Annotated in this window: 54 protein-coding genes and 1 pseudogene (1 of these 55 running past the window's edge); 21 read left to right on the top strand and 34 right to left on the bottom strand. The window is 33.0% G+C overall.

Features of this window, described 5'->3' with window-relative positions:
• On the top strand, window positions 1-755 hold the 3' portion of the coding sequence (gene nikA, locus HMPREF2580_RS02080; RefSeq protein WP_070830235.1) for a nickel ABC transporter substrate-binding protein. It extends 721 nt beyond the left edge of the window; only the last 755 of its 1,476 coding nucleotides appear in the window; its start codon lies beyond the left edge, outside the window; the stop codon is at window positions 753-755.
• Between the two features lie 360 nt (window positions 756-1,115).
• Here the strand turns inward: nikA and HMPREF2580_RS02075 are convergent, their stop codons facing one another.
• From HMPREF2580_RS02075 to HMPREF2580_RS02050, 7 genes and pseudogenes are all read right to left on the bottom strand, one after another.
• The gene (locus HMPREF2580_RS02075) at window positions 1,116-1,652 is read right to left on the bottom strand and encodes a GNAT family N-acetyltransferase (RefSeq protein ID WP_070830234.1); all 537 of its coding nucleotides are present in this window, start codon (window positions 1,650-1,652) and stop codon (window positions 1,116-1,118) included.
• A 188-nt stretch (window positions 1,653-1,840) separates the two neighbouring features.
• On the bottom strand, window positions 1,841-2,662 hold the full coding sequence (locus tag HMPREF2580_RS02070; protein WP_002444063.1) for a formate/nitrite transporter family protein: 822 nt from the start codon (window positions 2,660-2,662) through the stop codon (window positions 1,841-1,843).
• Window positions 2,663-2,796: 134 nt separating this feature from the next.
• Window positions 2,797-2,976 (bottom strand): hypothetical protein, encoded by a 180-nt coding sequence (locus HMPREF2580_RS11940; RefSeq protein WP_080981425.1) that lies wholly within the window; start codon window positions 2,974-2,976, stop codon window positions 2,797-2,799.
• An 84-nt stretch (window positions 2,977-3,060) separates the two neighbouring features.
• A complete protein-coding gene (locus HMPREF2580_RS02065) occupies window positions 3,061-3,528 on the bottom strand; it encodes an SRPBCC family protein (RefSeq protein ID WP_070830233.1) in 468 nt (155 codons plus the stop codon).
• A 116-nt stretch (window positions 3,529-3,644) separates the two neighbouring features.
• A pseudogene (locus tag HMPREF2580_RS02060) lies at window positions 3,645-4,612 on the bottom strand (metal ABC transporter solute-binding protein, Zn/Mn family); the annotation flags it as partial.
• 243 nt (window positions 4,613-4,855) lie between these two features.
• Window positions 4,856-5,449 carry a DsbA family protein gene (locus tag HMPREF2580_RS02055; protein ID WP_070830232.1) on the bottom strand — a complete coding sequence of 198 codons (594 nt, stop codon included), beginning with the start codon at window positions 5,447-5,449 and terminating at the stop codon, window positions 4,856-4,858.
• 26 nt (window positions 5,450-5,475) lie between these two features.
• Window positions 5,476-5,835, bottom strand: coding sequence for a DUF4467 domain-containing protein (locus HMPREF2580_RS02050; protein WP_070830231.1), 360 nt, complete (start codon window positions 5,833-5,835; stop codon window positions 5,476-5,478).
• 341 nt (window positions 5,836-6,176) lie between these two features.
• Between HMPREF2580_RS02050 and HMPREF2580_RS02045 the strand changes: the two genes are divergently transcribed.
• Window positions 6,177-7,424, top strand: a complete 1,248-nt coding sequence (locus HMPREF2580_RS02045; RefSeq protein ID WP_070830377.1) for an aminoacyltransferase — start codon at window positions 6,177-6,179, stop codon at window positions 7,422-7,424.
• Window positions 7,425-7,487: 63 nt separating this feature from the next.
• Here HMPREF2580_RS02045 and HMPREF2580_RS02040 read toward each other — a convergent pair whose 3' ends face one another.
• The 5 genes from HMPREF2580_RS02040 to HMPREF2580_RS02020 form a co-directional block, all read right to left on the bottom strand.
• On the bottom strand, window positions 7,488-7,832 hold the full coding sequence (locus HMPREF2580_RS02040; protein WP_070830230.1) for an ASCH domain-containing protein: 345 nt from the start codon (window positions 7,830-7,832) through the stop codon (window positions 7,488-7,490).
• Window positions 7,833-7,935: 103 nt separating this feature from the next.
• On the bottom strand, window positions 7,936-8,667 hold the full coding sequence (locus tag HMPREF2580_RS02035) for an amino acid ABC transporter ATP-binding protein (protein ID WP_070830229.1): 732 nt from the start codon (window positions 8,665-8,667) through the stop codon (window positions 7,936-7,938).
• Window positions 8,664-9,383 (bottom strand): amino acid ABC transporter permease, encoded by a 720-nt coding sequence (locus tag HMPREF2580_RS02030; protein ID WP_002444072.1) that lies wholly within the window; start codon window positions 9,381-9,383, stop codon window positions 8,664-8,666. The genes HMPREF2580_RS02035 and HMPREF2580_RS02030 overlap by 4 nt, the downstream gene beginning before the upstream one ends.
• Complete coding sequence (locus HMPREF2580_RS02025) at window positions 9,364-10,155, bottom strand: transporter substrate-binding domain-containing protein (RefSeq protein WP_002444075.1); 792 nt, start codon at window positions 10,153-10,155, stop codon at window positions 9,364-9,366. The genes HMPREF2580_RS02030 and HMPREF2580_RS02025 overlap by 20 nt, the downstream gene beginning before the upstream one ends.
• A 146-nt stretch (window positions 10,156-10,301) precedes the next feature.
• Complete coding sequence (locus HMPREF2580_RS02020; protein ID WP_070830228.1) at window positions 10,302-11,738, bottom strand: MDR family MFS transporter; 1,437 nt, start codon at window positions 11,736-11,738, stop codon at window positions 10,302-10,304.
• Between the two features lie 220 nt (window positions 11,739-11,958).
• Here HMPREF2580_RS02020 and HMPREF2580_RS12160 point away from each other — a divergent pair, with 220 nt between their 5' ends.
• Window positions 11,959-12,063: a putative metal homeostasis protein gene (locus tag HMPREF2580_RS12160; RefSeq protein ID WP_000762708.1), complete on the top strand. Its 105-nt coding sequence runs from the start codon at window positions 11,959-11,961 to the stop codon at window positions 12,061-12,063.
• 211 nt (window positions 12,064-12,274) lie between these two features.
• Here the strand turns inward: HMPREF2580_RS12160 and HMPREF2580_RS02015 are convergent, their stop codons facing one another.
• The 4 genes from HMPREF2580_RS02015 to HMPREF2580_RS02000 all read right to left on the bottom strand — a co-directional run bounded on the left by HMPREF2580_RS02015 (window position 12,275) and on the right by HMPREF2580_RS02000 (window position 16,472).
• Complete coding sequence (locus tag HMPREF2580_RS02015) at window positions 12,275-12,961, bottom strand: 2,3-diphosphoglycerate-dependent phosphoglycerate mutase (RefSeq protein ID WP_002444129.1); 687 nt, start codon at window positions 12,959-12,961, stop codon at window positions 12,275-12,277.
• Between the two features lie 489 nt (window positions 12,962-13,450).
• The gene (locus HMPREF2580_RS02010; protein WP_070830227.1) at window positions 13,451-14,347 is read right to left on the bottom strand and encodes a cation diffusion facilitator family transporter; all 897 of its coding nucleotides are present in this window, start codon (window positions 14,345-14,347) and stop codon (window positions 13,451-13,453) included.
• Window positions 14,348-14,587: 240 nt separating this feature from the next.
• The gene (locus HMPREF2580_RS02005; RefSeq protein ID WP_002444133.1) at window positions 14,588-14,968 is read right to left on the bottom strand and encodes a GtrA family protein; all 381 of its coding nucleotides are present in this window, start codon (window positions 14,966-14,968) and stop codon (window positions 14,588-14,590) included.
• 16 nt (window positions 14,969-14,984) lie between these two features.
• Entirely contained in the window at window positions 14,985-16,472 is a 1,488-nt protein-coding gene (locus HMPREF2580_RS02000; protein ID WP_070830226.1) for a DUF6056 family protein, read from the bottom strand.
• Window positions 16,473-16,654: 182 nt separating this feature from the next.
• Here HMPREF2580_RS02000 and HMPREF2580_RS01995 point away from each other — a divergent pair, with 182 nt between their 5' ends.
• The 3 genes from HMPREF2580_RS01995 (at window position 16,655) to HMPREF2580_RS01985 (ending at window position 19,930) form a co-directional block, all read left to right on the top strand.
• A complete protein-coding gene (locus HMPREF2580_RS01995; RefSeq protein WP_070830225.1) occupies window positions 16,655-17,800 on the top strand; it encodes a glycerate kinase in 1,146 nt (381 codons plus the stop codon).
• Between the two features lie 46 nt (window positions 17,801-17,846).
• Window positions 17,847-18,554 (top strand): hypothetical protein, encoded by a 708-nt coding sequence (locus HMPREF2580_RS01990; protein ID WP_070830224.1) that lies wholly within the window; start codon window positions 17,847-17,849, stop codon window positions 18,552-18,554.
• A 173-nt stretch (window positions 18,555-18,727) separates the two neighbouring features.
• Window positions 18,728-19,930 (top strand): putative multidrug effflux MFS transporter TcaB, encoded by a 1,203-nt coding sequence (locus tag HMPREF2580_RS01985; RefSeq protein ID WP_070830223.1) that lies wholly within the window; start codon window positions 18,728-18,730, stop codon window positions 19,928-19,930.
• A gap of 150 nt (window positions 19,931-20,080) precedes the next feature.
• Here HMPREF2580_RS01985 and HMPREF2580_RS01980 read toward each other — a convergent pair whose 3' ends face one another.
• Window positions 20,081-20,548 carry a GyrI-like domain-containing protein gene (locus HMPREF2580_RS01980; RefSeq protein WP_002444144.1) on the bottom strand — a complete coding sequence of 156 codons (468 nt, stop codon included), beginning with the start codon at window positions 20,546-20,548 and terminating at the stop codon, window positions 20,081-20,083.
• A 158-nt stretch (window positions 20,549-20,706) separates the two neighbouring features.
• Between HMPREF2580_RS01980 and HMPREF2580_RS01975 the strand changes: the two genes are divergently transcribed.
• Entirely contained in the window at window positions 20,707-21,321 is a 615-nt protein-coding gene (locus HMPREF2580_RS01975; protein WP_070830222.1) for a C39 family peptidase, read from the top strand.
• A 192-nt stretch (window positions 21,322-21,513) separates the two neighbouring features.
• On the opposite strand, the gene HMPREF2580_RS01970 is transcribed toward HMPREF2580_RS01975, so the two are convergent.
• Window positions 21,514-22,323: a metallophosphoesterase gene (locus HMPREF2580_RS01970; protein WP_070830221.1), complete on the bottom strand. Its 810-nt coding sequence runs from the start codon at window positions 22,321-22,323 to the stop codon at window positions 21,514-21,516.
• A gap of 332 nt (window positions 22,324-22,655) precedes the next feature.
• Here HMPREF2580_RS01970 and HMPREF2580_RS01965 point away from each other — a divergent pair, with 332 nt between their 5' ends.
• Window positions 22,656-24,059: an amino acid permease gene (locus HMPREF2580_RS01965; protein ID WP_070830220.1), complete on the top strand. Its 1,404-nt coding sequence runs from the start codon at window positions 22,656-22,658 to the stop codon at window positions 24,057-24,059.
• A 253-nt stretch (window positions 24,060-24,312) separates the two neighbouring features.
• Entirely contained in the window at window positions 24,313-26,520 is a 2,208-nt protein-coding gene (locus HMPREF2580_RS01960) for a cation:proton antiporter domain-containing protein (RefSeq protein ID WP_070830219.1), read from the top strand.
• Window positions 26,521-26,616: 96 nt separating this feature from the next.
• On the opposite strand, the gene HMPREF2580_RS01955 is transcribed toward HMPREF2580_RS01960, so the two are convergent.
• Window positions 26,617-28,446, bottom strand: a complete 1,830-nt coding sequence (locus HMPREF2580_RS01955; protein ID WP_070830218.1) for an APC family permease — start codon at window positions 28,444-28,446, stop codon at window positions 26,617-26,619.
• Window positions 28,447-28,734: 288 nt separating this feature from the next.
• Between HMPREF2580_RS01955 and HMPREF2580_RS01950 the strand changes: the two genes are divergently transcribed.
• Both HMPREF2580_RS01950 and yidC read left to right on the top strand, forming a co-directional pair.
• Window positions 28,735-30,234: a serine hydrolase domain-containing protein gene (locus HMPREF2580_RS01950; protein WP_070830217.1), complete on the top strand. Its 1,500-nt coding sequence runs from the start codon at window positions 28,735-28,737 to the stop codon at window positions 30,232-30,234.
• Window positions 30,235-30,414: 180 nt separating this feature from the next.
• Window positions 30,415-31,236, top strand: a complete 822-nt coding sequence (yidC, locus tag HMPREF2580_RS01945; protein WP_070830216.1) for a membrane protein insertase YidC — start codon at window positions 30,415-30,417, stop codon at window positions 31,234-31,236.
• A gap of 84 nt (window positions 31,237-31,320) precedes the next feature.
• Here the strand turns inward: yidC and HMPREF2580_RS01940 are convergent, their stop codons facing one another.
• From HMPREF2580_RS01940 to HMPREF2580_RS01925, 4 genes are all read right to left on the bottom strand, one after another.
• Window positions 31,321-32,172 (bottom strand): NAD-dependent epimerase/dehydratase family protein, encoded by an 852-nt coding sequence (locus HMPREF2580_RS01940; RefSeq protein ID WP_070830215.1) that lies wholly within the window; start codon window positions 32,170-32,172, stop codon window positions 31,321-31,323.
• A 51-nt stretch (window positions 32,173-32,223) separates the two neighbouring features.
• Window positions 32,224-32,697 carry a DUF1440 domain-containing protein gene (locus HMPREF2580_RS01935; RefSeq protein WP_002444163.1) on the bottom strand — a complete coding sequence of 158 codons (474 nt, stop codon included), beginning with the start codon at window positions 32,695-32,697 and terminating at the stop codon, window positions 32,224-32,226.
• A 160-nt stretch (window positions 32,698-32,857) separates the two neighbouring features.
• A complete protein-coding gene (locus tag HMPREF2580_RS01930; protein WP_070830214.1) occupies window positions 32,858-33,790 on the bottom strand; it encodes a 2-dehydropantoate 2-reductase in 933 nt (310 codons plus the stop codon).
• 239 nt (window positions 33,791-34,029) lie between these two features.
• Entirely contained in the window at window positions 34,030-35,430 is a 1,401-nt protein-coding gene (locus HMPREF2580_RS01925) for an MFS transporter (protein WP_070830213.1), read from the bottom strand.
• A gap of 538 nt (window positions 35,431-35,968) precedes the next feature.
• On the opposite strand from HMPREF2580_RS01925, the gene lrgA reads away from it, so the two are divergent.
• Both lrgA and lrgB read left to right on the top strand, forming a co-directional pair.
• A complete protein-coding gene (gene lrgA / locus HMPREF2580_RS01920) occupies window positions 35,969-36,415 on the top strand; it encodes an antiholin-like murein hydrolase modulator LrgA (protein ID WP_037541652.1) in 447 nt (148 codons plus the stop codon).
• A gap of 3 nt (window positions 36,416-36,418) precedes the next feature.
• The gene (gene lrgB, locus HMPREF2580_RS01915) at window positions 36,419-37,120 is read left to right on the top strand and encodes an antiholin-like protein LrgB (protein WP_002444173.1); all 702 of its coding nucleotides are present in this window, start codon (window positions 36,419-36,421) and stop codon (window positions 37,118-37,120) included.
• A gap of 126 nt (window positions 37,121-37,246) precedes the next feature.
• Here lrgB and HMPREF2580_RS01910 read toward each other — a convergent pair whose 3' ends face one another.
• Genes HMPREF2580_RS01910 through HMPREF2580_RS01895 form a run of 4 tightly spaced genes read right to left on the bottom strand, consistent with a single transcriptional unit; the run spans window position 37,247 to window position 40,805 of the window.
• Window positions 37,247-37,933: an ABC transporter permease gene (locus HMPREF2580_RS01910; protein ID WP_002444175.1), complete on the bottom strand. Its 687-nt coding sequence runs from the start codon at window positions 37,931-37,933 to the stop codon at window positions 37,247-37,249.
• Window positions 37,933-38,877: an osmoprotectant ABC transporter substrate-binding protein gene (locus tag HMPREF2580_RS01905; RefSeq protein ID WP_172594631.1), complete on the bottom strand. Its 945-nt coding sequence runs from the start codon at window positions 38,875-38,877 to the stop codon at window positions 37,933-37,935. Before HMPREF2580_RS01905 ends, HMPREF2580_RS01910 begins: the two co-directional genes overlap by 1 nt.
• A gap of 21 nt (window positions 38,878-38,898) precedes the next feature.
• A complete protein-coding gene (locus tag HMPREF2580_RS01900; protein WP_002444179.1) occupies window positions 38,899-39,534 on the bottom strand; it encodes an ABC transporter permease in 636 nt (211 codons plus the stop codon).
• Window positions 39,534-40,805 carry a betaine/proline/choline family ABC transporter ATP-binding protein gene (locus HMPREF2580_RS01895; protein WP_070830212.1) on the bottom strand — a complete coding sequence of 424 codons (1,272 nt, stop codon included), beginning with the start codon at window positions 40,803-40,805 and terminating at the stop codon, window positions 39,534-39,536. The genes HMPREF2580_RS01900 and HMPREF2580_RS01895 overlap by 1 nt, the downstream gene beginning before the upstream one ends.
• A gap of 514 nt (window positions 40,806-41,319) precedes the next feature.
• Between HMPREF2580_RS01895 and HMPREF2580_RS01890 the strand changes: the two genes are divergently transcribed.
• Window positions 41,320-42,372: a 2,3-butanediol dehydrogenase gene (locus tag HMPREF2580_RS01890; RefSeq protein ID WP_002444182.1), complete on the top strand. Its 1,053-nt coding sequence runs from the start codon at window positions 41,320-41,322 to the stop codon at window positions 42,370-42,372.
• A gap of 167 nt (window positions 42,373-42,539) precedes the next feature.
• On the opposite strand, the gene HMPREF2580_RS01885 is transcribed toward HMPREF2580_RS01890, so the two are convergent.
• The gene (locus HMPREF2580_RS01885; protein WP_070830211.1) at window positions 42,540-43,139 is read right to left on the bottom strand and encodes a YdeI/OmpD-associated family protein; all 600 of its coding nucleotides are present in this window, start codon (window positions 43,137-43,139) and stop codon (window positions 42,540-42,542) included.
• Window positions 43,140-43,323: 184 nt separating this feature from the next.
• Between HMPREF2580_RS01885 and HMPREF2580_RS01880 the strand changes: the two genes are divergently transcribed.
• Together HMPREF2580_RS01880 and HMPREF2580_RS01875 are read left to right on the top strand one after the other, a co-directional pair.
• Window positions 43,324-45,003 carry an APC family permease gene (locus HMPREF2580_RS01880; protein WP_002444186.1) on the top strand — a complete coding sequence of 560 codons (1,680 nt, stop codon included), beginning with the start codon at window positions 43,324-43,326 and terminating at the stop codon, window positions 45,001-45,003.
• 326 nt (window positions 45,004-45,329) lie between these two features.
• Window positions 45,330-46,688, top strand: coding sequence for a carboxylesterase family protein (locus HMPREF2580_RS01875; RefSeq protein ID WP_070830210.1), 1,359 nt, complete (start codon window positions 45,330-45,332; stop codon window positions 46,686-46,688).
• Between the two features lie 42 nt (window positions 46,689-46,730).
• Here HMPREF2580_RS01875 and HMPREF2580_RS01870 read toward each other — a convergent pair whose 3' ends face one another.
• Window positions 46,731-47,897 (bottom strand): MFS transporter, encoded by a 1,167-nt coding sequence (locus tag HMPREF2580_RS01870; protein ID WP_070830209.1) that lies wholly within the window; start codon window positions 47,895-47,897, stop codon window positions 46,731-46,733.
• A 516-nt stretch (window positions 47,898-48,413) separates the two neighbouring features.
• On the opposite strand from HMPREF2580_RS01870, the gene HMPREF2580_RS01860 reads away from it, so the two are divergent.
• Complete coding sequence (locus tag HMPREF2580_RS01860) at window positions 48,414-49,085, top strand: response regulator transcription factor (protein ID WP_070830207.1); 672 nt, start codon at window positions 48,414-48,416, stop codon at window positions 49,083-49,085.
• Window positions 49,078-50,547 carry a sensor histidine kinase gene (locus HMPREF2580_RS01855; protein ID WP_070830206.1) on the top strand — a complete coding sequence of 490 codons (1,470 nt, stop codon included), beginning with the start codon at window positions 49,078-49,080 and terminating at the stop codon, window positions 50,545-50,547. Before HMPREF2580_RS01860 ends, HMPREF2580_RS01855 begins: the two co-directional genes overlap by 8 nt.
• A 72-nt stretch (window positions 50,548-50,619) precedes the next feature.
• Here the strand turns inward: HMPREF2580_RS01855 and fetB are convergent, their stop codons facing one another.
• From fetB to lnsB, 4 genes are all read right to left on the bottom strand, one after another.
• Window positions 50,620-51,396: an ABC transporter permease gene (gene fetB / locus HMPREF2580_RS01850; RefSeq protein WP_070830205.1), complete on the bottom strand. Its 777-nt coding sequence runs from the start codon at window positions 51,394-51,396 to the stop codon at window positions 50,620-50,622.
• Window positions 51,389-52,051, bottom strand: coding sequence for an ABC transporter ATP-binding protein (locus HMPREF2580_RS01845; protein ID WP_070830376.1), 663 nt, complete (start codon window positions 52,049-52,051; stop codon window positions 51,389-51,391). Before HMPREF2580_RS01845 ends, fetB begins: the two co-directional genes overlap by 8 nt.
• 148 nt (window positions 52,052-52,199) lie before the next feature.
• Window positions 52,200-52,988 (bottom strand): CPBP family intramembrane glutamic endopeptidase, encoded by a 789-nt coding sequence (locus HMPREF2580_RS01840; protein WP_070830204.1) that lies wholly within the window; start codon window positions 52,986-52,988, stop codon window positions 52,200-52,202.
• 19 nt (window positions 52,989-53,007) lie between these two features.
• The gene (lnsB, locus tag HMPREF2580_RS01835) at window positions 53,008-53,790 is read right to left on the bottom strand and encodes a CPBP family lipoprotein N-acylation protein LnsB (RefSeq protein ID WP_070830203.1); all 783 of its coding nucleotides are present in this window, start codon (window positions 53,788-53,790) and stop codon (window positions 53,008-53,010) included.
• Between the two features lie 158 nt (window positions 53,791-53,948).
• Between lnsB and HMPREF2580_RS01830 the strand changes: the two genes are divergently transcribed.
• Window positions 53,949-55,526 (top strand): FMN-binding glutamate synthase family protein, encoded by a 1,578-nt coding sequence (locus HMPREF2580_RS01830; protein ID WP_037541653.1) that lies wholly within the window; start codon window positions 53,949-53,951, stop codon window positions 55,524-55,526.
• A gap of 74 nt (window positions 55,527-55,600) precedes the next feature.
• Here HMPREF2580_RS01830 and HMPREF2580_RS01825 read toward each other — a convergent pair whose 3' ends face one another.
• The gene (locus HMPREF2580_RS01825; RefSeq protein ID WP_002444202.1) at window positions 55,601-56,068 is read right to left on the bottom strand and encodes a YehR family lipoprotein; all 468 of its coding nucleotides are present in this window, start codon (window positions 56,066-56,068) and stop codon (window positions 55,601-55,603) included.
• A 180-nt stretch (window positions 56,069-56,248) separates the two neighbouring features.
• Here HMPREF2580_RS01825 and HMPREF2580_RS01820 point away from each other — a divergent pair, with 180 nt between their 5' ends.
• Window positions 56,249-57,325, top strand: a complete 1,077-nt coding sequence (locus HMPREF2580_RS01820; RefSeq protein ID WP_070830202.1) for a M42 family metallopeptidase — start codon at window positions 56,249-56,251, stop codon at window positions 57,323-57,325.
• Window positions 57,326-57,350: 25 nt separating this feature from the next.
• A complete protein-coding gene (locus tag HMPREF2580_RS01815; protein WP_070830201.1) occupies window positions 57,351-57,539 on the top strand; it encodes a hypothetical protein in 189 nt (62 codons plus the stop codon).
• Window positions 57,540-57,671 lie beyond the last annotated feature (132 nt).

Below are 57,671 nucleotides of genomic sequence, written 5' to 3'. Positions count from 1 at the left end.
AAAAAGCAGAAATCCAAAGTACATCAGGATTTAGGACACATTTACTACTATATAATCATGAAAGTAAAAAGATGAATAAAAATGTTAGAAAAGCATTTGACATGATTATTAATCGTAAAGAAATTGCTAAAGATGTATCTAAAAATTATGCTAAGCCCGCTTCAGGACCTTTCAATCACAGACTAAAAACAGTTGAAAATGGAAAAGTTCAAAATCAAGATATTAAAAAAGCGAAGAAATTATTAGAACAAGAAGGATATACGAAATCTCACCCACTTAAAATCAATATGGTCACTTATGATGGACGCCCAGAATTACCTAAAATTGGCCAAGTCATTCAATCTGAGGCTAAAAAAGCAAATATTGATATTCAATTACGTAATGTAGATGATATTGATGGTTACTTAAAAGATACGAAAGCATGGGATGTGTCCATGTATAGTTATTTAACTGTACCTCGTGGTGATACAGGTTACTTCTTCAATACAGCGTACTTACCAAATGGTGCACTCAACAAAGGTCATTACAACAACAAAGAAGTTACTCAACTTATTAATAAGTTAAATACGACTTTTGGAGAAAAACAACGTGCGTCAGTGACAAATGATATTTTAGAAAAATCTAAAGATGATATACCGAATAGTTATATCACTTATAACAGTCAAATAGATGGTGTAAGCAACAAAGTTCAAAACTTCAACGTTACACCAGAGTCTATATATTTAATTGATTATAAAGTAAGTAAAAAAGAATAATCTCTTAAGTAGAATTTGAGAAATTAATCTTAATTTAAGAGAGTTCCAAAAAATAATAGCAGTAAGAGGATTTCAATTAGAATCTTCTTACTGCTACTTTTATATTCAATACTTCGTATTGTATGGCTTCGCGTTCCTAGGGTGCCGTCTCAGCCTTGGTCTTTAAAGCAATTCTTTGATTTCAATCATTAGAATTGCTTACTTAAGTGCTTCGCACTTAAGTTCATTTTTAAAGAAATCAGGAGTCTCGCCATAAATACTTCGTTTATCTTTTGAGAATAATTCTTTTGAGCCAATCACTCGTTTATATATTATTGATTTAAAATGTGATGGTTTTTTTAATCAATCTTAGCTCAGTCTTTAAAATGGTGGTTGTCCTAGTATTTTCTCTTCAAATCGTTCAGGTATCAATATTTTACGCATAATCACACCTAAATCGCCATCGTCATTCTCATGTTCTGCGTATATTTCATACCCTCTTTTTTCATAGATTTGTAGCAACCAAGGATGTAATCGAGCGGAAGTACCTAATGTGACCGCAGCAGCTTTTAATGTATCTCTTAAGAAATCTTCTTCTACATACTTCAATAATCGACTCCCATATCCCTGTCCATCGTAAGCAGGCTTTGTAGCAAACCACCATACGAAAGGATATCCAGATATACTTCTTACACTACCCCATGGATATCTAACAGTGATTGTTGAAATCATTTCATTATCTTTTTCCATCACAAAGGTCGTATTATTCACGATATTTTCTTTGACCATATTTAAATCTGCATTCACTGATGGCCAATCAATGCCTAATTCTCTTAACGGTGTAAAGGCATCATACATTAATTGATGTAATGCTTCTGCATCTTCTGTATTTGCTATTCTTATATTTATTTCTGACATATTTTCACTCCCAAACGTTAACAATGAACATGAATCATAGCCTACCTTGTCGGCTTATCGATGTCCATTAATTGAGCTTATATGATCTAATTAATCTTTTTAAATATGAAGGCGTACTCATGTCATTAGCTGTCATTTTATTATTTTCCAAAAATAAAAGCAGGTTCAAAAAATGAACCTGCTAAAGTTTATTGAGATAAACTGTCACGTTTACCGTTTAAATATGCATACACTAAACCTACGAAAATGCCGCCACCGATATAGTTACCAATAAATGCAAAGACAATATTCTTAATGACGTCAATCCATGATAGCGCATCTGCATTAAAGAAAATCATACCAGCGTATAGACCAGCATTAAATACAACGTGTTCGTAGCCCATAAAGACAAAGACGATGACACCACAAGCAATGAAAAATGCTTTGGCTAGTCCTTCTTTAAATTGTAAAGATATAAAAATACCTATGTTGATGAAGAAATTACAAAAAATACCTTTAACTAATATGTTGAGCCATGTCGACTCGACTGTTTTCTTGTGAACGAGTGTAGTTAAACTGTCTGTCATCTCAGGTGTCATCACGTGTGAAAACTTCATTAAGAAGAATAGAATAAATCCACCAATAATATTCCCAATAAAACAGAAAATAAAAATCCAAACGACTTTCTTCATACTTATTACTTTATAGTACCAACCCACTGTTAAATACATAAAATTACTTGTAAGTAACTCAGAGTGAGTAAGCACGACAAGTACAAGTCCCAAACTAAAAGAAATGGCACCCATTAAGTTAATTAATCCATCATTATGTGTAGACGCAAATTGTGTTTTAATTGCGAGCATGAAAACCGTAACAATAGATAGTAAGAACCCAGCCATCATTGATTTCAATGCATAACGAGTTGGTGTCTTATCCGCCATAACCTCCTTCATTTGAACTTGACCTGCTATGTTGTGAACAATAGCTTTTGTAGCATATGTATCTTCAATGTTTTTCTTATTCTTGAACATATTTACTTTCTCTCCCTACCTCACGCATTTAATGATACTTTTACATTATATTAGTTAGCGCTCGATTAGTGTATATTAAATTTTATTTTTCCATAAAAAAGAACGCCACCCTTACTTTAGAGTGACGTTGATATTTATTTGCGCTTACGTTGAGCTAAAAAGTGTAAGCAATATGCAAATATGCCGTATCCGAGTGCTGTTCTTAAAATAAATCTTAATGCCTTATTAGATACGCAATTAGAAGTAACTAACATTGTGGATATGCCAGTAGTTAATGTGTAAAGTCCCAATACTTTCAAATATCTTTGTTTCATCATATATACCTCTCTTGCATGATATTTTCTTAATTCTAATTATATATGATATAAGACTTTTTGACTCTGACATATTTATGACATCTATTTCTCTAATAGCGCTTCTAAATTGTCTAAGGTACCGTTCATGCCTTGTTCCACACCCATATCTAAAGCTTGTTGAGCAGCATCTTGTGTTGGAAAAACAGATGTAGAAGTTACAGTTGTCTTGCCATTACTCTCTTTAAAATCCATTAAAATTTGCATACCTGGCATAGATGTATCTTTCTCTCCTTGTGGCGTTGCAAAATAATCTAAGTATTCAAGGCGATGTGGCTTTTGTACTTTCTGATATTCTGTAATTGTATAACTTGTCATATTCGGTGCTTTAATTGCGAAAAATGCTTTTCCACCCTCAACAGCATTAAATTGATACACTTCTATAGAAGCACCTTCAGGATAAAACCACTGCTCGAAAAGTTCTTTCTGAGTATATGCATCAAATACTTTATTCGCCGGTGCATTAAATGTTCTAGAAAAAATAATTCTGTTCTTTTCTTTTTTTATTGGCATAATTAACCCTCACATTTATCTCTGTTTTATTAGTGACTTTATCGTAACAGAAATACTTTTTAAAAGGTATTGAGAGCCCTCAATCATTCGACTGAGGACTCTATGTCATATTACTATTTTGCTTTTGTATTGTTTGATAAAGCTTTATCTATATTTTTAATATTTTCTTTCATTAATGATTGATATGATAAATCTTTATCATTTTGCTGATCTTTATTTAAAGATTCCATGTTGTAAAATTTGAGTGGTTGCGCATCTGTTTCTTTACGGATTGTTTCTGTCACTTTATTCGCAACGTTATCTTCATAAAGAATATATTTCGCTTTACTATCTTTGATTTCTTTAACAATTTGAGTTAATTCTTTCTGTGATGGATCCTCAGCATTCATATTTTGAATACCTTCTTGTTTGAATCCATATCTATGTGCTAAATAACCCATTGATTCATGTGAAATGAATACGGTATGGTCCTTTTTGTCTTTAGTGACCTTTTTCATATCTTTATCTAAATCACTAAGTTGTTTGTATAATTTTTTATAATTGTTTTCATATTCTTTTTTATGTTTAGGGTCTTTTTTAACTAACGTATCTTTGATTTCTTTAGCAAATGTTTGATCCATTTTAGGGTCTAACCAGATATGTGGGTCATATTCTCCGTGGTGATGATGTTCATGTTCCTCATGCCCCTCATGTTCTTCACCGTGATGATGGTGGTCAGGAAGTAAACTTGATTTGTCTAATTTATCTTGAAGAGAAAGTTTTTTGTTTTTATCTTTGATTGTGCTTGCAACCTTTTTAGCGACTGGATCTAAATCGTCACCAGTATACACAAATAAATCTGCCTTACTCGCATTTAAAATATCTTTTTGAGTAGGTTCATAACTATGTAAATCCGTACCTGCTGGATAAATTGATTTCACATCAACATGCTTTCCACCTATTTGTTCTGCAAAAGATTGAAGTGGGTACACTGTCGTGTTAATAGTGACTTTCCCATCTTGCTTTTGTTATCATCATTTCCACACGCTGTTAAAATTACAGCAAATAACGGGATAATGAATAATAAACTTAATACCTTTTTCATAAACAGCCTCCTAAATAGTAATTATTACGATTTAAAAGTATAAACCTAACTTCACTAAATTACAAGGTGTTTTTCAAAAAAGTATGATTGATATCTATTTGAATGGTAAAAAAGTTCTTCAAAATGAATCAAAATAAAATAATGGCCCCTATAATGAATTTTTAACATTCACTATAGAGGCCAATTTAAATCAATACTCTGGTCGTTTATTAAAAACGTTTATATCTTCTTTTTAAGACAGTATTATTTGTCTTTCAATAATGTTTCATAACTACTGAAATGGTATGGATCTTTAACTTTTTTACCTTCAATAAATACTGTTGGCGTTTGTTTAATATGATGATCCTTACCTATTTGTTTATCTTTATCAGCAGCTTTCCATGATTCAGAATCTTTAGTTTTATAGTCTTTTTTAATTTTATCTTTACTATTTTGACTTATATTTAATTTATCAATTTGTTGATCTACTAATTTATGAGTAATCCATTGCTTATCTTCATCTTGTTGTTGTTCAAACATTAACTTTTGAAATTGGAGTGAATACTTAGGTGCATAGTGATTGACTGCATGTTGTGCCCTAGAACCTATAATAGAATCCTTTCCTAAAAAGGCTAAATTCACATATTGAAATTTTACTTTATCTTTATCAATATAGTTGTTCTTTAATTTAGGCATCACATTGTCTTCTACTTTCTTACAATATGGACATTTAAAATCACCATACATCACTATGAGTGGCTTTCCATTTTGTACATCATTAGTAGAACTGGGTTGTTTTGAACATCCAAACAATAGAATAATAGCTATGACACTCATGAATCCAATTACTTTTTTCATTGGTGCTCCTTCTTGCTAAAACGCGATTATTTCATATTCTCTTCTTTATAGTCAGGTTCATGCGATTGGTAATAACCTTTTGAATTAAAGTTTTCTTTGTAATGTGCCTTTTTACCTTTAAACTCATAAGTATAATAATGAACTTCTGCATCATCACTTAATGGTTTATATGCTAGAATGACATATTTCCCTTTATTAAAAACATAGATATTTGCATCTTTTTTATCAAAATGTTTGACTTCATCGCCTGAATCGTTTTTAGCAATTTTTTCTTGTTTTTTGTCTTGCATTTTCACAGCTTTATCAATTTTATCTGTGTATTTACTACTACTGCAACCTGCTAACAATAGTGCGATTACAGCTAAAGAAACTGCCAATTTCTTCAAACTACTCACTCCTGCCTCTCTACTTATTCTAATTAGTAGAAAATTAAATTACCGTGAAAGTCTATACATTATACATTCATTGAATTCCTTTTCAAAAATGAGCAATGCTAGAATCTCACTCTTTCATTATAAATTCTATCATATAACGAATAGAGCTACGATGCTAGTTATTCTTAATTTTATGATTTTATTAAGATTATTTAAGTTGGGGTAAATTTATCTCATACAAAAGTATGACGTTATTATTTGTGTTATTATATGTAATGATGCCTTTAGTTTGGTAAAATAGATAAATCATGACAATATTGATAACGAAATCGACATAGAGGGGAAGATTGATGATGAAATTTGTTAACTTGACATCTGAAGAATTTGATCGATTTACTTCAGAAAACTTTTCTCATTATACACAATCCAGTATACATTATAATAACCGTAATAAAATGAAAGGTGACGTTCATCTTGTGGGAGTTAAGGATGACAATGATAAAGTCATTGCTGCTTGTCTTTTAACAGAAGCACGTTCACTTAAATTCTTTAAATATTTCTACACACATAGAGGTCCAGTGATGGATTATCGCAACTTGACATTAGTTCGTTTCTTCTTCAAATCCCTCACAGATTATTTGAAAAAGCGCAACTGTTTATATGTACTTGTTGACCCTTACTTGTTAGAAAACTTAAGAAATGCTGAAGGTGAAATTATCGAATCATTTGATAATCGACCTTTCATTAAAACGTTAGAAGACTTAGGTTATAAACACCAAGGCTATACAGTTGGTTACGATACGATGAGCCAAATTCGCTGGCTATCCGTTCTAAATCTTAAAGATAAATCCGAAGATCAGTTATTGAAAGAAATGGATTATCAAACTCGCCGTAATATTAAGAAAACATATGAAATGGGCGTCCAAGTTAAAACACTTCCTATCGAAGAAACTGATACGTTCTTTGAACTCTTCCAAATGGCCGAAGAGAAACATGGTTTCAAATTCCGTGAAAAACCATATTTCGAAGATATGCAAAAAACATATGAAGACCATGCAATGCTTAAACTTGCTTACATTGACTTACAAGATTATTTAAATACGTTACAAGACAAACATAAAGAATTAGAAAAGCAACTTAAAGAGGTTGAACATACGCTTGAAGAGAATCCTAATTCTAAGAAAAATAAGACAAAACATACTCAAGTTAAACAGCAATTTGATAGTAATGAACGTAAAATCAAACAAACTAAAGAGAAAATTGACGAAGAAGGTCAAGTATTGAACTTAGCTGCAGCATTATATATTTATAATGAACATGAAGTATATTATCTTTCAAGTGGTTCAAACCCTAAATATAATGCGTATATGGGTGCTTATCGTTTACAATGGGAAATGATTAAGTTCGCAAAAGAACATAACATTGATCGATATAATTTCTATGGTATTACTGGGGACTTTAGTGAAGATGCTGAAGATGCAGGCGTTCAAAAGTTCAAAGAAGGCTTTAATGCTGATGTTTATGAATATATCGGTGACTTTATCAAACCGATTAAACCTATTTTCTATAAAGTAAAAGAAACACTAGAAAACCGTAAATAATATCAAACCGCCCTCAAGGTCTCTGACTTTGGGGGCAGTTTTTATATACAGTCATATTTATGATTAAACTAATTTTATTTTTAAAGCTACAACGCCGTGATTTAATTCATCATTTTGATTGTAAATTTTATAAATACTAGCTACTTTTTGTGCTAATGAGACATTATCACTATAACCGAGCTCATCATTATCATAATAATTAAATAACTGTTGGAAAGTATCGAAAACTCTTTTTTCTAACACTTTTACTATCATTTTTTTCTCAGGTGATTCTATATTTGTAAAGACTATCGTGTCTCCTATTTTAATTGATTGTCTTTTTTCATCATTTAATCTTATTTCTATCGTCTTTCTATTGTTGCGAACCGCTTCAAATGGCTCAACATAAAGTTTCATCGAGTGTTCCATTCTTTCACTCCTCAAACTGTTCTTTTTGAAAAATTAAATTACACCTATTCTAACATAAAATAGCCATGTAAACGTCTAATTCACGTCTACATGGCTACTTCTACTATTCTTCGTTAATTACATTTAAAAAGCGTTTTAATTCTTCAGTTTTAGGATGATTAAATAATTCATCTGGTGCGCCTTGTTCTGCGATTACACCTTCATGAATAAAGACTGTTTGATTTGAAACTTCTCGAGCAAAGCGCATTTCATGTGTAACAATGACCATTGTCATGCCTTCATCAGCTAGTTCTTTAATTACCTTTAATACATCATTTACTAACTCTGGGTCCAGTGCAGATGTAGGTTCATCGAAAAGCATGACTTTAGGATTCATAGCTAACGCTCGAGCAATGGCTACACGTTGCTGTTGCCCTCCTGATAATGCATGAGGACGTTGGTCTTTAACATGCACTAAACCTACCTTTTCCAATAATTCCATTGCTTTACGTTTAGCTTCAGCTTTTTGCATTTTCTTAACTGTAACAAGACCTTCCATCACATTCTCTAATGCGGATTTGTGTGGAAATAAATTATAACTCTGGAAGACCATACCAGATTGTTGACGCACTTCGATTTGTGATTTTTTATCCTTTTCAGTATAGGTTTTACCATTAACATACACTGAACCTTGAGTGGGTATTTCTAATGCATTCATCATACGTAGTAAGGTTGTCTTTCCTGAGCCTGAACGTCCTATTAATGTCACAACTTCTCCTTTATCGACTGTTAAATCGATACCTTTAATCACTTCTGTATCATTAAAAGACTTATGGATATTTTTTAATTCAATCATGAGCGATACCCTCTTTCAATGCGTGATTCATACCATCCTTGAATAATAGAGATGATAAAGCATACAACCCAATACATGATAGCTACAAGAATATATATTGTTAAATATTCATACGAAGTTGAAGCTACTTCCTGAGCCTTTCTGAACATTTCAGCTACAAGAATAAATCCTAATAATGATGTATCCTTGATTAACCCTAAAAATGTATTACCTAATGCAGGGATAGAAACACGTATCGCTTGTGGTAGAATAATACGCTGAACTGTTTGGCGATAATTCATTCCGATTGAATATGCCGCTTCAGTTTGTCCCTTCGGAATTGAAATAATACCTCCACGAATAATTTCAGATGCATAAGCGCCTACATTGAATGACAATCCTATAATTGCTGCTACAACTGGTGCTAATGTCCATTGATTATCCGCATCATTGGTAATAAGTCTTCCAAGCTCTGGTATACCATAAAATATAATAAATAACTGAACAATCATTGGTGTACCTCGAATGATTGAAACATAAACGCGTGCGATACCTCTTAAAATTTTACTTGTTGAAATACGCATCAATGCAGTAAACAAGGCAATAATAAGTCCTAATATAAATGTAACTATAGTAATAGGGATTGAGTATTTCACCAATCCCTCTAACATTGGACCAAATGCTTGTTTTGCTGCATCTAAAGCGTGTTGTTGTTCACTATTTAGACTTAGAAACATCTTGACCAAACCATTTCTTACCTATTTTAGCTAATTCACCATTGTCTCTAATTTTCTTAAGACCTTCGTTGAATTTTTGAACTGTTTTATCGTCTACTTTTTTAGAAAATGCGAAAGCTGATTTGTTTTGTTCAGCATTACCTTTAATTGCTTTAATCTTAGCATTAGGCTTTTGTTTCTTATAATCTAAATAAGAAAGACTATCATTGAATGTACCATCTACGCGTTTTGATAATAATAAATCCATTGATTGGTTAAAACCATCAACTTTAGTAATGTCAGCACCTTTATCTTTAGCTAACTGACCATAATTTGAAGTAAATGTTTGTGCTAGCTTTTTACCTTTAACATCATTAAATGATTTAATATCTTTCTCATTATCACGAACGACTAATACTGCACTTGAGTATGTGTAAGGATCTGAGAATTTATATTTCTTCTCTCTGTCTTTATTGACACCAACTTGGTTAGCGATAACATCGAAACGTCCTGCATCTAATCCAGCGAACATTGAATCCCATGATGTTTCATTGAATTTCAATTTCAAATTCTCTGCTTTAGCTACGGCTTTGATGACATCAATATCGTAACCTGTTAATTGGTCTTTTTTATTGTGGAAAGTGAATGGTGCATATGTACCTTCAGTACCTACACGTAATGTATTATCATCTTTGCTGCTTGATTTACCATCTTTATTACTTGAAGAATCGTTATTGCCACATGCGGCTAACACGAAAACTAATGCGATAACGCAAAATAAAAGTCTCTTCATTTATCTAAACCCCTTATTCTTATTATTCTAATCGGAATAAAAATATTTTATCCTTTAAAATTATAATAGTCAATAAGAAGTTCTTTTATATCAAGTGTTCAGAATGTTCTAATATATTTTTTATACTCAAAAACACGCACGCATGTTTACTCTTGAGTCTTAGATTTGGAAGTTTTCTTAATCATAAATGTACATAGGAAACTAATAACTGTAATAATAACCGCAAATAAAAATCCAGCATGGTAACCATGAAGCATCGTATCAATTTTAATTTGACCAATCATTTCTTGTTTATTCATACCTTTATAGTCACTCATTTTAGGTGAAAAATGTTGACTCGCCTGACTCAAGATTGTAATTAAACCTGCCGTACCAATTGAACCGGAAATTTGTTGGACTGTATTCGTCATGGAAGATCCATGTGCGTTCATTTCTGGTGTTAATTGATTCATCGTATGTGTCATGACTGGCATTAATCCTAAAGCAATACCTATCATACGAATCGCATAAACGGTTGCTAACATAATTGTTGATGTATGTTCATCCATCACTACGAAATAAGAGGTTGTGATAATCACGATTAACATACCGATGATAGCTAATGGCTTGGCACCAAACTTTTCATACATAGCACCAGAAGTCATAGACATCACTGCCATGACAATCGCACCAGGTAAAAGTATAAGTCCTGAATCAAGTGCAGACTCATTTAATAGGTTTTGAACAAACATAGGTAGTACTGTTTCTGAACCAATCATGGAAATCATCGTTACTGCCATGATTAATAATCCTATAGCAAATTGTTTATTTTTAAATACTCCGAAATTAAGTAATGGCGTTTCAAGATGAGATTGTCTCCAAATAAATAATGCTACGAGTATGATACCGCCAATAATTGTTGTTATGACAATTGGATCATCCCATCCATCGTGTGAAATCGAACTTGTACCATATAATAGACCACCAAATCCAAAGACAGATAATATAATCGAAATGATATCAATAGGCACTTTCACGTTTGTGCCAACATTTTTAACGGTAAATAAAGCAATGATAAATGTGATTGCCGCAATAGGTGCAACGACATGGAATAACGATCTCCAGTTAAAATACTCCACTAAATAACCTGATAGCGTAGGTCCTATCGCAGGCGCTAAACCAATGACAAGTCCGAAGATGCCCATGTATTTACCACGTTCATGTGGTTCGAAAATATCAAGAATGGTTGTCATCATTAATGGCATCATAATTCCTGAACCTAAGGCTTGAATAATTCTTGCGAATAATAAAATTGTAAAATTAGGACTGAAACCTCCGACAATTGTTCCTATAAAGAAAATCAGAATTCCCGTTAAGAACACTTGTCTTGTTGTAAAGCGTTGAATGACTAAAGCTGACAATGGAATGACTACCCCATTCGTGAGTAGAAACGCTGTCGTTAGCCATTGTACTTGGGAATATTGGATATGAAAATCTTTCATAATACTTGGTAATGCAGTTGTTAATAGTGTCTCATTTAATAATCCAAAGAATCCACCAAGTAACATTGTAATAATCATGACTAACTTGGTTTTTAAAGACATGATTATCCCTCCTTTTTATAAATTATCAATTAGATATTTGCCTATTATACATATTTTGAGTGCATCAATCATATAATTGACTCATTTTACTACTGAAAATAACTTCAAAAATTGTTAGTGCCTTTGAGAAAGGATAACTATTTTTAGTAAATCGTAATAATTACTATTTACAAACAAACTTTTTTCTTCCATAATATAGCTAGAAAAGGAGGAAAATGATATGAAACTAGATTTACAAACTGCACGACGTAATCTTAACAGTCCAAATATCAAAACAAGAAAACGTGCTTTAAAGATTATTAAACAACATAAAAGAGCTAAATAATTTTTAAAATTTAACTATGCAAATATCATTAAAAATATTTATTTGAATGTGAATCAACTTACGATATCGTTATCATTTCCCCGAATTGGGTAAGCTATTAAACATTTTATTCTTAAATTTCCTTACTATCAGCTTATAACTTCACAATAGAAAAGCCATTAAATGATAATTTAATACTTTATCATTTAATGGCTTGCGTTATTTTTCTATATTATAAATAGTATTTATCTTTAACATCCAAATCATCTGTTAATTCATAAACAAGTGGTGCACCTGTCTTAATTTCATATCCGACGATTTCCTCATCTGATAAATCTTCTAAATATTTGATTAATGCTCTTATAGAGTTACCATGTGCAGACACAAGTACTGTTTCTCCATCTAATAGATGTTGTGAAATTCGATCAGTCCATATAGGTACCACACGTTCTAAAGTATCCTTTAAACTTTCAGAGTACGGCATCATTCTTTTATCTAAGTGATTATATCTACGATTGCGTAAGTAATCATCACGTTGTTCTTCACTTTCTGCAGGCGGTTGAACATCATAAGAACGTCTCCATTGATGCACTTGCTCTTCGCCCCATTTTTCACGAGCATCATCTTTATTCAAACCTTGTAGTGCACCATAGTGTCGTTCATTGAGACGCCAACTTTTATGAACTGGAATCCATTGTTGATCAGAACCAGCTAAAATATATTGTGTAGTTTCTAAAGCTCTTGTAAGTAATGATGTATAAGCAACATCAATTTCCAATTTATTTTCTTCTACTTTTTTTCCTGCTGTTTTCGCTTCCTCAATACCTTGTTCCGATAACTTAACGTCTGACCACCCTGTGAATAAGTTTTTAGCATTCCATTCACTTTGTCCATGACGACATAATATTAATTTTGGCATAAGAAAAACACCTTCCTAGTTTAAATTACTTAATTGGCCACACTTTTCTCTCACTACTTTTATTATAAAACGCAATTCCCATATTTCCCAAACAATTGTATGGCTATTTTAGTAATATCCTGTTCCCTTATCAATTTTTAAAATTCATCATCCTAACTCATAAAAAAATAGACCCCACTTACATTAACAAAGAGCAAGGTCCAGATTATCGAAAAATTATTGAGAATATTTTATGATTTTTAATTCGCTCATAAATGGGTTAGAAATTATTAAATAAATAGAATACATAAGATGACTCCCTATACAAGATGTGGTTTGGAATTTTAATAGATATACGAAGTATTGACGGCGACACGCCTGCAGGAATAGCATGCGTCTTGAGACTACAGGCTCAAGCCATGCCCGCGGCAAGGGAGCCTAACAATACGAAGTATTGATATGACAGTCTAATTTTAAAAGGGGTTCTGCAGTCTGAAATCTATTGATATGTTATGATATTGAGTCATCATTTATATGGTGTTCCTTATCATTAGGTTCTGGATGAACATATACTGATGAAATGCCTTTACCATGTAAATGATTTTCAACTCTATCACAAATTTGATGCGCTTCATATAAAGATAAATCAGATTGAACCACAATCGTTACATCAAGAAAAATACTACTACCATGATATCTACCTTTAATGCTATTCACATCAATAACATCTTCCACTTCCAAGATATCATTACGATACTCTTCCAAATCCTTTTCATTAAAACCATCACTTAAAGTAAATATAGACTCCTTAAAGATTCCAAAACCTGTATAAATAATTAACAATCCTAAAAATGTCGCTAAAATAATATCGACAATCGGAAATCCAATTTGTGTAAATATTAGACCAATTGCTGTTCCGATACTAACTAAACTATCAGATAAATTATCTTTTGCGGCTGAACTTAATGAACTACTTTTTGTTCTCTTAGCAAGTCTGTGATTAACGTAAAATACACCTAACATAATTACACCACTTATAACACTAACAATAATAGTCATGATATTCGGGACATGTCTATCATGCGTGATTAATCTTGGCGCATTTTCAATAACGACTTGAATCCCTACAAACATAATAATGAACGAAACTAATAACGTTGAAATATTCTCAGATTTCAAATGACCATAAGGATGATTTTTATCAGCTGGTTTGATAGAAATTTTAAGACCTACAATAACAGCAATTGATACGAGAATGTCCGTCATATTGTTTAAAGCATCTGCTCTTACAGCAGCTGAATTATATATATATCCAACTACATACTTGGTTATCGATAAGATGATGTAAACGACTAAACTGAGGTAGGCACCACGTTGGGCTATCTTCAAATTTTCACTTTGAGACATGCGAACTTACCACCTTATTTTCCTTTAGTAATCATAGTATGAATCAATATTCGAGCTATTACAACGTTTTTTTATTTCTGTATTTTTTATGTAAACAAACTAATTAAATTTTTAGATTTACCTAATTTATTAATTTAATTTTATCAAATATGCCTCACTTTTATGGCACTTTCTTAAATCATTTTTCATATAAAAAATACCACCTAAGCCTCAATCGACTTAGATGGTATGGTTAACAGTTTAATCTCGCAACAGCCATTTAGATAAGATAAAAGTAATTGGAATGGTAATCACTAATCCTGCAAATGGTGCAATTTCTGAAGAAATATGAAACCATTGCACGAATATGTATAACAATAGCGTTTGCATCCCCATATTCACAACTTGCGTTAACGGAAAACTCAAAAACTTTTTTAAGGTAGGTTTGACTTTATAAACAAAATAACAATTTAAGTAATATGAAATGATGAAACTCACAATAAATCCTGTGACGTGACTGACTAAGTAATTAACATTTAATAACTTTAGAAGTAATAAATATACAATATAGTAATTTAAAGTATTGATTCCACCCACTATTACAAATTTTATAATTTCATAATGTGTTTGGGTTAATCTCATTATGTGTCTCCTTTATTTATTCTCCATCTACTCCAAAAGGTACTACTTTAAATTTTAAATCTTTAGGTAAGTCATAATATGCCTTGAGATCATTTAAGTCCCTTTCCTGTGTAGGCGTTGTTAAATGTGTGTATCTTTCAAATGGTAAACGTTCTAGAATGATATTCTTATGACTTTTACCATTTTTAAGTTGCGTTTCAATATTTTCAATTCTATGTACACTATTATTATAAATCAAACTAAATCCTACAATTAAAATAAAGCTTAGTATACAAACTAGCGTTTTTATAAAAACTGTAGCACTGTTAATACTTTCACCATATTGCTTTGCAAAACAAAGTACAAGTATCATCCATAGTACATAAATAAAGTAAAAGTTCCGAGGGCCTATAGGCGCGACAAATAACAAAGGTAACGTTGCTAATACGATAGACACGAGACAGCCTATTGCGATGGCTCTCAGATGTCTTTCATTTATCACTAATACAATGAAGTAAATCAAACTTACAAAATAAACGGTACATATTAGTAAATTTAAAACGGCGATTGAAAATGATTTCGTATACAATTCGAAATGAAATTGATTATAAATCAATACCTTATAGACAGGTAGACTAAATAAACAACTGAATAGTACTATTTTTAAAATGATATGCTTCGTTTTAAATATTATATTTTTATGTATTAAGCCCGCTACTAGTAGTGATATAACAGTTAATATTATATATTGATCAAGAAAGATATAATTTGGTAATTGCATCAACAATGTATAGCCTGCTTTATGTATGAATCCCCCTTTATCTGAAATTAAATAATATGCCGCTTTCCCTTCAATAATTTCAAAATAAATCGGATTTAAAAACATGATAATCGCACCTATACAACTTAGCATAAATCCTACAATTAAGTAATAACTGAGCTTTCTATGTTGAAAGAAATAAATAATTGAACCTATGAGAATCATTAAACTGTTGTATATTGTCATATTCTCAATGAATAATTGGCCGAATAAGCATGCGATTAAAAAAAGCCAAAGATGTTTGATACTCGCTTCTTTCTCACCATAAAGTATATATATAATAGAATATAAAATAAAAAGCGAAACGATTGATGAAGGGATATAATTATAAAATCCTGCAAACCATCCATAAGTCTCACTATAAATTGAGCTTGGGATAATAATAGATAAAGTAAAAGTTATAATAATAAACAATAATTTTCTGTTCACATTTACTATCATGGTGCATAAATAGATGATGAAACATGACAAAAACGTATAGCTTAAACATTTGAAGATTGCGCTATGCATAGCAATAATTTCTAAAAAACTCCCTAAATATCTTCCATTATTCTGCATGAGATCGTGACTCAATGAACTCAAATGAGAATTTAAGTACCAATGCCAATCTACAAACGATAATGGCGTTAAAATAGCCATAATGAAGTAGAAAACAATAATACCTATATACCAATAAAGTTGTTCGTGTTGTTTAATTTGATTCATAACTTATCCTTTCTGTGATGTCTTGATGTTCTATGAAAAACATGATTTATTTAAATTTTATTATAGACATATAATATTATAAAATACATCCTTTTACTAAAGATAATTATGAACATTACTTTAGTTGAAGTTCATTTTTATATAAAATAGAAATAAGACATACTAATAGGAAGTGATATCATGTGTCACATTTAAAAATTGTTATTGCACCTGATTCATTTAAAGAGAGCATGACAGCGAAAGAAGTAGCACAAGCCATTCAACAAGGATTTCAAGAGGTCTGGGATAATTATATTACATTCGATTTAATTCCTATGGCTGATGGTGGCGAAGGTACAACTGAGGCTTTAAAAGAAGCTTTAAACGCGATATCATACACCGCTAAAGTCAAAGACCCGCTTCATAGAGAGATTGAAGCAATGTACGCCATAAGTAATCAACATCAAACAGCAATCATCGAAATGGCGGCTGCTTCCGGCCTTGACTTATTGAAAGAATATGAAAGAAATCCACTTTACTCATCTTCATATGGAACTGGACAACTCATTAATCATGCACTTCATCATGGTGTTAAAAAAATCATCTTAGGCATTGGAGGAAGCGCAACGAATGACGGTGGCGTTGGAATGTTGCAAGCATTAGGCGTTTCCTTTAAAGATGTTGACGGTAAAGAGATTGCACAGGGTGGCGCAGCATTATCTTCTATTCATCGTATTGATATCTCTCAAATGAATCCATTACTACATGAAGTAGAATTTAAAGTGGCTTGTGACGTAACTAACCCACTGTTAGGTGAAAATGGCGCAACCCAAGTATATGGACCTCAAAAAGGCGCAACAGAAAAGATGATACCAAAGTTGGATTTCGCACTTAGTCACTATCATGATAAAATTGAAGTAGAATTACACAAGTGTGTTAAAGATAGCCCTGGCTCAGGTGCAGCTGGCGGAATGGGAACTGCATTACTCGCTTTCTTAGATGCTAAGCTACAACCAGGAATCGAACTAGTTCTAGAGGAAACACATTTTCAAGAAAGAGTGAAAGATGCACATCTTGTCATAACTGGAGAAGGTCAACTGGATAAACAAACGATTTACGGTAAGACACCTATAGGCGTTGCGAAATCAGCCAAAGTCTTTGACATTCCAGTTATCGCAATTTGCGGTAGTCTCGGAACCAATTATCAAGCAGTGTACGAGCACGGCATTGATAGTGTCTTTAGTATTGTTGAATATCCATGCGATATTAAGACTGCTCTTGAAAATGGACCCAAATATCTTCAAAGAACTGCATCAAACATCGCACGATTAATCAAATTAAATTTATAATTAAATCTAAGACATTGAAGTTTACCATTATTAATGAGGTGACATTATGAAAAGAACGGACAAGTATAGAGATTCTTACAAATATGATAACCAATATCAAAATCATAAAAGACGAGCAGAAGAAGATGAATATCGAAACAGAGCACAATCTCAAAATCGACCAAACGCTCAACGACCAAATCAACATAGAGATAACAGAGGCTTTGAAGATGAACCGGAACGTTACTACAATGGCCGTGACTATCGTCGAGAACAACAATTAGAAGAAGAAAATGAAAAATCAAGTAGAACTAAAAAATGGCTGATCGCACTTGTCGTTATATTATTAATTGTGGTAGCGATATTCGTAACACGCGCAATCATGAATCACAATGATGATAAAGTAAATAACGATCCAAACGTGTCTCAAAATTATAAAAAGCAAGTGGAAAGTCAGAATGATGACATCAATAAACAAGTGGATTCTGCTAAAAGTGATATTAAAAATAATAAAAACAGTGAATCTCAAATTGATAAATTACAAAGTGAAATTGACAAATTAAAACAAAAAGAAGAAAACAATGCCGACTCTAAATTCACTCAATTTTATCAAAAACAACTAGAAAAACTTAAAAATGCTAACAACGCAAAACAAAACAACGAAAACCAAAGTAAAATCAATAGTATGCTTGACGATATCAACACTAAATTTGATAGCATTAAATCAAAATTAGAAAGTATTCTTAACGGTAATAGCTCAAATTCAAATAATTAAAGTAACTCAATTCATACCCAATCGTCGAATCCATTTAAATCCTAGAAAGCAATGTAATCAACTAGCTTTCTAGGGTTTTTATTTATTTTAAATTTCAGATTAAAGTTTAATACTTACAAACATATGTAAAACGTATATAATTAATGCTGTAACTTGTTCAAAGGAGATTATTTATGACAAATTCAAGTGCCAAGCACTTCTCAATGATATTAATCATTATTCTAGGAGTAATGACTGCTTTCGGCCCGCTCACAATAGATACATACACACCTTCATTGCCTAAAGTTCAGCATGATTTTGGTACATCAACCTCAGAAATACAACTTACATTATCCTTTGCAATGATTGGTCTCGCACTCGGGCAATTTTTATTCGGTCCGATTTCAGACGTTTTTGGTCGTAAACGTGTCGCAATGATTTTAATGATAGGATACTTCATCGCATCAATGATTTCTGTATTCACTACACATCTCACATTATTTTTAATCATGAGATTCATTCAAGGATTAACAAGTGGCGGCGCGATTGTCATTGCCAAAGCTTCAGTTGGAGATAAGTATGATGGTAATGCGTTAGCTAAGTTTTTAGCATCTTTAATGGTAGTGAATGGAATTATTTCTATATTAGCGCCACTTCTAGGCGGATTGATATTATCCATTTCTAATTGGAGAATGATATTTGCATTTCTAACATTCATCGCTGTCATTGTATTGGTTGGTGTTTTCTTGAAAATGCCTTCACACATACACACAGCCCAAAATCGTCTTAATTTCAAAGATATTCTACAAGATTTCATATATTTACTTAAAAAACCAGCATTTGTGATACCTATGCTATTACAAGGGTTAACTTACGTGATGCTATTTAGTTATTCATCAGCATCTCCTTTTATTACTCAAAGGATTTATCATATGAGTGCTCCACAATTTAGTGTTATGTTAGCGATTAATGGTGTAGGTTTAATCGTTGTAAGTCAGCTTGTCGCACTCATAGTTGAAAAAATAAGTAGACATAAGATTTTAATTTACTTAACACTTATACAAATTTCAGGAGTGATATTACTCGTCATAACATTAACTTTCCATCTGCCCTTATATGTGTTACTTATTGCGTTCTTTATTAACATTTCACCAGTAACCTCAATTGCGCCATTAGGCTTTTCAATGGCAATGGAAGAGCGTACAGGTGGAAGTGGTAATGCTTCAAGTTTACTTGGATTGTTTCAATTTATCTTAGGTGGAATCATATCTCCCCTCGTCGGTTTAAACGGAGAACATGACATGACACCCTATTTAATGATTATTAGTATCACTGCAATATTACTTGTTTCACTACAAATCATATATTTCAAACTGTATTCTAAAAAGGTTTCCTAATATCAAAATTTCCGCATTCAAAATATCGTAGCCTCTAAAATGACTTTTAAGTAAAATCATTTTAGAGGCTATAATCATGTCTATTATTCAAAGTCTCTGTCATATCATGTTAGAAATGATATTTAGACAATTATGTTATGGTTAAGCAAATCAATGAATTGGCATCCAAATTTCTGTAATATAGTTATCGCTTTCTGTGTCGCCTTCTCTATATAATTCGAAAAATGGTGCTTGCTTAACTTCGATATTTTCATTTGGAATCAACTCGCGATGAATGTGATTCATTGTTTGTTGAACGCTTTTAGGAACAGGTCCTTTCGCTTCTACGACTAAATATTTTCCACCTTCCAAATAAAATGTATCTAAACCATCATGTGGGTCGTCAGCGCTAGTAACACCAATTGCATAGTCCATCGTTTTATCTTGATGAGGTATACATACACCTAAAAGTCCGTTGAGTTGTTGATCACTTTTTTCAATTAATCGTTCATCCAATTTCATTGAATGTACATCTTCCCAGAAATCTGCAATATTACTTTGTGCGTGTCCACCACTTTTATAATGTCTGTAAACACCAATAATCCTAGTTTTATCAAGATTTTTTATATTATAGTCCATTTGATATACCCCCGTTTAAAATTTTACTCAAATATCTTATAACCCCTTTTCACAATAATAACCTTATGAAAAAAAATAAACATTTTAATATACTAAATGAATCGTACGTTATATAATATTTAATACTACATAAATACTAGTACGTTGAGGAAAAAATTATGAAGAAAACGATTCTACCAGTTAAACCTATAAGTCAATTATTCCCGATACCTATGGTGATGGGTTGTGAGGGTGTATCTGCAGCAATGCTACTCCAGTTTAATCATTATTCAATCAAAGCCACTCATATCATGAGTCAATGGCCTACCCACCCAAATAATCCATACAAAGGTTACGTGGGACATCCTTTACTAGTTAAGTTTGGTTATCATCAAACGATATTTCCAGATGCTTTTGTCCCATTTTTACAACAATATGATCAACGTGTAGTAAATGGTACAGGCACGAGTTTGGAACAACTTGAACTAATTATCAATCGTGGTCAACCTGTCATTATTTATCATACAAGTTTAGGCACCCGACCACTTCATCGCGTTTTTCATTTAGATAATCAACCTACACGACTCGTATCTAATATCCATGTCACTTTACTTATCGGTTATGATGACACTCACTACTATTATATCGACCCTCTATGGACTCGGATAGCAAAAGGTATTATCATACCGTCGATTATCCCCAATAAAAAACAGATTATTAAGATTAAAAAATCGAAATTAAAACGTAGTTATGATGCACCCGGTCAAATGTGTGTGTATATCAATCCTAATTAAATGAAAGAGGTCGGGATAAAAGTGTTCAGGATTTGAGCAGAACCAAACAATGAGTAAAATTGCTTCTCAAATTTTGTCGAATTGTAAATGTGTTACTGCCGAAAATCCTGCTTTTGGGACGCCGTTAATCGGTTTCCCAGAACATAAACGATAAAGTTCCCAACCTCTTTACGTTTATATTATATTTAAATACTAAATATCAAAATCTACTAGTGCGTGATTCATTTCCATCTCCATATCTGGCGTTCTCCATTGTCGCTGATACCCTAAGCACGGACAAATATAAGTTATTCCATTTTCCTTAATTTCCTTTCTAAAATGAACATGCCCCATAATACTATATATGATAGGATATGCTTCATAGATAGCATCAAAATCATGAGTCCCTATAAACGCATTGAAGAAATCAAAAATACGATGTGGTGTTGGCACAACAAATTGAGGATGTGTAACAATATGCGTCATTAATATGATATTCCGATTACCCACTTGCTTGATATCCTCTTCTACTTTATTCGCTGCTATTTTAGATAGTTGTTGATCAGAGAGTGACCAATCCATTCTCACTTTATCTTGCCACGTTGCCCCGTAATGTTTACCTTTTTGGATTTTATCTTGAGTAAACCGTGTATCGGCATAGCTATAATCATACCAACCTGTATTTCCAACTATTGCCCATTCGTCATTAATAATGAAAGGTCGCCCAATTAGACATTCTTCTTTTGACTTGTAGTAATCTAAAATTTCAGTTGATGTTTTATCTGAATCATCTGACCATAAGTCGTGATTCCCAGGTATAAAGTATGTCGGAATATTAATATTATCCTTTAATTGCTTTATAAAATGATAACTCATTTGATAATCGTTAGAAATATCTCCCGCAATTAATAAGATATCTAGCTTTCTTTGTTGAATAACCTGACTCAAGACATTTAAATATTCATCTTGCTCCAATTTTGGATGACGGTCTACATGTAAATCTGAAATTGCTCCTATTTTCATCGTTTAACCCTTCTCAACTATGATTAAATTAATATTTATTATTACATATCAAGAAATCAAAGTTAATTAATCAGTATTGTATAATAACTTGCTATTTGAAAAATAAGGATTATAATTAAGTATAATTTTTAGCTTTAATGAATTTTTATAAATTAAAATGATTGCGTTCGAATATTTTGATAATTCTAATAAATCATAAGTATTTATTATCACAAAAGTTACAATAAATGTATTTACTTATATTTCTGAAAATTATTGCTTTATTCAACTCATTTCTATATTATTAAACGAAAGAAAACGCTTTCATATTTGCTTTTCTGAGGAGGAAATCTATGGCTAGACAGTTGCATAGAGAGTTGAATAACAGACACATTCAATTAATCGCAATTGGTGGCGCGATTGGTACTGGATTGTTTCTAGGTTCTGGACAAACGATTTCGTTAACTGGACCTTCACTGTTATTTACCTACATGATTATTGGGATTATTTTATTCGCATTTATGCGCGCATTGGGAGAATTGTTATTAAGTAACTCTAGGTTTAATTCATTTGTGGATATTGCAAATGAATACTTAGGGCCATTCGGAGGATTCGTCATTGGATGGACATACTGGATTTGTTGGGTAGTATCAAGTATGTCTGATTTAACAGCTATGGGGCAATATTTTGCATATTGGTATCCTCAAGTCCCCCATTGGCTCACTGTATTATTTATTGTATTGATTTTAATTTCATTTAACTTACTTGGTGCCAGATTGTTTGGAGAACTTGAATTTTGGTTTTCAATTATTAAAGTGGTAACGATTGTCGCGATGGTCATCGTTGGATTGGTTTTAATTTTCCTATCATTTAAAACGCACTACGGTCATGCATCATTTACAAACTTGGTTAAACACGGTGGCATGTTCCCACATGGTACATTCGGATTCTTAATGTCATTCCAAATTGCAGTATATTCATTCATTGGTATTGAGTTAATCGGTGTAACTGCAGGTGAGACGAAAGATCCTGAAAAGACAATACCTAAAGCGATTAACAACGTACCTGTCAGAATTTTACTCTTCTATATTGGTGGTTTATTAGTCATTATGTCAGTGATACCTTGGGATAATATTGATCCGGACAGTAGTCCATTCGTTAAATTATTCAGCTTAATTGGTATTCCATTTGCAGCCGGCATCGTTAACTTCGTCGTATTAACTGCTGCAGCTTCAGCAACTAACAGTGGTATTTATTCTAATAGCCGTATTTTATTCGGTTTGGCTAAACAAGGTTTAGGACCTAAAGTGTTAACTAAAACGAATAGCAATGGTGTACCTTACCTTTCAATGTTTGTTTCATCAATCACGCTATTAGTGGCTGCATTATTAAATTTCATCTTCCCAGACGCCATCAAGTTATTCATCTACGTCACAACATTATCAACTGTTCTATTCTTAGTCGTTTGGGCGATGATTATCGTTTCATATATTGTTTATGTTAGAAAGAATCCCGAAGCACATAGAAATAGTAAATTTAAATTAATTGGGGGTCAAGGTGTTGCATTTGTCGTTTTAGCCTTTTTCTTCTTCGTGTTTATATTATTATTCTTTAGTAATGACACGCGTGCGGCAATATTTATCTCACCAATTTGGTTTATCTTCCTATTCTTCTACTATAAAAAGTACAAAACGAATGCTAAAGCATTAGCCAAAAAACAACGCATACTCGATAAAAAGCAGGCAGAAAACACATAAATCAAATTTAATAAAGCTGATTGGGGTAAATCCATTCAAATACCATGGGAGTGGGATGGCAATATAATTTAGTAAAATTATATTGCTGTCACTACTCCCTTTTTTATATCAATAAATCATCATCTGTATGTATCTCTTCTTTTACGGGTAATAATCAAATAGATGATTATATTTTCTTTTAAACATTGCAATCATGCTATTTATACGATGAAATGGTAAAATATATGTTATTGATTTTATAGAGGAGAATCATATGGAACTATTAGAAGCTTTCTTAATATTTATATTTGCAGTAATCGTAAGTTCTGTTTTACATAATATGTTTCCGAAGATACCTACTGCATTTATTCAAATCGGTTTAGGTGTGATTATCTTCATCCTACCTATCCCAATGCACTTCGAATTTGATTCCGAAGTATTTATGATGGCCGTCATTGCGCCCCTCCTCTTCGTTGAGGGGACACATGTTTCGCGAACTAAATTACTCGAATATCGCAAACCAATTATATTGATGGCAATGGCATTAGTTTTTACAACTGTCATCGGCGTTGGATATTTTATACATTGGATATGGCCTGATCTACCTACGCCAGCCGCTTTTGCGATTGCAGCCATCCTATGTCCAACTGATGCTGTAGCTGTTTCTGCGATTACACAAGGAAAGGTTTTACCTAAAGGATCAATGTCGATTCTTGAAGGTGAATCTTTACTGAATGATGCAGCAGGTATCATTTCCTTTAAAATTGCGGTCACTGCACTTGTGACAGGTGTATTTTCTGCAATGAATGCCATTGAACAATTTATTATTTCTACTATTATTGGAATCTTAGTTGGTGCAATCTTTGGCATTATTGTTGTCAGAGTCCGTATCTACCTTACAGCGAATAAAGGGCTTAAAGACAATAATACTTTGACATTTATCCAACTACTTACACCATTTGCTGTTTACTTTTTGGCCGAAGAACTTCATGCATCAGGCATTATCGCTGTCGTTGTAGCAGGTTTAATTCATGGTTTAGAACGAGACCGATTAATCCGTGCTCAAACAGAATTGCAAATGAACTTTACGCAGATATGGAATACTCTGAGTTATGCATTAAATGGATTTGTATTTGTGGTGCTCGGCTTTATGGTACCCGAAGTGGTGATGGAGATTGTTAAAGAAGAACCTGAGAATATTAAATTCCTAATTACGATTACTTTGTTAATTGCACTTGCAATCTATGTATTTCGCTTTATATGGGTCTTCTTATGGTATAAAGATTTTTATTTCCCGAAAAATATCCAATATTATATGAATGAGTCGGAGGATGAAGAAACACCTCCAAAGCGATCACATTATGCATTCATTATGACAATGTGTGGAATACACGGTACAATTTCACTCTCAATGGCATTAACCTTACCGTATATGATTAATCATGGACATCAATTTGAATATCGCAATGATTTATTATTTATTGCATCGTTAATGGTCTTAATTAGTTTAATTTTAGCTCAAGTCATCTTACCTCTGATTACGCCTTCTGAGGAGGAACCTCAATTCAAAGGTATGAGTTATCAATCGGCTAAGATTTTCATCGTTCAGAATGTGATAGATCATTTTAAAAAGGAATCTAAAGAACAGCCAACAGTAGATTATAGACAAGTGATGAACCAATACTTCCAAGAATTAGGATTTCTGTTAAATATAGAGCCAGATAATAAGAATACGAAGGAACTTCGGAGATTAGAAGATATTGCTGAAGATGTTGAAACAGAGACATTGGAACGACTTATCAATAGTGGCAAAATCGATGCAACAAATTTACGTGATTATCGTAGCGTCATGGATGCAACGCAAGCGTATAATGAAAAAACTTTCGTTGAAAAATTCACACGTTTCTTCAGAATGATTTACTTACGTTTCAAAGCTAGAAAAAATCGTAGAAAAGAAGAACGCTTAGTTCATAAACAAGCGCATGCAAAATTAAAAGAAGCACATCAATCGTCTAGTGAAAACAAAGAAAAAATTAGAGAACAACGTGAAGCTTATAAAAATTCTCGAAAAGAATTGAAAGAACAACGTGAAATTAGGAAGCAACAATTTTACGGAAGTTATAAACAAGTTCAAAAGATATTAAGAATTGTTAATCATCATATCGTTCTAAGAATGAAGGAAGAACAAAATAGTTCAAATGTATTAGAAGTGAGTTTAGTCATTAATCAATACTATTCACTATCCAGAATGTTACGTAGCCGTTCCCGTCATCTCACGAAGACATCTAAAGAAAACGGTCAACATACAAATGAACTCGTTCCTGAAATTCAAAGAGAGTTGAAATTAGAAGGCTTATATACACAAAGAAGTGTATTAGATGAATTAATTAAGCGTAATAAAATTACAAATGAAGTCGCAACGCAAATACGTGAAAACATCAACTATAATGAAATTGTCCTATCACATGAATCAGATGAATAGAACTTAATAAATCATTGGATACCTCAATATAAAAGGCTCAGAAAGATGATTAACACATTCTTTCTGAGCCTTTCTCTATTTTAAATGGTGAAAATTTTATTTTTTAAGTTTAAATGGAATTGTACATAAAATAACGTTCTTTTGATAGATGAGGTGCATTTTCAATCTAAAACTTGTTTGGTTATGCAATAAATTATGCCACGGTTTCTTTGGAATAAATTCAGGCACAACCACTGTAATTAAATAATTTTGATCATTTGCTTTCTTACGAATTTTGTCGATGAATCTTGAAATAGGACGAATGATACTTCGATATTCTGAATGTAGGATGACTAATCTTACATCTGGGAAGTGTCGTTTCCATTTCTCCATCAACGCTTTATCGTCTTCATCACCAAAAGTCACATGTACTGCAATCACATCATTGTTAGCCAACATTTGTGCATAATAAATCGATTTATCAACCGCAGTCGTAATACTAGGTATTGGCACAATAGCCAAATTACGATCCACTACAGGAATATCATGTACATCGATATCTGAACGCAATTCTTGAGCTATATTTTTATAATGCGTATTAATTCTGATAAATACGGACACAACAAATGGTAAGAACAGTAATATTGGCCATACTTGAGTGAATTTAGTAATTAATAAAATCATAAATACGATAAACGTTATTGTTCCGCCTACTAAGTTAAATGATAATTTAATCCCCCAACCTTTAGGTCGTTCTTTTGTCCATTTTAAAACCATTCCAAACTGAGCGAGTGTAAATGGGATAAACACACCGACGGCATATAAAGGAATTAAATTTTCTGTCATTCCATTAAATACAATAATCAAAATTATTGCCAATACACCTAATACAATAATCGAGTTAGAATAACCTAAACGATCTCCACGAACTATAAACATACGTGGCATGTATTTATCTTTAGACATTGATGCAGCCAACATCGGAAAAGCAGTAAATCCTGTATTAGCAGCTAGTACTAATATCATTACTGTCGTTGCTTGGACGAAATAGAAAGCAACATTATTACCAAATATTTTTGATGCTAATTGAGATAATACTGTTGTTTCAGTTTGTGGCATAATGCCATAAACGTAAGATAACCCCACGATTCCTACAAGTAAGACAGCAAGGATTGAACCCATTGCGATAAGTGTTTTAACTGCATTTTTAGGTGCAGGATCTTTGAAGTTAGTCACGGCATTAGAAATCGCTTCTACACCAGTTAAAGATGATGCCCCAGAAGAGAATGCCTTCAATAATAAGAATAATGTCACTCCTGGTACTGCAGTCCCCACAGTCGAATGCATATGTGGTTGAATGTCTCCAATTGCTACTCTGTATGTTCCTACAATAATTAATACAATTAAACCTATGATAAATAAATAAACTGGATAGGATAACACTGTTGCCGATTCAGTTAATCCTCTCAAGTTCATGATTAATATGAATAAAACTAATAAACAAGCAATTAATACTTTAAAATGATATAAATTCGGAAATGCAGCTACAAATGCATCTGCACCCGATGAAATACTTACGGCAACTGTCAAAATATAGTCGACTAATAGCGAACCACCTGCGAGCAATCCCCATTTCTCGCCGAGATTCGTCTTAGATACCATATACGCGCCTCCACCTTTAGGATAGGCGTATATCACTTGTCGATATGACATGATTAAAGCTACAAGTAAAATAAGTACCGCACCAGCAATTGGCAAAGTATACCATGAAGCAACGGCTCCAACTACTGATAGAGTAATTAAAATCTGCTCTGGCCCATATGCCACAGAAGATAATGCGTCAGAAGATAAGATTGCTAAACCTTTGAATTTAGTTATTTTCTCATCCTTCAAATCTCTATTTTTCTTTGGTCTACCGATCAAAAGTCTTTTAAATTGATTGAACATGACTCCTACCTCTTTAACTCTTTATCAATGGCTAAACTATACTCCCATCTTTAGAAAATGTATAGGATTTCATGATATCTTTTATTATATAGTTTACTCAATTAGTGTTATAATACACTTATTTTTAGTTGTAAATTACCAATTATTTTAACTACAAAAAGATTGTCAACAACGTGATGAGCCTTCTTATGAAGTAATCTTTACGAAAACTGTTATAATAAACACACTTATTACATCTAGGTTGCGTACAATCAAAAATATAAAACATAATTGATAGAGGATGGCATAATGAAAACAAAACCTTTTATTATCACTGCTTTCGTAATGATGGTGCTTTTAATGAGCGGTATATTAACAAAACACTATACAGCACATAGTAAAACCGAAACGATGTTAACACATCATTCGCTAAAGCAAATCGATAGCATTGTTCATTCAGCAATGCGAAATGGGAAAATACCAGGAGTTTCTGTATTAATCATTAAAGATAATAAAATCTTCTTAAATAAAGGTTATGGTTATGCTAATGTAAGTCAGAAAACAAAAGTAACACCCCGTACTCGATTTGAAATTGCTTCAAATACAAAGGCATTTACTGGATACAGTGTGCTACAACTTGCTAAGGAAGGTAAACTGAGTTTAAACGATAAAGTATCAAAATATGTACCTGGTTTTTATATGAATTATGATGATGAAAAAAAGGACATTACAATAAAGCAACTACTCGGTCATACTAGTGGTATACCTAGCGATATCACTGAAGAAGATCATTATTCTGAAGACTATAATAGTATTAAAAATATAGTAGACTATGCGAAAGGTAAAGAACTGAATGAAACGCCTGGAGATGCCTTTGAATATTCTAATATGAACTACGATATTTTGGGTCTCATTGTTCAGAACGTTTCACACCAATCATACCAATCTTATATTAAGGAACATATATTATCACCTTTAAACATGAAAGATACGACGTTTAAAACTACAAGTAAAAAAGGTAAAAATGAGGCTTCCGGTTATGAATTAATCAGTGGTGACACTGAAAAAACCACACCAGAATTCAATATTGGGGATACACCTTCAGCATTTATGATGTCTAGCACAAAAGATTTGGAAAATTGGATTAAAATGCAATTGGATCCTTCCGACAAAACACAATCAATTGTTGAACAATCCCATCAGTCTATTTCTAAATCTGAGGGTGTAGCAGATGCAAATGGTTATGGTGCAGGTTGGTTTATTAATTCGAATGACCATACTATTTATCACACAGGTACTTTAGACAATTTCTCATCTGAAATTTTATTAAATCCGAAAAAATCATATGGCATTGTCGTATTAGCGAATATGAATTCTTCACAAGTTACAAATTTAACTGACAATTTAAATTCGCAAATTTTAAATAATGAGCATTATACAACTATTGAGCAAAAAATTGATCAATCAGCAAATTTTAATCACACAATTACAATTCTTTCATGTATTGGCACATTTATATTTCTGATACTGAGTCTAAGTCGCTTAAATAAATTGAAACTTAAACGAATCGTATATGATAAAAGAAAAATTGCGTTTATCAGTTTTTTACTCCTACTGACACTCTTTGTTTTATTTAGTATCGCCATTTACTTGCTTCCATTATTTATTTTAGGTAATGCTAGCTGGACATTCGTATTATCATGGTTACCGATTCATGCTAAGTGGCTCATCGCTAGTTTTTATATTTTCATGCTCATGATTATGATATGGCTTTCTGTTGTTATTTTGACACGTCAGCCAAAAACATAGATTGCATTTTATTGCATCTAAGCAAAGATTTTTAACATTTAGGAACGATTGCACATTCAAAAGTACGTATTTTGTTACTTTTAGGATGTGCAATTTTTTGCTTTTTTTAATACTTTGTATGTAATTTTTTGATAAAATTTAGTTACCCAAATAGAGATAGAAAGAAGAAGGAAGATGACGATGCATAAACGACTCACTCTAGTATTGTTAAGTTTGATTATATTTTTAACTGGTTGTGATTATTCTAAGAAAGAAAATCAGACCGGCATTTTCTACAATACATTTGTTAAACCTATGGATGGTTTACTTCACTTTTTAGGGAGACTCTTTCATGATAATTACGGTTTAGCCATTATTGTGATTGTACTCATCGTTCGGTTTATCTTACTTCCTTTAATGCTGATTCAAGTGAAAAATATGCATATGATGCGCGAAAAAACAAAAGTAGTAAAACCTGAATTAGATGCAATTAGAGAGAAAATTAAAAATGCTGATTCACAAAAAGAACGTAACGCTGCAAACCAATTACTAATGAAGAAATATAAATCATATGGTATTAATCCATTTAAAAATATGATCGGATGCTTGCCTGTCATAATTCAAATCCCTATTCTTATGGGACTATATATGAGCTTAAAATACCCTACTAGCGATGGTATTACAAAATATCCTCATTTCTTATGGTTTAATTTAACAGAACCTAACTTAATTATGACTATTATCGCAGCGAGTATGTATTTTATTCAGCCGTTAGTCAATTCAATACATTATCCTAAAGATCAACGAACAACGTATTATGTCATCATGGTTGTGTCACCCTTATTTATTACATATGCTTCATTGACTTCAGCTTCAGCTCTAGGATTATACTGGAGTATAAGTGCGGGTTTCTTGATTATACAGATGCATTTTGCCCACTCTTATTATGGTAAACTGGCACGTCAAGAAGCTGCTAATCTTAAAAAGCATTTAAATCAGAATCAAGAAAAGGAATTAGAATAAATATAAAATTAAAAAGCACGATTTAAAGTGAAACGTAAACGCAATCAATGATTGCGATGTCTTACTTTAAATCGTGCCTTTATTTTATTCTATAGGGTCCATACCATCTTTCCAACTTGGATAGATTAAAGTACCACCTTGTGCTTTAAATTTATCATTCGCTACGCCTCTTTCAAATGGTTGCGCAGGTTGAATATTGATTTTTGGATCAACTTGCAATTGATTTTTATACCATTCTGCAAAATCAGATCCTTTAACTGGCTCATCATCAGCAACATTATAAATACCACTATCAAAATGAATCGCTTGAATTGATGTTTCTACAGCATCATCAAGATGAATGAATGATGTTACACCATCACTTAAAGTAACATCTCCATCAATAAATTGATTATAAATCATACCATCTTTACCGTACCAAGTTCCAGGCCCATATAACCAACCGAAACGTAGTACCACATATTCATCAATACGTGCAGTTTCTTTTTCAAGACCCTCAACACCGTCTACAGTAATCTTTCTGTCACCTGTTGAATTATAATCTAAAGGCGTCTCCTCAGTCGCTAAACCTTCCCCAGGTTCATACGTAAATGCAATACTTTGAGCAATGACTTTTCTCACATTATGTTTAAGTGCGGCATCCATAAGATTTTTAGAGCCTTCAATTCTCACTTTAGTATTAGCACTCATATCTACATTTTTTAAATCAGTAATTTGATTAATGATGATTTCAGGCTTGAATGCTTCAATCGCTGCATCAATCGTTTCAGCCTTTAAGATGTCTCCTACATAGGGTTGAACTCCAGCACTTTCTAATTTTTGCTTGCCGTGTTCAGATGTTGTGAAACCTGCAACTTCATGTCCTTCCTCTTTGAGACGTTTTGTTAATCTTGTTCCAATTAATCCAGTTGCACCTGTTACGAATATCTTACTCAATTTATTCACCTTCTCTTTCTATTTTTCTGAAAATGAATTCCCAAATCTACTCTACTTTTGAGCGGATCTGACATAATCAATGGCATTCATCCAAACGATATGTCCTAATAATTCTGAAATACGTTCTTCTTTCGGTAATTCCTCAACTTTTGGAGTTAATCCCATTTGCGGTAAAAGATATTCATGGAAAAAGGTATTAACAGCAATTCCAAATAAACCACCTCTTAATGCAGTTACTTTGGAACACTTTTCAGCTAAGACGGCATACGCAAACGCATGCACAATTGAGAAACCATAATGAATACCCATGACCGTCAGAGGAATTTCATTCTGATTGTAAGTATACGAGGCATTTTTAATTTTTTCAGGTAATCCGACTTGATTTAATAATGTCAAAGGCGGTGGTTCTTCTTCACGTTCAGGTGTTCTCGGGGGCATAAGCGCTTCCCAGCCCATTTTCACAGCTCCACCAATAAAACCACCGACAATTCCTGTAACTATGATACGTCGACATGTACTGGACATGATTTCATCTCCCTTTTTATCTTACGTGTATTTGTTTACCCTTTTGTAAAATACTAAAGCATGAGATAGCGTTTAAATTAATAAAAAAGAAACAGCATACGTTCAACCTTATATCTGAAATCATTAATTAGGCTATAACTTGTAAGCTGTTTCTTTAATTTTATTGTGCATTCAATTGATTTTCCTTTGAATGAATAAGATTTGTTACAAAGGCATTAACTGGCGCTGGTATATTATTTTCCTTACCTAATTGAGCCACAGCACCATTAATATAATCAATTTCTGTTTTACGGTGATCTTTAATTAAATCTTGATACATAGATGGATAATGTGGTCCTACCTTCTCATTTAAATTAATCAGATACTCAAATACTTCATCTACATTAAGATAAACATCATCTGTTGTAGCCACATGAACAATTTCTTGTGTCAGTTGATAAATTAAATTTTTAGCATAACTACTGTCATTTAATGTTGCTAAATTACATTCCAAGATACTACATAACGCGTTGGCTGTTCCATTGACGCAAATTTTTTTCCATATAGATTGATGCAAGTTATCACTCTCAATACCATTTAATTCAGCTTTCTTTAAAATATCCACCACAACTTTAACATTATCTTTTCCTTCAGGAACGAGACTTCCTATTTCAACAGGGCCACTTCCCATGAGGTGCGTATGTCCTGGTTTGTCTATTCCTGCTGTCCATGTTGTTACGCCACGTACAATTCTATATTCTTCAACATAATTTCGAATAAGACGTTCATGCTTTAAACCATTCATTGTACACACAATAATTGTTTGATTGTGTATATGAGGTTGTATGTCTTCCAAAACATGCTTGAGTTGCATTGATTTAGGAAATAGGAAGACAATATCGTAGACTTCAGATTGTGGAATTTGAGAGAAACGATACATAGGAATATCAAAATGATACATTGAACCGTTGATATCGATGTGTAACCCTTCTTGTTGAATTGACGTGACTTGTGGTTCCCATCCATCAATAAGTGACACATCATAACCATGTTGGAATAATTTAGCTCCGAATCCACTACCGAGTGCGCCTGAACCAGCAATTGCTATTTTCATGCAAGCCATCCCCTTTAATTGAGTGATTTTGTTTTTAAAGTACAACTTTTGTTACTGCGCGTCAATGCATCATAAGTATTTTTTCTAAATTTTCTGTTAATTTTACCTGTAAAATAAGACTAGGAGATTCAATATAGTTTCACAGTTCCTAAAAGGCTCATGCTATTCAGCAGGCAACTTGCCTTCAATGCTTTGTTTACCTTTTAGAAACAAAACTATTTTTCCTAGTCTTAAATCACTTATAAATTTGATTGTTTTTTCGGTACTAAAATTAAAATCGATACTAGAGCAATGAATGCAACAATGGCATTGAAAATGACGCCGGTAAAACCGCCTAATGATAAGTTTAATTGAGAAGCAAGCACACTATAAACTGTACTTGAAATTGCAACACCAAAGGCATTACCTAAAGAGGAAGCCATTTTGTATACACCTGAAGCAACACCAACTTTATCGTCTGGTGCTTGAGCTACTGCAGTATCTGTTGATGGCGTGGCATAAATTCCTAAACCTGCACCAAATAGTAAATATCCTACAACGCTTGCTGTGATATACCAGAAATCTGGGAGAAATGTTAACGATAGTAAAATTAACCCTAACACCGTTAGACCGCTTCCCATGAGTAACGGGCGCTTAGGTCCTAACTCTTGCAAAATTTTCTCGCCTACACGAATCATAATTAAGACGGCGATTAAATATGTAAGTGAAATATAACCTGTTTGTTGAGAATTAAAATCTAATTCTTGTTGGTAGTAAGTATTAACTACTATTAAAGCACCACCAGCTACACCATTTAACATAAAGTTAGAAATCGTCGCGCCTGTATAGCCTTTATTTTTAAATATCTCGAAATCAACAAGTGGATGTTTGACTCTATTTTCATATATCACAAAGGCAATTAAAGAAATGATAAACACTGCGATTAAACCCAAGATGATAGGAGAAAATAGACCATAATTTGATGTTTGCGTAATGATAATATTAATACTTAACATACAAACGACAAGAATGACTAAGCCTATGACATCAAACTTCTTAGACTTGGATGGTTGGTTTCCAATAGGTTCTGCTTTCGTTTCAGGTGTGTGTTTAATTAGAAACATAGCCAGTATAGTCAATACAATTGAAACGATAAAGATAGAACGCCAACCTAAATTGGTAGCCATCATACCGCCAAATAAAGTACAAACGCCACTACCGCCCCATGATCCAATTGACCAATAACTTAAAGCACGTTGCCTAGCTGTACCAATATAATATTCATTGATAATTGCTAAGGTTGCCGGCATAATACAAGCTGCTGACAAACCTTGAACGGCGCGACCAATGATTAATAGACTTGGTAAAGGCGTGATGATAATAAGAACTGAACCAATGATATTTAAGGCCAAACCGATATACGTGAGTTTGACACGACCAAATTTATCCGCAAAGTCTCCGGCCCCAACAATAAATAAACCTGAAAATAGCGCTGATAAACTTACGGCGATATTTATCGTACCAATATCACTGTTATAAGATGATTGCAACGGCACGACCAAATTAACCAACGACTGCGCAAATAACCAAAATGTGATAACCCCTAATATGATACCTAATAATAGGCGGTTATCTCCCCTAAATGCTCTTGAATTATCCATCAATCACTTTTCCTCCTATTGAATTAGAAACCCTATTCATGAAAGACTAACTCATCTTAATATAATTTCCCGAAACAACTTTCTAAAAGTTTCCCCTGCTTTTTTAGAAATAATACATTAAGAAACTTTATCACACATCAATTCTCTTTTTAAATCATATAATACTTAACAATAATTAGCTTAAATAATGATGTGTCACGTGAGTTATCTTAATTTGTACATTAATTTCTTATAATTTTTAGAAAATTTGTAAATATAGAAACATATTCTACACTATCTACTTTGATTTTTCCATACTCTACTGAATACGTATATCAACATATTTAATCATCCATGCCAGTCTTTATAGGAATGTAAGTGCTTTATTCAACGATCTTGAAAATTTTCCCCCGTTACTATACATGAAGAAATAAGTCTAAAAAATATATTTTTTATGGCGATTTATTAACGTTTTAAATATTTGTATAAATTAAACACCACTTAAAAAATAATAAGTATTACAATGTGTTTTATAGAAAGTAAAGGAGGAATTATTGTTTTGATAAACTCTAATTCGAATAATGAAGATACGAAAGTTCAACAAGGAAAAACATATCATTTTTTCCAACAAGCTTTAACATTAGCTGCCGTCTTACTTATTGCTAAAATTATCGAATCATTTATTCCGATTCCAATGCCAGCTTCAGTGATTGGTCTCGTTTTGCTATTTATTGCATTATGTACTGGCATCGTCAAACTAGAACAAGTTGAAACAGTAGGAACAGCACTAACGAATAATATCAGTTTCTTATTCGTTCCAGCTGGTATTTCAGTAATCAATTCTTTGCCTATTTTAAGCAAAAGCCCAATATTAATTATATTATTGATTATTATTTCTACTATCTTGTTACTCGTCTGCACTGGTTTCGCCTCTCAACTCTTAGTGACGAAATCATTATTCCCTTCTAGAGAGAAAAATAAAGAAACGAGTCAAATCGGAGGTTAAACAATGATTGAACATTTAGGAATCAATACACCCTACTTTGGAATTTTACTGTCATTAATTCCATTTGTGATTGCTACATATTTCTATAAAAAGACGAACGGGTTCTTTTTATTAGCACCTTTATTTGTCAGTATGGTTGTGGGGATTGTATTTTTAAAAGTAACTGGCATCAGCTATCAACAATATAAAGTTGGTGGTGACGTTATTTTCTTCTTCTTAGAGCCGGCTACAATTAGTTTCGCTATTCCGTTATATAAAAAACGTGAAGTATTGAAAAAATACTGGCTTGAAATCTTTGGTGGCATTGCAATTGGAACAGTGAGTGCACTGATGCTCATCTATCTAGTAGCAAAAATATTCCAATTTGGTTCTCAAATTATTGCATCAATGTTACCTCAAGCTGCAACGACAGCTATCGCCTTACCTGTATCTGAAGGTATCGGTGGGGTTAAAGAATTAACGTCATTAGCCGTTATTCTTAATGCGGTTGTGATTTCTGCGCTAGGTATTAAAATAGTTGAACTATTTAAAATTTCTAATCCTATCGCTAGAGGTTTAGCATTAGGGACAAGTGGTCATACGTTAGGTGTCGCTGCTGCTAAAGATTTAGGAGAAACGGAAGAATCAATGGGTAGTATTGCCGTAGTTATCGTAGGTGTTATTGTGGTAGCTGTTGTGCCTATACTCGCACCCATCTTACTATAAAAAATTTATATCATTTCTTATATAACATCTTAAGATATTAATCACATGATAATAGCTCCTAAAATGAAGTTTTGTAATAACTTCTTTTAGGAGCTATATTTTGTATTAAGTATTCATTTTTTGATATTAGCTTAATTTTTGAACTTGGTGTTCTTGTCCTTTATTTTTACGGGTTGGGTCTAAACGTTTTTCTAAGAAACGTAAGCCAATATCTATAATAATAGCTATTAATGCGATTGGAATGGCGCCAGCTAAAATGAATGTTGTACCATCAGTTGAATTCGTACCACGAATAATAATATCTCCGAGTGTTGGTGCCCCGATAAATGAACCGATCGCTACAATACCAATGGCTACGACAAGCGCAATTCTAATACCTCCAATAATTACAGATAGTGAGAGTGGTAATTCAATCATACGGAGTACTTGGTTACCAGTCATACCCATTCCTTTGCCAGCATCTTTAATATTGTCATCTACTTCGACAATACCTGTGTACGTATTTTTAATAATAGGAAGTAAAGAATATAGGAATACGGTCACTACCACTGTCGTCGGTCCAAGACCCATTGCCAACATTAAAATGGCTAACATCGCAATAGCTGGTACAGTTTGAATAACATTTGCAATTGTTATGACGATCCATGATAAACGTTTATATTTCGCTATAAAAATACCAACCGGTATTCCAATGATACATGCAAATAAGACACCATACACTGACATCAATAAATGCTTAAAAAATAACTCTAAAAGGAAGGCCCAGTTGAGAGAATAATACTCTAATATTGAATGTAATAAATTACCTTTCATTATTTTTGACCTCCTTTTTCATCATCAAAATAATGATGTTTCTTCAGATACTCTTCTGCAATCACTGCTGGTTCTTTCCCTTTACCATCTGCTTCATAATTTAATTTCTGCATTTCTTTCGTCGTAATTCTACCTTGTAATTTTTTCAAAGCTTTATCGATTTTTGGATTATCTTTTACAAGTTTTTCTGTAGCTAACGGACTGCCGTCATATGGTGGGAAGAATTTACGATCATCTTTTAAGATTTTCAAATCATAAGCAGCGATACGACCATCAGTGGAATAACCGACGGCTACATCTAACTTTTTATTTTTGAGTGCATCATATACAAGTCCGATTTGCATAGGACGTGCACTATCAAATTTAAATCCATAATCTTTAACGAAAGCAGGATAACCATCTCCAGCACGGTTCATCCATTGTGTGTCCATACCTAAACGTAATTTGTCTTTATACTTTTCTAAATCGGACACTTTTTCTAAATGATACTTTTTAGCAGTTTCTTTTGTGACCATAAATGCATAAGTATTCGCAAAACCTAAAGAATTGTAATATTTTTGGTCATATTTCTTTTTAAACAAACGTTGTGTTTCTGACATTGCTTTTTTAGGATCTTTAGTCGGTTTCGCATCAAGTACACTCGTAAGTTCTGTACCGGTATAACGAACCGCTGACATATTGACATCTCCACGTTGTAACGCATTATGTTGGATAATACTAGACCCTAAGTTACCTATTAAAGTTGGCTTAATTTTACCTTTTGTTTCATGTTCAATCATTAACTTTTCCATGTTAGCTATAATCTTTGTTTCACTTGTTTCTGTTGTTGTAATTTTGACATCATCTTTTGCATTGCCATCACCAAGGCCTGGTAAACTACATCCAGATAATACTAAGAGAGACAATGCAATGAGAATAACTGTATATTTCAAATGTTTCATCAATGACGTTTCCTCCCTTTTTAATTATCTAGATACTTTAAGACCTTTAGGCACTACCCACTTTTCAACTAATGAAAGTAAAAAGTCGACGATTAATGCTAAAAGTGTAACCAAAATTGCTGCACTAATAATCATAGGTGGTTGATAGAGATTTAAACCATTAAATACAAGGTCTCCTAAGCCACCTGCACCAACGTAACTTGCAAGTGTAGCCCAACTAATGACATACACACTTGAGAGACGTATACCACTGATAATTAAAGGCAACGCAAGTGGTAACTCCACATCTTTCATTAACTGCATCTTAGTCATTCCCATACTTTGACCTGCTTGAATGACGTTTTTATCAATATTTTTCACACCTAATACTGTATTATTTAAAATCGGTAATAATACATAGATAAATAAAGCTACAATTGCGGGTGTTTTACCTACACCGAAAATCGGAATCATAATAGCTAACACTGCGAGCGTAGGAATCGTTTGAAGCACCCCTGCGATTGTTAACACAACATTAGCTGTACGTGTCGTTTTAGATAACAAGATGCCTATAGGTACTGCTACAACAATTGCGATGAGTAATGCAATAATAGAAATATAGAAATGTTCTATCGTTTTTGATACTAGTTGACCGCCATACTCATGGAAGAATGCACCCATTATTGATCAACTCCCGTTTTCTGAGTATCGTCAGGCTCGTTGGCTCCTTTATGTTGTAACTCCGATTCTTGCGCAATATTCTCTTCTTGCTCTTGTTGTACACGATTGTGGGAACCATTTTCAGAAGAGGTCTCAACCTTAGTAGTCTCACTTTCGTCTTCACCCCAGATGGAATCGTAAACGATATCTACTAAGTTGGCGCGGGTAATCAAGCCAATGAGTTGGTTATGATCATCGACGACTGGCACATTTCTTACATTACGTTTAAGAATGGTACGCACAGAATCTTGCAATTTCGAATCAATATGTACTTTATATACGTCACGTTGCATTGTATCGATAAGTTCTTTACCTGTTCTTAAACCTTGATTAATGTCTTCGATATCTAAGAACCCTAACAACGTGTTGTGATTATTCACAACGAAAATCGTATCTACACGACGTTGTCTCATCACATTGACCGCATCATTTAATGAATCATCTGCATGAACAGTTACCGGCTTAATCATGGCACCTTCTACTGTCTTCATGTTCGGACGATCTTGAATAAGACGATTTTGACCAATGAAATCTTTAACGAAATCATTAGCTGGATTTCTTAAAATATTATCTGGCGTATCGTATTGAACGACTTGCCCTTTTGACATGATACAAATTTTATCTGCCAATTTGATGGCTTCATCCATATCATGTGTGACGAAAATAAATGTTTTACCTAATTTTTGTTGCAATTCTTTAACTAAATCTTGTAACGTGTCACGAGTAATTGGATCAAGTGCTCCGAACGGTTCATCCATTAAAATGATGTCTTGTTCAGCAGCCAGTGCACGTACGACACCGATACGTTGTTGTTGACCCCCTGATAATTCTGCAGGATAACGATCCAAATATTCTTCAGGTAAATCTACTAATTTAATTAATTCTTTCGCTTTAGCATCTTTCTTTTCTTTAGACCATTTTAAGAGTTTAGGTACCAAAACAATGTTCTCTCTAATAGTCATATGTGGCATTAATCCGATTTGTTGAATGACATAACCAATACTTCTACGCAATTCAACAGGATTCATATTACGCACATCTTTCCCATTCATCGTAATTTGGCCGTCAGTTGCCTCAATCATACGATTAATCATACGTAAGGCAGTCGTCTTACCACTACCACTTGTCCCAATAAATGCGATAAATTCTCCTGATTCAATATCCAAAGAGATACTATCAACCGCTTTTTTATTCCCTGAATAAATTTTGGTTAAGTTTTTGATACTTAACATAGTTGTGTTCCCCTTTCTTGTGGTTAAAGTAACGAAGCTCATTTTCAAAAATAAAAGACCTCAAGAGCAGTTGTTAAACAAATAGTTTCATAAGTTAAACAAGAGCGCAGAGGCCTTTGCTTTTAAAATTTTAAATATGTAATCATACATGAGTAATAACAGAGCTTGCTCAAAACTGTACACTCATGGGCTAGCTTGAACTTCGACCGTTACATAACTATATACCCTATATTATTTTATTAAACATTGCTCACGGGCACATAGTAACAATTTTTTAAGTTAAAGTTTTTATAAAAAAGCAATGATATCTACATTTATAACATTGGAAAATTAATTTTCAGTGAGAAAAAATAGGAAATTAAAATTTCGTGAATTATTTCACATAATTTTGCCGTAAACTATTGAAATCCCATAATAATAGTATTATTCTCAAAGTGTAATAAGAATTATTACGCTAATCAAAAGACTGAAGAAGTTTCGGATGTCAAATTTACAATTGAGGGGTTGTTAAATTATGAAGGCAGCAGTCTGGTATGGACAAAAAGATGTACGTGTAGAGGATCGCGAACCTAAAGCATTAAAAGATAATGAAGTTCAAGTGAAAGTATCATGGACAGGTATTTGTGGCACAGACTTACATGAATATTTAGAAGGACCTATTTTCATTTCAACAGACAAACCCGACCCACTATTAGGTCAAAAAGCACCTGTGACGTTAGGTCACGAATTTTCAGGTGTAGTAGAAAATGTCGGTAAAGACGTTACGCGTTTCAAAAAAGGTGACCGTGTTGTTGTAAATCCTACAGTTTCTAAACGTGAAAAAGAAGAAAACATCGATTTATATGATGGTTATTCATTTATTGGTTTAGGCTCAGACGGTGGATTTGCTGAATTCACAAATGCACCTGAAACAAATGTATATCATTTACCTGATAATGTAACAGCACGTGAAGGCGCACTTGTAGAACCAACTGCCGTTGCAGTACAAGCAGTTAAGGAAGGCGAATTATTATTCGGTGACACTGTTGCAGTATTTGGAGCAGGACCAATTGGTTTATTAACTGTTATCGCAGCGAAAGCGGCTGGTGCAAGTAAAATCTTTGTCTTCGATTTATCTGAAGAACGTTTAGAAAAAGCGAGAAGCGTTGGTGCAACACATACCTTCAATTCTGCAAATGTAGACCCAGTGAAAGCAGTTTACGAACATACTGACAATGGCGTAGATGTATCATTTGAAGTCGCTGGCGTAGGTATTACATTACAACAATCTATCGAAGTAACACGTCCTCGAGGCACATCTGTAATTGTGGCTATTTTCGGTCATCCGGTAGAATTTAACCCACTACTACAAATGAATAAAGGTGTTAAATTAACAACTACAATTGCTTACACTCCTACAACGTTCCAACAAACTATCGACTTAATCGCAAACGGTAGCTTAAATGTTAAAGATGTAGTTACTGATGAAATTGAGTTAGATAATATTGTTGAAAGTGGATTTAATCAACTTGTAAATGACAAATCTCAAGCTAAAATTTTAGTACGTTTGAATGGCGACCAAAAATAATTCTATAGGAATTTAGAGTGAAATAAAAAAGAGTGAACAAGTTGGAATCTGTTCACTTAGAACTGTCGATAAAGTCTTTGGCTTTATCGGCAGTTTATTTTGATTCGGGTTGAGTCGATGTGATTTTGTCGTGCTGTCGTGCTGTCGTGCTTTAGATAAATTCCGTTTTATTTATCTTGCATACCTTTTCCATTTAAAATACGATCCACATACTTTTCAATTCGATTAATACGTGTTTGACTGCGTTTTGCTTGTGAGAAATGGTACAGGTATTGATGTTGTCGTCCAGGTGTTAACTGATAAAAAGCTTCTTTAAGTTGTGGATTATCTGCAAATTTCTGTTCTAATTCTTCAGGTACTTCATAGTCTTCATTTTTCTTCATCTCAACTTTTTTACCTGCTTTTTCAGTTTTAATTGCTTCATTTAAATAATATTTAATTTCCTCTTCGCGATTTTTAATTTCATCTAAACTTTCGAATCGAAGTTGACGTGCTGCTTGTACTTTTTCAGTTTGTTGAATTAATGTCCCATATTTGTCTTCTAAGATGGCACCTTTATGGAAGAGAAGCGCCACATAATGTTTAAAGCCGTGAATGAGAACCACGTTCTTTTCATTTAATGTATAACACGGGTGCATCCATTTATAAGTTTCTTCAAGTTCTGTATCTTGAAAAATTAAATCTCTAAGAAATTGATAACATTCTTGCCATTGACTATCTTTATTCAAAAATTCTTCTACTTTTTCATTTTTTTGTTTATTCACCATTATTTAATCTTTCCAATCCTTTTATTTAGTATTAAAGCCTATTATATAATTAATTTTCAGAAAAATCGAATTATGCAAAGTTTATTAAATTTATACAAATACACAATTTGACTATTAAATAATCTAGCGTATAATTGTAGCGTAGTAATTTGTTGAATTTTTCAGCATATAAAAAGGAGTAATTATGGAAAAAAATAATAAATCGAAAAGTAGTAAGATTAACCTCTCGCAACTCGTCTTACTAGGACTTGGTTCTCTTATCGGTTCTGGTTGGTTATTCGGTGCATGGGAGGCTTCATCTATCGCGGGTCCAGCCGCCATCATTTCTTGGATTATTGGTTTCGTAGTTATTGGTACGATAGCTTACAACTATATCGAAATCGGAACAATGTTCCCTCAATCAGGCGGTATGAGTAACTATGCACAGTATACTCACGGATCACTACTTGGATTCATTGCGGCATGGGCCAATTGGGTTTCACTCGTAACAATTATCCCAATTGAAGCTGTTTCTGCTGTACAGTATATGAGTTCTTGGCCTTGGGACTGGGCTAAACCTATGGGAGCTTTAATGAAAGACGGTTCCATCAGTACGATTGGTTTATTTGCCGTTTACATCATTATCGCAATCTTCTCACTTTTAAACTACTGGTCAGTTAAATTATTAACTTCATTTACAAGTTTAATTTCAGTGTTTAAATTGGGAGTACCTTTATTAACAATCATTATGTTAATGATTTCAGGATTTGATACAAACAACTATGGTCACTCAGCAAGTACGTTCATGCCATATGGTAGTGCACCAATCTTTGCTGCAACAACAACATCAGGTATCATTTTCTCATTTAATGCATTCCAAACAATCATTAATATGGGTTCTGAAATTAAAAATCCTGAGAAGAATATTGCACGTGGTATTGCGATTTCACTAACATTAAGTGCAGTGTTATATATCATTCTTCAAAGTACATTTATTACTTCAATGCCAAGTTCTATGATTCATGAACATGGTTGGAATGGTATCAACTTCAATTCACCATTCGCAGATATGGCGATCTTATTAGGAATTAACTGGCTTGCAATTTTATTATATGTTGAAGCCGTAGTATCTCCTTTCGGTACTGGCGTATCATTCGTCGCAGTTACTGGTCGTGTCTTACGCGCTATGGAAAAGAATGGTCATATTCCTAAATTCTTAGGAAAAATGAATGAAAAATATAATATTCCGCGTGTTGCCATTGCATTTAACGCGATTGTAAGTATGATTATGGTTACATTATTCCGTGATTGGGGTACATTGGCAGCTGTTATTTCCACTGCAACACTCGTTGCTTACTTAACAGGTCCAACAACAGTTATTTCATTACGTAAAATGGCACCTAAGATGACACGTCCATTCAAAGCGAACATCTTGAAATTTATGGCACCATTGTCATTCGTTCTTGCGTCACTTGCAATTTATTGGGCAATGTGGCCGACAACTGCAGAAGTTATTTTCATTATTATTTTAGGTTTACCAATTTATTTCTTCTATGAATATAAGATGAATTGGAAGAATACTAAAAAACAAATCGGCGGTAGTTTATGGATTATCATTTATCTTATCGTTCTAGCCTTCTTATCATTCATAGGAAGTAAAGAATTCAAAGGTATGAACTGGATTCATTATCCATGGGATTTCTTAGTGATTGCGATCGTCGCATTAATCTTCTATCAATTAGGTACAACAAGTTATTTCGAAAGTATATACTTCAAACGTGCTAATAAATTGAACAAGAAGATGGGCGATAAATTAAGAAAACGCCGTAGAAAAGCAAGACATAAAGATTGGAAAGAAAGAGACCGCCAAGAACAAAACAACTAAATCACATGACCTAACGCTCGAGATCAATGTCTCGAGCGTTAAGTTTGTCAACAAAGTAAAATAAATTAAGCAGACTGATAGAAAACCCTTGTCAATGGAGGATTCGTACTTACTTAAAGGAACGTCTGAATTTTTAATTCATACGTAAGTTTCACTAACTTCTATAGAAGTAGTGAAGCTTTAGATTTTACTACTAGTAAATGAGCTAGGCATGCATAAGACGACGATGAGTGAAAGGGTTTCTCTACAGTTTGCCGCTCGAGATCAATGTCTCGAGCGTTTTTTAATGTTAATATTTAAAATAAGATCATTAAGGAGATGAAGAGATGGTAGAAGTTAAAGTTAAGGGCGGAACGATTAAAGGAATCAGCGATGGTCAAATTGATAGTTTCTTAGGTATCCCCTATGCGCAACCATTCAATACAGCTTCACGTTTCAAACATTCTCAATTGAACCATGGAATCGGCAACTCAAATATTGATGCAAGGAAGGTCCAATCTATTCCACCTCAACCTTATAATGCGCTTGAAGATTTCTTTTCAACTCAACAAAATGGTTTTAACAGTTTTATACAAAATGAAAATTGTCTGTATCTCAATATATGGAGAAAAAGTTGTAGCAATAAGATAAAACCCGTAGTTGTTTATTTTTACGGGGGTGGATTTACGCAGGGCCATGGAACAGCAGAGTTATATAATCCTTACCATATCGTTGAAAAAGAAGATATCATTGTCATTACATTTAATTATCGCCTAGGTGCATTAGGCTTTCTAGATTGGTCAGCGCTAAACCCTCAATTTGATTATAACAACGGGCTTTCAGATCAGATGAATGCTTTAAAATGGGTGCATCATTATATTGAATACTTTGGTGGTGATCCTAACAATGTGACTTTAATGGGACAATCTGCAGGGAGTATGAGCATCCATGCTTTAATGCAAGTACCTGAATTAGATACGTATTATCATAAAGTCATGTTGTTAAGTGGTGCGTTATTTAATGAAACTAAAGAGAACGCTCAATTAAAGGCGAATCAATTTTCAACGTTGATCAATACCTATTACCCAGGAAAATCTCTTGAATCTCTTACTCACGAAGACATCTTACACCTTATGGATTTACATGAATCAGAACGAGGTAAATCGAGAAGTCTAGATTTAATTTATCGTCCTATTCAAAGCTCTATAATGACAAGAACGATAGATGACTTTCCGAAACCAGTATTCATGAATTTTACAAGTTCTGAAGGTGACATTTATATTGAAAATGAATCAAGAACACTCTCACCTTCACGTTTTGTCGAAGTAATGAAATTGTATGATATAGAAATCTCTAAAAATCATGCACAAACTGCACAACAACAAAGAGAGCTCATCACTCAATACTACTTTAAAGAACCAACAATCGACCTTTTACAACATATACATACACCTCATAAATGGCTCGCACGTTTTGATTGGTGCCATCCGAATAGTACACATTTTAAAACTGCTTATCATATTCTCGATATCGTGTTTTGGTTTGGCCATTTAGATATTTTAACTACAAATCAATATGACATCATTAAAAGTGATATAGACTTAAGTCAGCGCATGATATCAGATTTAGCATATTTTGCAAGATATAGTGAAATGCCTTGGTCTCCGTATCAACGTGATACGCAATTTACTTTTATATACAAATAAAACTGGTACGCTCATCTTCTCTATTCATGAGCGTACCAGTTTTTAATTTTTAGCATAATGAATATTCTTTAAAGTTAAAACAACAATCAGGCCTAATAATCCAATAATTGCACTTGTATACGTCACAGCTTGAACGGATAAATGTGACATGACTAATCCACCAACGATGCCACCAAATCCAATTCCCGCGTTAAGACTGGACATATTCCAACTCATAACCTGACTCGTATCACCTTCAACATGTTCAATGATACCGCTTTGAATAGCTGGATTCGTGCTCCACTGCATAATATTCCAAATGAATAACCCAATCAGTAATATCACAGTTCCAGCTAGAATTTGATTTAATATAAGCATCATGATGATGAATATCGATACTGAGATGATTAACCATCGCTTACTTGTAATCTTATCTGAAAAGACACCACCAAGTGATGTGCCAATGACACCCGCAACACCATTAACGAGTAATGCGAGAGAAACAAATGACAATTCATGCCCCTTAGATAATATCAATGGATTGATATACACAAATGTCACTGAATTTGCTACAAGCACGAGAAATGTGATAATGAGATATTTTACTATTTCAGCAGGTCTTAAAATACGTGATGGTGTTTGCGTTTCATTTTCAGAAGAAGGATTGGCATGTGCTAATTCATGATCTTTAGGAAGATACATCATCATTAGTAAACCAACTACAACACTGACCAGCATAATAAATAAGAACGTGAAACGCCAACCAACCCAATCGCCTATCATCGTTCCAATAGGCACACCAAAAACATTTGCACCACTAAATCCAGTATAAACCACGCCTATCATCTTACCTCTATTCTTAGGTTTAGTCAGCATGGCCGTAAGTGCTAAGACTTTAACGATGATTAGCGACGCTGCTGCTGAAGATAAAATTCGTCCAACCACTAGAATTGGGAAATTTGGCGCAATCGCAATAATACCATTACCAATAATAAAGACGAATAGCGTCCACAATAAAACAGGTCGTACTGAAAATCGGTTTGTCAGCTTCACTAAAATTGGACCACAAATTGCGAACGTGAGGGCGTACATCGTAACGAGCTGTCCAATGACCGCTTCTGAAACATGAAGATCTTGACTCATCAAATTCATGATTCCAGCAACCATCATTTCGACCATTCCCACAATAAAAACACTCAATATAAAAGTTGCAATTCGCACAATAGACATAATGAATCTCCTTTCTCAAAAAATAGATTGTCTTAGAAAGATTTGTAGACAAAAATAAAAACAGCTACAAACTATTTTAAAGATTCGTAACTGTTTCATTATATAATATAAAATTCATTTTTGGTGTCTATTGCGTTAATTTTTATTTTCACCTTCATTTAAAAAGTGATGTCTTATATACTCTTCGATAATAATGCATAATACCATACTTATCATCAGTGTGTACATTAGATAATCATTGTAAATGAGGTCTTTATACACAATATTAAAATGATAATATTGATTTAGTAATATACAAATAAATCTTGTAAATAAAACGACTCCAAATAGTGTCGCTATAATACTTAATACATTTGCAAGTCCTCTCATCTTATTACCTCTCTTTTAATTATTAATGCCAGTATAGAGAGGTAAACTTAAAATCATTTTATACTTACCTTAATTCTTCCTTAAATCTTGTAATATTCATAGTTTATTTAAGTATTTAGAATTAAACTAAAGTTGAGGTGTCTATATATGAGTAGAATTTTAATTATAGAAGATGATAGAGATATCCAAGAACTTATAAAGCTATCTTTAAGCAATCAGGGGATTAAAAGTATTGATTGTGCATCAGAAATTGATAAAGCAAAAGAAATGATTGAACAAACACATTACCAAGTTATTTTGTTGGACTTAAATTTAAACTCTGAGGATGGTTACCAACTTATTAAATACGTGAATTTAAATGAAACTGCCATCATAGTAGTTACAGCCAAAAACACTTCCATTGATGTGTATAGAGGGTTTGAAAATGGTGCAGTAGATTACATAAAAAAACCATTTGATCCAATGGAATTATACTATAGAGTAGCATTGCATTTAAATAATGATAAAACGAGTTATTGTTATAAAAATCTTAAAATTGATTTTAATTCTACAGAAGTTAAGGTAAAAGATAAAACTATAAATTTAACTTCAAGAGAATATGATTTATTACTTTTTCTTGTAAATAATAGAAATCAAGTTCTTTCTAAAGACCAAATTTATGAGAAAGTTTGGGGATTTCACACGAGTGTGGATGATAATACTTTAATGGTTCATATTAGAACGCTTAGAAAAAAGATTGAGTCCGATGCCAATCATCCTCAATTAATAAAAACAGTGAGAGGCAAAGGATATATGTATAAGGAAGTTAAAGATGAATAAGAGATTTACACTTAAGTTCTTTAAATACTTGGCGATATTTTTATCAATCAATTTAATATTAACCCTTACTACTATTATATTCGTTATATTTTTTTCGTTTAAATATATTTACGGTGATTTTAGAAATTTGGATCCTGATTACTTCAATTTGTTCTCAAACAAAACTGAACCAGATAACCACCTAAAAAACTTAGCTAGTAAAACCAACACTCAGATTTATATAATTAATAATAAAGAAAAAGTAATATATCCAAAAAATAAATCAAATATATCCATAAAAAATGAAATATCAAAAAATATCAATTACGCTCATTCTATCCCCTTCTATAAAGGTGGTTACTTCGTATTTATTTATAAGAATAAATCTCATACTTCAATAAAAAATATTGATGATGTTAGTACAAGTAAATTATTAGATAGCATTGCAACTCAAGACTTTAATAAATATCGTTATAATCTAAATAACAATCAACAAATAAGTTTTTATAAAAATACCAATCAAAGACCTGTACTAGGTCCTGATGAAGTTTCAACTTCAAATGATATTAAAGGCTATGAGCTTTATATCGTATTAGCTATATTTATCATATTAGATATCATCTTAGCATTAATTACAGCCTATTTTGTATCTAAGCGACTAACTAAACCTTTATTTTTCTATACAGACTGGATAAAAAATTTATCCAATGGAAAGCTGTTCAAGCCTGAAGAAGGTAAAATCAAGAAAAGATCAAAAAAATTATACACGGAACTTAATGAATCTTTGTCTAATCTCAATGATCAACTTTTGAATGACAGAATCTATCAAAATCAAATCAATTATTATAAAGAAAAATGGTTAAACCAGATATCTCATGACTTAAAATCTCCTTTAACTTCGATATATGGATACTCTAAATTAATTAAAGTAGCAGATACCCAAAAGCATTATCAGAATTTAATTATTGAAAAAGCTCAATATATGAATAAATTAATTGAGTCTTTAAGTACCAATTTTGATGTGGAAACTTCTCAAATGAAAAGTGACAAACAATCGTTTAATATACAACAAACTATTAATAAACTTATTTCTTCCTTGAATTACTCAAAAATTCATGTGGGCTATTTATTCGAAGCTAAAACAAATTTTTATGGAAATAAACTATATTTTGAAAGGTTGTTCATGAATTTAATAGATAATAGTATTCAACATAATAAATTTAATCCTTCAATTGAAATAGAACTAGAGAAAAATGAATCTCAGTTAATCATAAATTATAAAGATAACGGGGAGGGATTTGATAAAAATATTAATCTAGAGGATGTTTTGGAAAGAAGTGTCACAACAAAAAGAGATAAAAAGAATCATGGTGTGGGATTCTCTGTTATCAAAGAAGCAATTAATTATCATGAAGGAGACATTCAAATTTTACAATGTTATGATGCTATTCATTTTAAAATAACACTTAAAGAAAATATCTAAATATGGCAAAAAATGGAACGCTTATATGCAAATTCAAAGCATTAGATAAGGCGTTCCATTTTCATTTATTTATCAATCATCTTCTTTAACATCTGCGGTTCTTGCGATAAGTTGGTGTCGTGCATTAAAGAATTGTCCGTAACTCATGTAAGTTGCGATTAATGCTGACATAATCGTTGCGGTTGTATGTATAAATACAACTAACAATTGGAATTTAATAGCCTGTAAAGGTGGTACGCCCCCTATAATCAATCCTGTCATCATTCCAGGAATTGAAACAAGACCATACGTTTTAACTGAATCAATCGTAGGAACAATAGCTAAACGTATACTTTCTCTAATAGAAGATTTCGATGCCAACTTAGGTGTAGCAGCAAGGGTTAACTTCGATTCTATGCCTGAAATATCTTGAACAAATGCCCTATCTAAATTCTGATAAGCTAGGTTAATCGCAATTAAACCATTATTCGCCAACATTCCTCCGATTGGAATGACTTCGTTAGCTGTAAACTTAATCGCGCCTGTAGCAATCGTACCCGCTAATGGTAATGCAGTACCTACAAAGATAGCTACGAATGAAATCCAAAACACATGATGCATCACTGGTGAAGCACGACTAATTGTATTCCATGATGCATTAATAATAATCACTAACACACAAATCATTAATAACCATTTTTCATTAATTTTGAAAATATAATGTAGTAAAAAGCCTAAGATTATTAATTGTATAGCAGCTCTTATAGTAGCTATGACTAAATCTTTAATAATATGTAAGCCTTCCTTGTACGAAATAAATATTGGAATTAATAATAACAGTGCTGTTAAACACAATGCTGTACTACTCATGCCCGCTCAACTCCTCATCATTCGAAATTTTACCATCAGTGATTGTAATCCTTCTTTGAAAATGACGCATACTTTGGTCATCACTATGAGTAATCCAAAGAATCGCTATCCCCTTTTTAGCGAATTCAAAGATAATCTTTTCGATGTTTTCTTTATTTTTAGTGTCTAAAGCACTTGTTGACTCATCTAACAGTAAGACTTCAGGTTCATACATAAGTTGACGTGCAATCGTAATTCTTTGTCGTTCCCCACCTGACATGTGTTCTATCTCAGCATCTAAATCATAATTGCCTAAACCTACTTGATTGATGAGTTGCTTTGCCTTTTCTTTATCAAACTTATCCCCTCTTGCTTCACAAGGAAATTTCATATTATCTTCAATAGTTGAGCCAATCAACTCACTCTGTTGCATAAGATAACTTACACGAGATCTTAATTCTTCTGGAGAGTATTCTTCGTACAGCTTATCATGCAAATAGAGTTTTCCTTTTGTAGGGCTAATTAAATTGTTAAGCTGTTTTAATAACGTACTCTTCCCACTTCCAGAAGGCCCAATGATAGCAATCGTTTCTCCTTTTTCAATATTAAGGTTGATGTCGTCTAATATAGTTCGCTTATCCGCTTCATATGTAAGATTTTCTACTTTTAATAGCAAGACTAACGCTCCTTTCTCTGAACCCATTCGTATTTATATTCCCTAATATAAGATTTTTAACTAGAGTCATTAAATATTTATATTTTCTGATTATTTAATTTATCTTGAAAATAAAAAAGCACACGCCTCAACGTGTGCCATCAACTTATCAAGTAAATACCATCATAATAAATGATATTGTATTAATCGTCATATGCATTGTAATTGTAGTAGCAAGGTTCCGACCACTAAAGTGATAAGCGGCCACGATACCTGTCGCAATAATTAAGTATGGTCCTATTTCAAAAGGTGATTTCGCATCAATACAATGTACGCCCGCAAATATAACAATAGATATCACGTACATCACACCATACGTCAGTTTCTTACCTAATTCGTGAATCAGTAAATGTCTAAATAATAATTCCTCTACAAATGGTGTAAGAATTGCGATATCAATGTAAAGAAATGGAATTAACCATCCATGCGTGAACATTTTTGCTATTTCTTTATTATTTTCAGTGTCTTCAAATTGGAACCTTTCTGGTAAAAATTCCATAGCGTATCCATATAATGCACTGAATAAATAAATGAGTACGATTGTGCCTATAATTAATATAATATGTTTTCTAAGTGCTTTAAAACGAGATATCGCAATGGGTACAATTGTTTTACGATGCATAAGATAAAAAGATAATAGGAAAAGTAATTGTCCTATTATTGTACAAACTGATGTCGCATTCATAAAGTAGTCAAATAGATAATTCTCTGATAAAAGCGGATTTAATGCTCCCCAAAAAATAGTAATTAAAAATCCTAATATTATCGGTAATACCATGTACGAAAATACATAAATTGGGATTAACCAAAAATCTCTTTTAACTAATCTTTTTGAAGCAAATTCATTATTAAATGAAGGATAAGCTTGATGATGTTGTTCTTGTGATTCGCTAACCATTTCATACTCCTTTTATTTTTTATAAGACAAAATGTATATATAGCATTTCTATAAAAATGAGCAATTGAATGCTCGCCTGAAAAATATATGCTGAAGCCAGATTTTCACCTGATTTCACATAAATATATGTCGCACCGCTCGCAATTAACAAATAAGGTATCAATTCAAGTACAGATGCCATATCGTAAACATGAACCAATGCTTCTGCAACAATTGAAACAGCAATCGCTAATTTTTTATTCAATTTCTTACCTAGTTCATGAATAACAAGGTGACGATAAATCAACGCTTCAACCATTGGGCGTAAAATAACCATTGAAATAAATGTGAAACCTATTGCGATAGGATGTAAAAATAAGCCTTCCACGCGACGTTCATATTGTGTCGCATTATAACTCAATGACAATGGTAAGAATTGTACTAGCCACTCAATAAGTAACATTAGCACAAATACAATCATCACCACAATAACGATGTGATTTACATGTTTTTTGGCAAAATAAAATTGTCGGCGTGCAATATTCGCAATATGCCGTTTATGTATAGCAAAAAATAAAAATAAGACTAAAAATTGTGCTAGTACAAAACTGATACTTAATGAAAGATTATAAAACCACTCTGGCGGTGCATGTTGTGTAAGCATCGCAGTAACGCCAAGTGTTCCGAATACAATGATAATAGGTATGATACTTTGAAAAATGATAAATGCGGGTATGAGTATGAAGTCTTTTTTGACTATATGATTACTTCCCCATAACGGCGTAAGTTGTTCTTTCTTTGTCGACTGTTGTTCCCTATCCATAGTTCACCTCTAATCATCCAATATCATTACATTACCATTTAAATGTACTTAGGTAATAATTTCAATCTAATTTTTAAAATAATTTTACTCTCTTTCATTGTAAAACGCATACATTGTTGTATCATAAAACTATATAAATTGTTTTAGGGGGAATGTTTATGTCTTTATTGACTACGATGCAATTTATAGTCAATATCATTATCATGGTTGTGCTATTAAGCGTCGTTATTATAGGGTTAATCTGGCTATTTAAAGATAAAGGTCAAGATCAACATAGTGTACTTAGAAATTTTCCTGTTTTAGGACGTATTCGTTATATTTCTGAAAAAGTCGGTCCTGAACTACGACAATATTTCTTCGCTGATGATAATGAAGGAAAACCATTTTCAAGAAATGATTATAAACACATTGTGCTTGCAGGTAAATATAACTCTCGAATGACGAGTTATGGTACTCAGACTGAGTATAAAGATGGATTCTACATACAAAATACAATGTTTCCACTTCAAGCAACTGAATTACATGTCGATAATTCAGACTTAATTTCAACATTTTTATACAAAATAGAAAATGAAAGATTATTTAGTCGTGATGAACATAGAAAAAGATCAGAAATTGATCCTTTCTTCTTATCAGATGAACATGCAGTTGTATTAGGAGCTGAGCTCAAACATCCATTTAAGATTAAACGTCTCGTCGGTCAATCAGCAATGAGTTATGGTGCCCTAGGTAAAAATGCTATTACTGCATTATCTAAAGGCTTATCTAAAGCAGGTACGTGGATGAATACAGGTGAAGGTGGCCTTTCTGATTATCATCTTAAAGGTGATGGTGATATCATTTTCCAAATTGGGCCTGGACTTTTCGGCGTGAGAGATAAGGAAGGACGCTTTAACAAAGACATGTTTTTACAATTGGCAGATCGTAAAAATATTCGTGCGTTCGAATTAAAATTAGCTCAGGGTGCTAAAACGCGTGGTGGCCATATGGAAGGCAATAAAGTCACAGAAGAAATCGCTAAAATCAGAAATGTTAAACCACACGAAACAATTAATTCACCTAACCGCTTCGACTTTATTAATAATCCAGAAGAGTTACTTAACTTTGTACAAAAGATTAAAGATTTAGGTCAGAAACCTGCAGGATTTAAAATTGTCGTAAGTAAAGTTGAGGAAATCGAAAGTCTTGTAAAAACAATGGTAGAACTCGATATTTATCCAAGTTTTATCACTGTAGATGGTGGCGAAGGTGGTACAGGGGCTACCTTCCAAGAACTTGAAGACGGCGTTGGTTTACCTTTACTAACTGCCCTTCCAATTGTTTCAGGTATGTTAGAAAAGTATGGTATCAGAGATAAAATTAAAATTTTCGCTTCAGGTAAATTAATTACACCAGACAAGATTGCTATCGCATTAGGATTAGGTGCAGATTTAGTTAACGTCGCAAGAGGCATGATGATTAGTGTAGGTTGTATTATGAGTCAACAGTGCCACCTTAATACATGTCCTGTAGGCGTAGCAACGACAGACCCTAAAAAAGAGAAAGCACTTATCGTAGATGAAAAGCAATACCGTGTGACGAACTACGTGACAAGTTTACATGAAGGATTGTTCAACATCGCAGCGGCTGTCGGCGTAACAAGCCCTACTGAAATTTCAGCAGATCATATCATTTATAGAGAACTTGATGGCGCTACACAAAAAATAAAAGATTATAAACTTAAATTAATTTCATAAATAAAAATAAAAAGAGTGCGGTGATTCAACTGAAACATCGCACTCTTTCTATAACTATAGGTTTATTGTATAACCTATTCTTCATCATTCATTTTACTTTTTTCTTTTAGACCATTACGTTTGAGCTGTTTAACAATTTTATGCATACTCACATGATCATCTTTAACAGCTTTAGCAGACTCAAATCCTAAATTTTTCTTCAATTTATCAACGTCTACGTCTTTATAATCAATTTCAATATGCTCTACAGCCTTTTGATCTTTGTAATCAACCTTGTATGTCACACCTTTAAGACCTTTAAACGTTTTCTCATCTTTCTTAAATATCTCTTTCGCTTGTGACTTATCAATTCCTAAATCATCGTACTTCAATGTTCCAATCGTAGACTGCTTAAGTACTTCATCATCTTTATATGTCAGTGATGTAATGACGTTCTTACCATTGACATCGCCTTCATATGTCTTCGTACGTTCTTTACTACATGCTGTAAGTGCAACAGTACTTAAGACTATCACTACTAAAAGTGAAATCACTTTTTTCATTGTTGTCGCCTTCTCTCGTCTATTTTTCTTATATAAATTATACCACCTTCCCCTCGAATATGTTACTTATTCACTCCACTCATTTTTTCGGAAAATTAAATTCAAAACATCACAATCACAAATAGCAATTCTCACAAATGTTATACTATATTCAAAGACTTATTATTGGAGGCAATGGTTATGCCAGAATCTAAAGCATTACTCAAGTCATTAACCGACGTTAATGGCATTGCTGGACATGAACAGCAAGTAAAATCATTAATGAAAGACTATTTAACACTTGTGAGTGATAACATCATCGAAGACAACTTGGGTGGCATTTTCGGGAAAAAGAACGCTCAAAATGGTTCAAAATCTTTAATGATTTCAGGCCACTTAGACGAAATTGGATTTATCGTGACTCAAATTGATAAAGATGGCTATATTTATTTCACGCCTATCGGAGGTTGGTGGAACCAAGTGATGTTATCTCAAAAAGTGACAATCACGACTGAGGATGGTAAAGAAATCAGAGGTCTCATAGGTTCAAAACCGCCACATGCACTTACACCTGAAGAACGTAAGAAACCCGTTGAAATTAAACATATGTATATAGATATCGGTGTGGCAAGTAAAGAAGAAGCTGAAGCAACAGGCGTGGAACTCGGCAATATGATTACACCTTATAGTGAATTCGAAACGCTAGCGAATGAGAAATATTTAACTGCGAAAGCGTTCGACAATCGTTACGGTTGTGCATTAGCTGTAGACGTTCTCAATCGTCTTAAAGATGAAAGCATTGATATTAACTTATACGCTGGCGCAACAGTTCAAGAAGAGGTTGGTTTACGCGGCGCCAAAGTTGTGGCCAATCTTATCAAGCCAGACTTAGCCATCGCAGTAGACGTTGGCGTGGCCTTCGATGTTCCAGGTATGACAAATGAAAAGAACGAAGGTAAATTAGGAGATGGACCACTTGTGATTATGATGGATGCCACTAGTATTGCCCACGATGGTTTCCGTAAACATATTAAATCGGTAGCTCAAGCTCACAATATTCCTGTTCAATGGGCTACAACTCCAGGTGGTAGAACGGATGCAGGTAGTATCCATGTTGCCAATGAAGGTATACCTACGATTACAATAGGTGTCGCACTCAGATACATGCATTCTAATGTTTCAGTTTTAAACACGGATGACTATGAAAATTCTGTCCGTCTTGTAACAGAAATTGTCCGTTCACTTAATGATGAAAGTTATCAAGCATTAATGTGGTAATTCAAATTAATTAAGGAGGCGAATCATGTTTTCTAAAAATGATGACAAAAAAACATCAATTTTTGGAGCAATGAAATGTTCAAATTGTGGAAAAGAGATAGGTAAAGAGGAACAATTAACGCTTAAAGTAAAAGCAAAGGATTTGAAAGGTTATACGCATTTAGCAAATTGGGCTGATGCACAATACAAACTATGTGAAGATTGCGCCCAATAACTACAGAACTCAATATTCATAATCTAAATAAACCCCAGTCATTTGAACATTGACTGGGGTTTTGACTATAGACAAATCCTTTTAAATATAAGGTTAGTATACCAATACTGCGTATTGCTTAGCTCCCTTGCC

The organism is Staphylococcus sp. HMSC036D05 (assembly GCF_001836225.1).
GTDB lineage: Bacteria > Bacillota > Bacilli > Staphylococcales > Staphylococcaceae > Staphylococcus > Staphylococcus caprae.
The sequence above is the reverse complement of the archived record's forward strand: the minus strand, read 5'-3'. Positions and strand labels throughout refer to the sequence as shown.

Coding starts and splice junctions, on each gene's coding strand:
- HMPREF2580_RS02075 (WP_070830234.1), bottom strand. CDS start 1,652: ATGTCAGAAATAAATATAAGAATAGCAAATACAGAAGATGCAGAAGCA.
- HMPREF2580_RS02070 (WP_002444063.1), bottom strand. CDS start 2,662: ATGTTCAAGAATAAGAAAAACATTGAAGATACATATGCTACAAAAGCT.
- HMPREF2580_RS11940 (WP_080981425.1), bottom strand. CDS start 2,976: ATGAAACAAAGATATTTGAAAGTATTGGGACTTTACACATTAACTACT.
- HMPREF2580_RS02065 (WP_070830233.1), bottom strand. CDS start 3,528: ATGCCAATAAAAAAAGAAAAGAACAGAATTATTTTTTCTAGAACATTT.
- HMPREF2580_RS02055 (WP_070830232.1), bottom strand. CDS start 5,449: ATGAAAAAAGTAATTGGATTCATGAGTGTCATAGCTATTATTCTATTG.
- HMPREF2580_RS02045 (WP_070830377.1), top strand. CDS start 6,177: ATGAAATTTGTTAACTTGACATCTGAAGAATTTGATCGATTTACTTCA.
- HMPREF2580_RS02040 (WP_070830230.1), bottom strand. CDS start 7,832: ATGGAACACTCGATGAAACTTTATGTTGAGCCATTTGAAGCGGTTCGC.
- HMPREF2580_RS02035 (WP_070830229.1), bottom strand. CDS start 8,667: ATGATTGAATTAAAAAATATCCATAAGTCTTTTAATGATACAGAAGTG.
- HMPREF2580_RS02030 (WP_002444072.1), bottom strand. CDS start 9,383: ATGTTTCTAAGTCTAAATAGTGAACAACAACACGCTTTAGATGCAGCA.
- HMPREF2580_RS02025 (WP_002444075.1), bottom strand. CDS start 10,155: ATGAAGAGACTTTTATTTTGCGTTATCGCATTAGTTTTCGTGTTAGCC.
- HMPREF2580_RS02020 (WP_070830228.1), bottom strand. CDS start 11,738: ATGTCTTTAAAAACCAAGTTAGTCATGATTATTACAATGTTACTTGGT.
- HMPREF2580_RS12160 (WP_000762708.1), top strand. CDS start 11,959: ATGAAACTAGATTTACAAACTGCACGACGTAATCTTAACAGTCCAAAT.
- HMPREF2580_RS02015 (WP_002444129.1), bottom strand. CDS start 12,961: ATGCCAAAATTAATATTATGTCGTCATGGACAAAGTGAATGGAATGCT.
- HMPREF2580_RS02010 (WP_070830227.1), bottom strand. CDS start 14,347: ATGTCTCAAAGTGAAAATTTGAAGATAGCCCAACGTGGTGCCTACCTC.
- HMPREF2580_RS02005 (WP_002444133.1), bottom strand. CDS start 14,968: ATGAGATTAACCCAAACACATTATGAAATTATAAAATTTGTAATAGTG.
- HMPREF2580_RS02000 (WP_070830226.1), bottom strand. CDS start 16,472: ATGAATCAAATTAAACAACACGAACAACTTTATTGGTATATAGGTATT.
- HMPREF2580_RS01990 (WP_070830224.1), top strand. CDS start 17,847: ATGAAAAGAACGGACAAGTATAGAGATTCTTACAAATATGATAACCAA.
- HMPREF2580_RS01985 (WP_070830223.1), top strand. CDS start 18,728: ATGACAAATTCAAGTGCCAAGCACTTCTCAATGATATTAATCATTATT.
- HMPREF2580_RS01980 (WP_002444144.1), bottom strand. CDS start 20,548: ATGGACTATAATATAAAAAATCTTGATAAAACTAGGATTATTGGTGTT.
- HMPREF2580_RS01975 (WP_070830222.1), top strand. CDS start 20,707: ATGAAGAAAACGATTCTACCAGTTAAACCTATAAGTCAATTATTCCCG.
- HMPREF2580_RS01970 (WP_070830221.1), bottom strand. CDS start 22,323: ATGAAAATAGGAGCAATTTCAGATTTACATGTAGACCGTCATCCAAAA.
- HMPREF2580_RS01965 (WP_070830220.1), top strand. CDS start 22,656: ATGGCTAGACAGTTGCATAGAGAGTTGAATAACAGACACATTCAATTA.
- HMPREF2580_RS01960 (WP_070830219.1), top strand. CDS start 24,313: ATGGAACTATTAGAAGCTTTCTTAATATTTATATTTGCAGTAATCGTA.
- HMPREF2580_RS01955 (WP_070830218.1), bottom strand. CDS start 28,446: ATGTTCAATCAATTTAAAAGACTTTTGATCGGTAGACCAAAGAAAAAT.
- HMPREF2580_RS01950 (WP_070830217.1), top strand. CDS start 28,735: ATGAAAACAAAACCTTTTATTATCACTGCTTTCGTAATGATGGTGCTT.
- yidC (WP_070830216.1), top strand. CDS start 30,415: ATGCATAAACGACTCACTCTAGTATTGTTAAGTTTGATTATATTTTTA.
- HMPREF2580_RS01935 (WP_002444163.1), bottom strand. CDS start 32,697: ATGTCCAGTACATGTCGACGTATCATAGTTACAGGAATTGTCGGTGGT.
- HMPREF2580_RS01930 (WP_070830214.1), bottom strand. CDS start 33,790: ATGAAAATAGCAATTGCTGGTTCAGGCGCACTCGGTAGTGGATTCGGA.
- HMPREF2580_RS01925 (WP_070830213.1), bottom strand. CDS start 35,430: ATGGATAATTCAAGAGCATTTAGGGGAGATAACCGCCTATTATTAGGT.
- lrgB (WP_002444173.1), top strand. CDS start 36,419: ATGATTGAACATTTAGGAATCAATACACCCTACTTTGGAATTTTACTG.
- HMPREF2580_RS01910 (WP_002444175.1), bottom strand. CDS start 37,933: ATGAAAGGTAATTTATTACATTCAATATTAGAGTATTATTCTCTCAAC.
- HMPREF2580_RS01900 (WP_002444179.1), bottom strand. CDS start 39,534: ATGGGTGCATTCTTCCATGAGTATGGCGGTCAACTAGTATCAAAAACG.
- HMPREF2580_RS01895 (WP_070830212.1), bottom strand. CDS start 40,805: ATGTTAAGTATCAAAAACTTAACCAAAATTTATTCAGGGAATAAAAAA.
- HMPREF2580_RS01890 (WP_002444182.1), top strand. CDS start 41,320: ATGAAGGCAGCAGTCTGGTATGGACAAAAAGATGTACGTGTAGAGGAT.
- HMPREF2580_RS01885 (WP_070830211.1), bottom strand. CDS start 43,139: ATGGTGAATAAACAAAAAAATGAAAAAGTAGAAGAATTTTTGAATAAA.
- HMPREF2580_RS01880 (WP_002444186.1), top strand. CDS start 43,324: ATGGAAAAAAATAATAAATCGAAAAGTAGTAAGATTAACCTCTCGCAA.
- HMPREF2580_RS01875 (WP_070830210.1), top strand. CDS start 45,330: ATGGTAGAAGTTAAAGTTAAGGGCGGAACGATTAAAGGAATCAGCGAT.
- HMPREF2580_RS01870 (WP_070830209.1), bottom strand. CDS start 47,897: ATGTCTATTGTGCGAATTGCAACTTTTATATTGAGTGTTTTTATTGTG.
- HMPREF2580_RS01860 (WP_070830207.1), top strand. CDS start 48,414: ATGAGTAGAATTTTAATTATAGAAGATGATAGAGATATCCAAGAACTT.
- HMPREF2580_RS01855 (WP_070830206.1), top strand. CDS start 49,078: ATGAATAAGAGATTTACACTTAAGTTCTTTAAATACTTGGCGATATTT.
- fetB (WP_070830205.1), bottom strand. CDS start 51,396: ATGAGTAGTACAGCATTGTGTTTAACAGCACTGTTATTATTAATTCCA.
- HMPREF2580_RS01840 (WP_070830204.1), bottom strand. CDS start 52,988: ATGGTTAGCGAATCACAAGAACAACATCATCAAGCTTATCCTTCATTT.
- lnsB (WP_070830203.1), bottom strand. CDS start 53,790: ATGGATAGGGAACAACAGTCGACAAAGAAAGAACAACTTACGCCGTTA.
- HMPREF2580_RS01830 (WP_037541653.1), top strand. CDS start 53,949: ATGTCTTTATTGACTACGATGCAATTTATAGTCAATATCATTATCATG.
- HMPREF2580_RS01825 (WP_002444202.1), bottom strand. CDS start 56,068: ATGAAAAAAGTGATTTCACTTTTAGTAGTGATAGTCTTAAGTACTGTT.
- HMPREF2580_RS01820 (WP_070830202.1), top strand. CDS start 56,249: ATGCCAGAATCTAAAGCATTACTCAAGTCATTAACCGACGTTAATGGC.
- HMPREF2580_RS01815 (WP_070830201.1), top strand. CDS start 57,351: ATGTTTTCTAAAAATGATGACAAAAAAACATCAATTTTTGGAGCAATG.